Annotated in this window: 56 protein-coding genes and 1 pseudogene (2 of these 57 cut by a window edge); 19 read left to right on the forward strand and 38 right to left on the reverse strand. The window is 60.0% G+C overall.

What is annotated here, in order from left to right:
- The 6 genes in view from DY251_RS14630 to DY251_RS14655 are tightly spaced (at most 35 nt apart) and all read right to left on the reverse strand, a layout consistent with a single transcriptional unit that may run on beyond the window.
- Positions 1-1,247: the 5' portion of an ABC transporter substrate-binding protein gene (locus tag DY251_RS14630; RefSeq protein WP_170971416.1), read on the reverse strand. 4 nt of this gene lie to the left of the window's left edge; only the first 1,247 of its 1,251 coding nucleotides appear in the window; it begins with the start codon at positions 1,245-1,247; the stop codon falls past the left edge of the window.
- Positions 1,248-1,282: 35 nt separating this feature from the next.
- A complete protein-coding gene (locus DY251_RS14635) occupies positions 1,283-2,815 on the reverse strand; it encodes an aldehyde dehydrogenase family protein (RefSeq protein WP_116624662.1) in 1,533 nt (510 codons plus the stop codon).
- Between the two features lie 11 nt (positions 2,816-2,826).
- The gene (locus tag DY251_RS14640) at positions 2,827-3,597 is read right to left on the reverse strand and encodes an enoyl-CoA hydratase/isomerase family protein (protein ID WP_116624663.1); all 771 of its coding nucleotides are present in this window, start codon (positions 3,595-3,597) and stop codon (positions 2,827-2,829) included.
- Complete coding sequence (locus DY251_RS14645) at positions 3,590-5,176, reverse strand: acyl CoA:acetate/3-ketoacid CoA transferase (RefSeq protein ID WP_116624748.1); 1,587 nt, start codon at positions 5,174-5,176, stop codon at positions 3,590-3,592. The genes DY251_RS14640 and DY251_RS14645 overlap by 8 nt, the downstream gene beginning before the upstream one ends.
- A gap of 2 nt (positions 5,177-5,178) precedes the next feature.
- Positions 5,179-6,183 carry a Gfo/Idh/MocA family protein gene (locus tag DY251_RS14650; protein ID WP_116624664.1) on the reverse strand — a complete coding sequence of 335 codons (1,005 nt, stop codon included), beginning with the start codon at positions 6,181-6,183 and terminating at the stop codon, positions 5,179-5,181.
- Positions 6,180-7,217 (reverse strand): LacI family DNA-binding transcriptional regulator, encoded by a 1,038-nt coding sequence (locus DY251_RS14655; protein ID WP_116624749.1) that lies wholly within the window; start codon positions 7,215-7,217, stop codon positions 6,180-6,182. The genes DY251_RS14650 and DY251_RS14655 overlap by 4 nt, the downstream gene beginning before the upstream one ends.
- A 175-nt stretch (positions 7,218-7,392) precedes the next feature.
- Between DY251_RS14655 and DY251_RS14660 the strand changes: the two genes are divergently transcribed.
- Positions 7,393-8,550 carry a dihydrodipicolinate synthase family protein gene (locus DY251_RS14660; protein WP_116624665.1) on the forward strand — a complete coding sequence of 386 codons (1,158 nt, stop codon included), beginning with the start codon at positions 7,393-7,395 and terminating at the stop codon, positions 8,548-8,550.
- A 93-nt stretch (positions 8,551-8,643) separates the two neighbouring features.
- Here the strand turns inward: DY251_RS14660 and DY251_RS14665 are convergent, their stop codons facing one another.
- The 5 genes and pseudogenes from DY251_RS14665 to DY251_RS21970 all read right to left on the reverse strand — a co-directional run.
- On the reverse strand, positions 8,644-9,165 hold the full coding sequence (locus DY251_RS14665) for a PQQ-dependent catabolism-associated CXXCW motif protein (protein ID WP_116624666.1): 522 nt from the start codon (positions 9,163-9,165) through the stop codon (positions 8,644-8,646).
- A gap of 208 nt (positions 9,166-9,373) precedes the next feature.
- Positions 9,374-10,216 (reverse strand): substrate-binding domain-containing protein, encoded by an 843-nt coding sequence (locus DY251_RS14670; RefSeq protein WP_199498842.1) that lies wholly within the window; start codon positions 10,214-10,216, stop codon positions 9,374-9,376.
- A gap of 10 nt (positions 10,217-10,226) precedes the next feature.
- Positions 10,227-10,754: a c-type cytochrome, methanol metabolism-related gene (locus tag DY251_RS14675; RefSeq protein WP_116624668.1), complete on the reverse strand. Its 528-nt coding sequence runs from the start codon at positions 10,752-10,754 to the stop codon at positions 10,227-10,229.
- A gap of 158 nt (positions 10,755-10,912) precedes the next feature.
- Positions 10,913-12,322, reverse strand: coding sequence for a PQQ-dependent dehydrogenase, methanol/ethanol family (locus DY251_RS14680; protein ID WP_425373303.1), 1,410 nt, complete (start codon positions 12,320-12,322; stop codon positions 10,913-10,915).
- A pseudogene (locus DY251_RS21970) lies at positions 12,271-12,816 on the reverse strand (outer membrane protein assembly factor BamB family protein); the annotation flags it as partial. The pseudogene DY251_RS21970 and the gene DY251_RS14680, both read right to left, overlap by 52 nt.
- A 652-nt stretch (positions 12,817-13,468) precedes the next feature.
- Between DY251_RS21970 and DY251_RS14685 the strand changes: the two are divergent.
- Positions 13,469-13,825: a hypothetical protein gene (locus tag DY251_RS14685; protein WP_116624669.1), complete on the forward strand. Its 357-nt coding sequence runs from the start codon at positions 13,469-13,471 to the stop codon at positions 13,823-13,825.
- Here the strand turns inward: DY251_RS14685 and DY251_RS14690 are convergent.
- From DY251_RS14690 to DY251_RS14710, 5 genes are all read right to left on the reverse strand, one after another.
- Positions 13,822-14,688: a quinoprotein dehydrogenase-associated SoxYZ-like carrier gene (locus DY251_RS14690; protein WP_116624670.1), complete on the reverse strand. Its 867-nt coding sequence runs from the start codon at positions 14,686-14,688 to the stop codon at positions 13,822-13,824. The two genes, DY251_RS14685 and DY251_RS14690, sit on opposite strands and share 4 nt — an antisense overlap.
- A gap of 105 nt (positions 14,689-14,793) precedes the next feature.
- Positions 14,794-15,729, reverse strand: a complete 936-nt coding sequence (locus DY251_RS14695) for a quinoprotein relay system zinc metallohydrolase 2 (protein ID WP_116624671.1) — start codon at positions 15,727-15,729, stop codon at positions 14,794-14,796.
- 5 nt (positions 15,730-15,734) lie between these two features.
- Positions 15,735-16,469 (reverse strand): ABC transporter ATP-binding protein, encoded by a 735-nt coding sequence (locus DY251_RS14700; protein WP_116624672.1) that lies wholly within the window; start codon positions 16,467-16,469, stop codon positions 15,735-15,737.
- Positions 16,438-17,175, reverse strand: coding sequence for an ABC transporter permease (locus tag DY251_RS14705; protein ID WP_425373304.1), 738 nt, complete (start codon positions 17,173-17,175; stop codon positions 16,438-16,440). The genes DY251_RS14700 and DY251_RS14705 overlap by 32 nt, the downstream gene beginning before the upstream one ends.
- Positions 17,176-17,267: 92 nt before the next feature.
- Positions 17,268-18,266 carry an ABC transporter substrate-binding protein gene (locus DY251_RS14710; protein WP_116624674.1) on the reverse strand — a complete coding sequence of 333 codons (999 nt, stop codon included), beginning with the start codon at positions 18,264-18,266 and terminating at the stop codon, positions 17,268-17,270.
- A 448-nt stretch (positions 18,267-18,714) separates the two neighbouring features.
- Here DY251_RS14710 and DY251_RS14720 point away from each other — a divergent pair, with 448 nt between their 5' ends.
- Complete coding sequence (locus DY251_RS14720; protein WP_116624675.1) at positions 18,715-19,092, forward strand: c-type cytochrome; 378 nt, start codon at positions 18,715-18,717, stop codon at positions 19,090-19,092.
- Between the two features lie 3 nt (positions 19,093-19,095).
- On the opposite strand, the gene gph is transcribed toward DY251_RS14720, so the two are convergent.
- Genes gph through DY251_RS14760 form a run of 8 tightly spaced genes read right to left on the reverse strand, consistent with a single transcriptional unit; the run spans position 19,096 to position 25,366 of the window.
- Positions 19,096-19,785: a phosphoglycolate phosphatase gene (gph, locus tag DY251_RS14725; protein ID WP_116624676.1), complete on the reverse strand. Its 690-nt coding sequence runs from the start codon at positions 19,783-19,785 to the stop codon at positions 19,096-19,098.
- On the reverse strand, positions 19,782-20,339 hold the full coding sequence (locus DY251_RS14730; RefSeq protein ID WP_116624677.1) for a thioredoxin family protein: 558 nt from the start codon (positions 20,337-20,339) through the stop codon (positions 19,782-19,784). Before DY251_RS14730 ends, gph begins: the two co-directional genes overlap by 4 nt.
- Positions 20,340-20,342: 3 nt before the next feature.
- Complete coding sequence (gene rpe / locus DY251_RS14735) at positions 20,343-21,029, reverse strand: ribulose-phosphate 3-epimerase (protein WP_116624678.1); 687 nt, start codon at positions 21,027-21,029, stop codon at positions 20,343-20,345.
- A gap of 49 nt (positions 21,030-21,078) precedes the next feature.
- Positions 21,079-21,642, reverse strand: a complete 564-nt coding sequence (locus DY251_RS14740) for a DUF447 domain-containing protein (RefSeq protein WP_116624679.1) — start codon at positions 21,640-21,642, stop codon at positions 21,079-21,081.
- A complete protein-coding gene (locus DY251_RS14745; RefSeq protein WP_116624680.1) occupies positions 21,642-23,036 on the reverse strand; it encodes a DUF6513 domain-containing protein in 1,395 nt (464 codons plus the stop codon). Before DY251_RS14745 ends, DY251_RS14740 begins: the two co-directional genes overlap by 1 nt.
- Positions 23,029-23,580, reverse strand: coding sequence for a flavoprotein (locus DY251_RS14750; protein WP_116624681.1), 552 nt, complete (start codon positions 23,578-23,580; stop codon positions 23,029-23,031). Before DY251_RS14750 ends, DY251_RS14745 begins: the two co-directional genes overlap by 8 nt.
- A 2-nt stretch (positions 23,581-23,582) precedes the next feature.
- Entirely contained in the window at positions 23,583-24,200 is a 618-nt protein-coding gene (locus DY251_RS14755; protein WP_116624682.1) for an amino acid kinase family protein, read from the reverse strand.
- Positions 24,197-25,366, reverse strand: a complete 1,170-nt coding sequence (locus DY251_RS14760; protein ID WP_116624751.1) for a (5-formylfuran-3-yl)methyl phosphate synthase — start codon at positions 25,364-25,366, stop codon at positions 24,197-24,199. The genes DY251_RS14755 and DY251_RS14760 overlap by 4 nt, the downstream gene beginning before the upstream one ends.
- A 158-nt stretch (positions 25,367-25,524) precedes the next feature.
- Here DY251_RS14760 and DY251_RS14765 point away from each other — a divergent pair, with 158 nt between their 5' ends.
- From DY251_RS14765 to DY251_RS14790, 6 genes are all read left to right on the forward strand, one after another.
- A complete protein-coding gene (locus DY251_RS14765; RefSeq protein WP_245415974.1) occupies positions 25,525-26,775 on the forward strand; it encodes an ABC transporter substrate-binding protein in 1,251 nt (416 codons plus the stop codon).
- A 21-nt stretch (positions 26,776-26,796) separates the two neighbouring features.
- Positions 26,797-27,774: a YVTN family beta-propeller repeat protein gene (locus DY251_RS14770; RefSeq protein ID WP_116624683.1), complete on the forward strand. Its 978-nt coding sequence runs from the start codon at positions 26,797-26,799 to the stop codon at positions 27,772-27,774.
- A gap of 34 nt (positions 27,775-27,808) precedes the next feature.
- Complete coding sequence (locus DY251_RS14775) at positions 27,809-28,312, forward strand: cupredoxin domain-containing protein (RefSeq protein ID WP_116624684.1); 504 nt, start codon at positions 27,809-27,811, stop codon at positions 28,310-28,312.
- Between the two features lie 77 nt (positions 28,313-28,389).
- A complete protein-coding gene (locus DY251_RS14780; protein WP_116624685.1) occupies positions 28,390-29,169 on the forward strand; it encodes an ABC transporter ATP-binding protein in 780 nt (259 codons plus the stop codon).
- Positions 29,166-30,020, forward strand: a complete 855-nt coding sequence (locus tag DY251_RS14785) for an ABC transporter permease (protein ID WP_116624686.1) — start codon at positions 29,166-29,168, stop codon at positions 30,018-30,020. Before DY251_RS14780 ends, DY251_RS14785 begins: the two co-directional genes overlap by 4 nt.
- A complete protein-coding gene (locus DY251_RS14790) occupies positions 30,017-30,634 on the forward strand; it encodes a hypothetical protein (protein WP_137113845.1) in 618 nt (205 codons plus the stop codon). Before DY251_RS14785 ends, DY251_RS14790 begins: the two co-directional genes overlap by 4 nt.
- A gap of 18 nt (positions 30,635-30,652) precedes the next feature.
- Here the strand turns inward: DY251_RS14790 and DY251_RS14795 are convergent, their stop codons facing one another.
- On the reverse strand, positions 30,653-31,681 hold the full coding sequence (locus DY251_RS14795) for a hydantoinase/oxoprolinase family protein (protein WP_116624688.1): 1,029 nt from the start codon (positions 31,679-31,681) through the stop codon (positions 30,653-30,655).
- On the opposite strand from DY251_RS14795, the gene DY251_RS14800 reads away from it, so the two are divergent.
- Positions 31,667-32,410 carry a HisA/HisF-related TIM barrel protein gene (locus tag DY251_RS14800; protein ID WP_116624753.1) on the forward strand — a complete coding sequence of 248 codons (744 nt, stop codon included), beginning with the start codon at positions 31,667-31,669 and terminating at the stop codon, positions 32,408-32,410. The two genes, DY251_RS14795 and DY251_RS14800, sit on opposite strands and share 15 nt — an antisense overlap.
- Positions 32,411-32,528: 118 nt before the next feature.
- Here DY251_RS14800 and fae read toward each other — a convergent pair whose 3' ends face one another.
- From fae to DY251_RS14835, 7 genes are all read right to left on the reverse strand, one after another.
- The gene (gene fae, locus DY251_RS14805) at positions 32,529-33,038 is read right to left on the reverse strand and encodes a formaldehyde-activating enzyme (RefSeq protein ID WP_116624689.1); all 510 of its coding nucleotides are present in this window, start codon (positions 33,036-33,038) and stop codon (positions 32,529-32,531) included.
- A gap of 172 nt (positions 33,039-33,210) precedes the next feature.
- The gene (locus tag DY251_RS14810) at positions 33,211-34,041 is read right to left on the reverse strand and encodes a triphosphoribosyl-dephospho-CoA synthase (protein ID WP_116624690.1); all 831 of its coding nucleotides are present in this window, start codon (positions 34,039-34,041) and stop codon (positions 33,211-33,213) included.
- On the reverse strand, positions 34,038-34,946 hold the full coding sequence (locus DY251_RS14815; protein ID WP_116624691.1) for an ATP-grasp domain-containing protein: 909 nt from the start codon (positions 34,944-34,946) through the stop codon (positions 34,038-34,040). Before DY251_RS14815 ends, DY251_RS14810 begins: the two co-directional genes overlap by 4 nt.
- Position 34,947: 1 nt before the next feature.
- Complete coding sequence (mch, locus tag DY251_RS14820) at positions 34,948-35,850, reverse strand: methenyltetrahydromethanopterin cyclohydrolase (RefSeq protein WP_245415975.1); 903 nt, start codon at positions 35,848-35,850, stop codon at positions 34,948-34,950.
- Positions 35,851-35,879: 29 nt separating this feature from the next.
- Positions 35,880-37,004, reverse strand: a complete 1,125-nt coding sequence (locus DY251_RS14825; RefSeq protein ID WP_116624693.1) for an ATP-grasp domain-containing protein — start codon at positions 37,002-37,004, stop codon at positions 35,880-35,882.
- Complete coding sequence (locus DY251_RS14830; RefSeq protein WP_116624694.1) at positions 36,970-37,866, reverse strand: NAD(P)-dependent methylenetetrahydromethanopterin dehydrogenase; 897 nt, start codon at positions 37,864-37,866, stop codon at positions 36,970-36,972. The genes DY251_RS14825 and DY251_RS14830 overlap by 35 nt, the downstream gene beginning before the upstream one ends.
- Positions 37,867-37,881: 15 nt before the next feature.
- Entirely contained in the window at positions 37,882-38,850 is a 969-nt protein-coding gene (locus tag DY251_RS14835; RefSeq protein ID WP_116624695.1) for a beta-ribofuranosylaminobenzene 5'-phosphate synthase family protein, read from the reverse strand.
- Positions 38,851-38,952: 102 nt separating this feature from the next.
- Here DY251_RS14835 and DY251_RS14840 point away from each other — a divergent pair, with 102 nt between their 5' ends.
- From DY251_RS14840 to DY251_RS14860, 5 genes are all read left to right on the forward strand, one after another.
- The gene (locus DY251_RS14840; protein ID WP_116624696.1) at positions 38,953-39,333 is read left to right on the forward strand and encodes a 4a-hydroxytetrahydrobiopterin dehydratase; all 381 of its coding nucleotides are present in this window, start codon (positions 38,953-38,955) and stop codon (positions 39,331-39,333) included.
- Between the two features lie 73 nt (positions 39,334-39,406).
- Positions 39,407-40,447, forward strand: a complete 1,041-nt coding sequence (locus DY251_RS14845) for a molybdopterin-binding domain-containing protein (protein WP_116624697.1) — start codon at positions 39,407-39,409, stop codon at positions 40,445-40,447.
- A complete protein-coding gene (locus DY251_RS14850; protein WP_116624698.1) occupies positions 40,441-42,072 on the forward strand; it encodes a formylmethanofuran dehydrogenase subunit A in 1,632 nt (543 codons plus the stop codon). The genes DY251_RS14845 and DY251_RS14850 overlap by 7 nt, the downstream gene beginning before the upstream one ends.
- Complete coding sequence (fhcD, locus tag DY251_RS14855) at positions 42,060-42,968, forward strand: formylmethanofuran--tetrahydromethanopterin N-formyltransferase (RefSeq protein ID WP_116624699.1); 909 nt, start codon at positions 42,060-42,062, stop codon at positions 42,966-42,968. Before DY251_RS14850 ends, fhcD begins: the two co-directional genes overlap by 13 nt.
- A complete protein-coding gene (locus DY251_RS14860; RefSeq protein WP_116624700.1) occupies positions 42,965-43,774 on the forward strand; it encodes a formylmethanofuran dehydrogenase subunit C in 810 nt (269 codons plus the stop codon). The genes fhcD and DY251_RS14860 overlap by 4 nt, the downstream gene beginning before the upstream one ends.
- A gap of 148 nt (positions 43,775-43,922) precedes the next feature.
- Here DY251_RS14860 and DY251_RS14865 read toward each other — a convergent pair whose 3' ends face one another.
- A complete protein-coding gene (locus DY251_RS14865; RefSeq protein ID WP_116624701.1) occupies positions 43,923-44,690 on the reverse strand; it encodes a helix-turn-helix transcriptional regulator in 768 nt (255 codons plus the stop codon).
- Positions 44,691-44,779: 89 nt separating this feature from the next.
- On the opposite strand from DY251_RS14865, the gene DY251_RS14870 reads away from it, so the two are divergent.
- From DY251_RS14870 to DY251_RS14885, 4 genes are all read left to right on the forward strand, one after another.
- Entirely contained in the window at positions 44,780-46,909 is a 2,130-nt protein-coding gene (locus DY251_RS14870; protein ID WP_116624702.1) for a hydantoinase/oxoprolinase family protein, read from the forward strand.
- 25 nt (positions 46,910-46,934) lie between these two features.
- Positions 46,935-49,121: a hydantoinase B/oxoprolinase family protein gene (locus DY251_RS14875; RefSeq protein ID WP_116624703.1), complete on the forward strand. Its 2,187-nt coding sequence runs from the start codon at positions 46,935-46,937 to the stop codon at positions 49,119-49,121.
- Positions 49,122-49,237: 116 nt separating this feature from the next.
- A complete protein-coding gene (locus tag DY251_RS14880; protein WP_116624704.1) occupies positions 49,238-49,726 on the forward strand; it encodes an acetone carboxylase subunit gamma in 489 nt (162 codons plus the stop codon).
- Positions 49,723-50,550: an SDR family NAD(P)-dependent oxidoreductase gene (locus DY251_RS14885; protein ID WP_116624705.1), complete on the forward strand. Its 828-nt coding sequence runs from the start codon at positions 49,723-49,725 to the stop codon at positions 50,548-50,550. Before DY251_RS14880 ends, DY251_RS14885 begins: the two co-directional genes overlap by 4 nt.
- A 3-nt stretch (positions 50,551-50,553) precedes the next feature.
- On the opposite strand, the gene iolB is transcribed toward DY251_RS14885, so the two are convergent.
- The 5 genes from iolB to DY251_RS14910 form a co-directional block, all read right to left on the reverse strand.
- On the reverse strand, positions 50,554-51,351 hold the full coding sequence (gene iolB, locus DY251_RS14890; protein ID WP_116624706.1) for a 5-deoxy-glucuronate isomerase: 798 nt from the start codon (positions 51,349-51,351) through the stop codon (positions 50,554-50,556).
- A 2-nt stretch (positions 51,352-51,353) separates the two neighbouring features.
- A complete protein-coding gene (locus DY251_RS14895; RefSeq protein WP_116624707.1) occupies positions 51,354-51,566 on the reverse strand; it encodes a hypothetical protein in 213 nt (70 codons plus the stop codon).
- Between the two features lie 31 nt (positions 51,567-51,597).
- Positions 51,598-52,515 carry a myo-inosose-2 dehydratase gene (gene iolE / locus DY251_RS14900; protein ID WP_116624754.1) on the reverse strand — a complete coding sequence of 306 codons (918 nt, stop codon included), beginning with the start codon at positions 52,513-52,515 and terminating at the stop codon, positions 51,598-51,600.
- 25 nt (positions 52,516-52,540) lie between these two features.
- Complete coding sequence (iolD, locus tag DY251_RS14905) at positions 52,541-54,388, reverse strand: 3D-(3,5/4)-trihydroxycyclohexane-1,2-dione acylhydrolase (decyclizing) (RefSeq protein WP_116624708.1); 1,848 nt, start codon at positions 54,386-54,388, stop codon at positions 52,541-52,543.
- Positions 54,389-54,465: 77 nt separating this feature from the next.
- Positions 54,466-55,604 carry the 3' portion of a bifunctional 5-dehydro-2-deoxygluconokinase/5-dehydro-2-deoxyphosphogluconate aldolase gene (locus DY251_RS14910; protein WP_116624709.1) on the reverse strand. It continues 793 nt past the right edge of the window, so 1,139 of the gene's 1,932 nt are visible here — the last part of the coding sequence; the start codon falls outside the window, past its right edge; its stop codon occupies positions 54,466-54,468.

A 55,604-nucleotide genomic window follows, 5' to 3' on the forward strand; every position in this document is an offset into this window, starting at 1 on the left:
CCCTTCGCAGCAGCGACGGCTTCAGCCAGAGCCGCAGCGGCGGCCTTGGAGTCCATCTCGCCGTTGAAGTGACGCGTGATGACGTCATACATCGCGTTCTTCACCGCAGCCGGGTTGGCGTGGCCGTGTGCCATCGAACCGAACAGCTTGCCGTTCTTGTCGGCTTCGGCGAGGTCAGCGATGGCCTTCTTGCCGCAATCGTCAAAAGCGGTGTTCGGAACGTCCGTACGAGCCGGGGCCGAACCCTTGACCACGTTGAATGCCGACTGGAAGTCCGGGCTCTCAATGTCCGAAGCCATCAGGTCCTGAGCCTTCTTCTCCGCATCGCCAACCTTGAACATCATGAACTGGTCGGAGTTGAACGTGACGGCGCCCTGTGTGCCGGGGAAGCGGATGCAGACGAAATCAACGCCCGGCTTCTGGCCGGCCTTGAGGAATTCGCCCTTTGCCCAGTCACCCATGAACTGCATGCCTGCCTTGCCTTCGATGACCATTGCCGAAGCGAGGTTCCAGTCACGACCGGAGAAGTCGGCGTCCACATATTCGCGCAGCTTGGCCATATGATCGAACACTTCGACCATCTTGTCGCTGTTGAGCGCTGCCGGATCGAGATCGATCATCGACTGCTTGTAGAAGTCGGTGCCTTCAGCGAGGACGACCGCGTCGAAGATCGTCGCGTCCTGCCAAGCCTGACCACCGTGGCCGATTGGCGAAATGCCGTTGGCCTTCATCTTGTCGAGAACGGCGATCAGCTCGTCCCACGTTTCAGGAGCCTTGCCGCCAGCAGCGTCGAGCGCCTTCTTGTTGATCCAGATCCAGTTGGTGGAGTGGACGTTCACCGGAGCGGCAATCCACTTGCCGTCATATTTGGAGAACTGCTGGAGGGCAGCCGGGATGACCTTGTCCCAACCTTCCTTGGTGGCGATGTCCGTCAGATCGCCGACAACGCCCTGCTTGGCCCAGTCAGTGATGTCGAAGCCGAGCGCCTGAACGGCGGTTGGCGGATCGCCTGCGGTGACGCGGGCGCGCAGCGCGGTCATGGCAGCTTCGCCGCCGCCGCCTGCAACCGGCATGTCCTTCCAGGTGACGCCCTGGCTTTCGAGCTTCTTCTTGAGAACGTCGAGAGCGGCAGCTTCGCCGCCAGACGTCCACCAGTGCAGCACTTCGACTTCGTCGGCGAATGACGGCGCGGCATAGCCGGCAGTCAGAGCACCTGAAAGCATTGTTCCGATCAGCAGTTTACGCAACATGAGTACCTCCCTGAGTTGCGATTGCGCCCGGCTTAGCCGGGACGGTTCCCCACACTGGCCGCCCACCACGATGTGCGCGGACCTTTGTGAAATTGAATAGTCTTTTCCTCGGTGTAATCCTCCACCGCACGCTTGCCGAGCTCGCGCCCGATGCCGGATTGCTTGTAGCCACCGAACGGCAATTCAGGATAACCGTCCATGAAGGTGTTCACCCAGACGGTTCCTGTCCTGACCCCGCGCGCTACGGTCATGCATGTGTCAATGCTGGCGCTCCACACCCCGGCAGACAAACCATAGGGCGTATTGTTGGCGATGTGCAACGCCTCTTCAATCGTTTTAAAGGTGAGCACGGAAAGTACAGGGCCGAATACCTCTTCTGAAGCAATTGCCATGTCCGGTTTCACGCCGGAAACGATGGTTGGGGCAAGATAATCGCCTGCGTTGGATGTGGCGGGCTTGCCGCCTTCGGCCAAGATTGCGCCTTGCTGCTCTGCGATTTCCAGATAGCCGAGAATCTTGCCGAGATGGTCGTGCGAGATTATTGCGCCGACCTTGGTGCGCTCGTCCAGCGGATCGCCGACCGGCACGGTTGCCGCGAGTGATTTGACGGCGGCGAGGAAATCGCTGGCGATGGCTTCGTGGACGATCAGGCGGCTGCCCGCATTGCAGCATTCGCCTGCGTTGAAGAAGCCGCCGAATACGGCTGCATCGGCGGCGGCTTCGAGATCGGCATCTGGGAAAACGATCTGGCCGTTCTTGCCGCCGAGTTCCATCGAGACTTTTTTCAGGGACTGGGCCGCGGTAGCCATGGTGAGCTTGCCGACGCGCGTGGAGCCGGTGAAGGACACCATCTCGACGAGCGGATGGTTGACCATCGGCGCGCCGACATCACTGCCATAACCGACCACGATGTTTGCGACGCCTGCAGGTAGACCGGCTTCCATCAGGATTTCGCCAAGGACGAGGGTGGAGGCCGAGGTCATCTCGCTGGGCTTGACGACAGCGGTGCAGCCTGCGGCGAGCGCGAAAGGCAGCTTCTGGCTGACGATGAGAAACGGGAAGTTCCACGGCGTAATGATGGAAACGACGCCGACTGGCTCACGCAAGACAACGCCGAGCATGGCGTCTCCGAGATTGCTGTAGGACTCGCCGTGCAGGGTGCGGGCAAGCGAGGCGGCGTAGCGCCAGATGTCGGCGGCGCCTGCGATTTCACCCCGCGCCTGCGCGATAGGCTTGCCGGATTCCAGCGCGTCGAGGCGGGCGATTTCCTCAAGGCGGCTTTCGATGAGATCAGCGGCGCGGAGCAGGATGGCGGCGCGTTCGCCAGCCTTCAAGCGCGGCCACGGACCAGTCTCGAATGCTTTATGCGCTGCCAGGATCGCGCTTTCGACATCGACGCCGGAGGCGAGTGCATAGCGCGATACGGCAAAGCCGTGGCCCGGCGAGACGCGCTCGACGGTGCGCCCGTCAGCAGCGTCAACGAATTTTCCGTCGATCAGAAGCTTGTAGGCGCGGGGGCCTGATTTGGCTTCTGCCGGAAGCTGGATGGAGAGGGGAGCGTTCATCAATGATATTCCTATTCGCGCTCAAAAGCGGCAGCGCGCTTTTCCTTGAAGGCAGAGATGCCCGCCTGAAGATCACCCGTCATGGCGATGAAGCCGCTGGCGAGCGCTTCTGCAGCGTGGGAGACTTCCTCGCCCTCGGCTATGCCGATCATCATCTTGGCGGCTTCGGTTGCCAGCGGGCCGCGCGCTGCAATGCGCAACGCCCAAGCCCTGGCTTCTTCCAATGCGGATCCGGTTCGGAAAACCTTGTCCACGAGGCCGTGCAAGAGGGCTTCGTCGGCAAGGAAAATTTCGCCGCCAAGCGCCATGCGCCGAACGATCTGCGCGCCGAAACGACGGACAGTGCGCTGCGTACCGGACCAGCCGGGAACGACGCCGATGGAGGTTTCGGGCAGGCCAATTTTTACGTGCGATTCGGCGACGCGGAAATCCGCGCAGGCCGCAAGCTCAAGCCCTCCGCCAAGGGCATGGCCTGAAAGCACAGCGATGACAGGTTGCCGGAGGCGCGCGAGACGGTCGAATACGCGATGGCCGTGGCGCACCCATTTGATCTGGAAATCAGCGGCGGACAGCCTGGACCATGCCTCAACGTCGCCACCTGCACAAAAGCCTTTGCCCTCGCCGCGCAGAAGTACGACGCGCGCGTCGGACTGTTCGGCGGCGTCGAGCGCGGCGTTGAGGGCGTCGAGCATCGCAATGTCGAGCGCGTTGAATTTTTCAGGACGGCGCAAGGTGATGGTGCCGATTGGCCCATTCTGCTCGAAGGTTACAAGATCAGCCATTGGCGGCTCCCGTAAGGTCGAGGCCGATATGTGCTTCGCCAAACAGTGCCTGCGGCGTGGTGCGCAAATCCTTGGCGATCAGCAGCGGGATTTCCGACTGAGCCAGCACGTCGCGTTCGAGGTTCACGCCGGGCGCGATTTCCGTGACCATGAGGCCATCTGGCGTCAGCTTCATGACGCAACGCTCGGTGACATAGGTGATGTCCTGCCCCTGCGCGACGGCACGCTTGCCAGAGAAAGAGATGTGCTCGACCTCCTCCACGATCTTCTTGACCTTGCCCTCCTGATCGATGCGCAGGCCGCCATCTGAGATGGACAGCTTTGCGCCTGCATTGAAGAAGCCGGAGAACACGACCTTCTTGGCGCGGGAGGTGATGTCAACAAAGCCGCCTGCGCCTGCCGTGACATGTGGGCGAGCGGAGAGGCGCGAGACGTTGACACAGCCGTGGCGGTCGATTTGCAGGAAGGAGAGCAGCGAGGCATCGAAGCCGCCTGCCTGAAAATAGATGAATTGATGCGGCGAAGGCATGATGGCCTCGGCATTGGATGCGCAGCCGAACTTGAAGTCCAGCAGCGGAACGCCGCCTACAGCGCCCTGCTCGATGACCCATGTGACCTTGCCGTGCTGGCCTTCTTCCAGAAGGATGCGCGGCACGTTTGCCGAAATGCCGAAGCCAATGTTGACCGCCCAGCCGTCGCGCAATTCCATCGCGACGCGACGGGCAATGACCTTCTGGATGTTGAGTTCCGGAGTGCGGAAGGTCGAGAGCGGGCGGAAAATCTCGCCGGAAATCGCGGGGTCGTATGGCGTCTGCGTGGTCTGCAACTGGTCGGGATCGACAACGATGTGATCGACCAGAACGCCGGGCACGCGCACATCATGCGGCTTGAGCGTGCCGTTTTCGACGACGCGCTTGACCTGAGCGATGACGACACCGCCATTGTTGCGCGCAGCAAGCGCCTGTTCCAGTGCGCCGAGATAAGCGCCTTCGTGCTCGTAAGTAAGGTTGCCGCGCTCATCCGCAGTGGTGGCGCGGATGATCGAGACATGCGGCGCAATGGCCGGGAAGTAGAGCCATTCCTCGCCGTCGAACTGCTCTATGCGCACGACCGGATCGCTCGCAGCGTCGTTCATGGCGCAACCTTGATGGCGCGGGTCGACAAAGGTATCGAGGCCGACCTTGGTCAACACGCCGGGACGCTTGGCGGCGGCTTCGCGGTGCATATCGAACAAAATGCCGGAGGGGATGTTGTAGGCGGCAACCTCATTGCTTCCGATCATCTGCCAGATGAGCGGCGGCTCGGCGGAAGAAGGGCCGGACGGATATGAGCCGCACAGCGTCTTTTTCAGGAGGCCCGGCTTGGCGAGATGATCGATGCCCTTGATGCCCGACATGTCGCCCGCCGCGATGGGGTGCAGTGTGGTGATGTCGCGCGGATGGCCTTCGGCCTCAAAGCGCTTACCGATGGCGGCCAGCATCGCATCCGGGCAGCCAAGGCCGCTGGATGACGAAACGGAGACAATCGCGCCATCCGCTATGAGCTTTGCAGCTTTTTCGAAAGTGGTCTGCTTGCTCACAATCAAAGCCCCGGATTGATGGCGACGGCTTTGCCGGATTTCGCCGATTGAAGCGCGGCTTCTGCCGATGCGAGCGACCAGACGCCATCCTCGCCGGTGGCGGCGGGTTGGCCTTGGCCACGGATGGCGGCGTGGAAGGCGCGCAGCGAGCGCACATAAAGACCCTCGCGGTCGAAGTTCAGTTCTTCGTCACCCTTTTCGGTGCGCAGTGTGACCGTGCCGATTGGGTTCTGGGTCATGACGTCTTTGGCGAAGAGCGAACCTTCCGTACCGTGAACCTCAAAGCCGGTGCCCGCGAATTTCGTCGTGAAGCCCTCATGCGATTGCGCGATGACGCCGGATTTGAACCGCCACAGACACATTGCGCCATCTTCCAGACCGCCGGAGGCCATGCCCGACGACTGCGTGATCGCGGTGATTTCGGTGGGGTCGTCGCCAAGTACGAAGCGCAGCGTGTCGGCATCATGCACGGTGATGTCCAGCACAACGCCGCCGCCTGCTTCGGGCTTCGTTATGCGCCAGCCTTGGAGATGCGCAGGGAGATAAACAGAGTGGAACACGCGCGCGGCGACCGGCTTGCCAATGCGGCCAGCGGCAATGGCCTCACGCATGGCGCGGTGCGCGCCGGCATTGCGCAAATGGTGATTGGTGCCGAGCACGACGCCAGCTTCCTTGCAGGCGGTGAGAATCTTGCGGGCGTCAGCGCTGGTGAGCGCCAGCGGCTTTTCGCACATGACGTGCTTGCCAGCCCTGGCAGCCGCGACGGCCTGCTCCAGATGCAACTCATTGGTGGTGGAGATGTAGACGGCGTCCACGCCGCTGCTCAGCAAAGCGTCGAGCGAATCCACGCCCTTGGTGATGTGGTTTTCCTTCGCATAGGACGCGGCACGGTCAGCGCTGGAGCTCATGACGGATACGACTTCACCATCCGCCTGCGCGCGGATCGCGTCGATCATATATTGCTTCGCGATAGTGCTCGCGCCGATGAGACCCCAGCGAATCGTCATTTAACATCTCCCATCGCGCGGTTGGGACCGCAGCTATCGCGAACGATCAGCGTGACCGAGCCGATCTGGTCTTCCGCACGCGTTGTGCGGGTTTGCATCATCTTGAGAACCGTGTGCGCCGCGCGCTCGCCAAGGCTGGCGGTATCGACCGATATGCTGGTGAGCGCGGGAATGTAATGCTGCGCCTCAACCACATCGTCGAAACCGACGACCGCGAAATCGCGCGCTGGCTCAAGGCCGCGCTTGCGCAGCGCAATCATGACGCCAAAGGCGACAGCATCATTGAAGCACAGCGCGGCGGTGGGGTGGTCTGGGCGCTCCACAGCGGCATTGAGGCAGGCCATGCCGCCCATGCGGTTCGTCTCGCCCTCGATAATCGTGATGTCGCCTTCGGGTATGCCGAGGCGCAGACAGGTGTCGCGGAAACCTTGCAAGCGCTCCTGATAGACGGAGAGGTCTGCGTGACCGCCGAGAAAAGCAAGGCGGCGATGGCCCTTGCCGATGAGGTGTTCGGCAGCAAGCGCGCCACCGCGCACATTGTCGGGCGCGACGACAGGCAGACGGCTTTCCGGCAGGCGGCGCATGATGGTGATGACCGGCACGCCGGCCTGCTCGATGCGGCGCAGCGCTTCCGGCTGCGTGTTGCGCGTTGGCGCGATGATGAGGCCGGCCGCACCCTGTTCGAGCATTGACTTCAACACCTGATCCTGACGGATCGGGTTTTCCGCGGTGTTGGCGATGAAGGGAACAACGCCCGCCGACTGGAATGCGCGCTCCATGCCGACAGCAAGCTCTGCGTAGAACGGATTGGTGAGGTCGTGGATGACCATGCCGATGACGTTCGACTGCGCCTTGCGCAGATTCGCCGCGCCGCGATTGTAAACGTAGCCAGTGTCGGCAATTGCCTTGCGCACTTTCGCGGCTGTGTCAGGGCGGATGAGACCGCTGCCCTGAAGCACCAGCGAGACGGTGGATTTCGAAACACCGGCCTCGCGGGCGATGTCCAAAATCGTTGCCTTGTCGCGCAAAGTCACGACGGTCAATTCCTCCCAAATCGTTGGAACGTTCTAAATTCGCGTTAGAGTTGAGTCAAGCGGGGTCCGAAAAATAAAGATATTGACGGGTTTTTGACGGGAAATAGGCGCTTAGTTGCTACTTGAACAATTGGAACGTTCCTATTATAGACGCCGGAGGCTACGGAGGAAAGCCATGCAAATCAACCTGCCATTGCAGAACGGAAGCGTTGAAGCCTACCGGCTGGCGGGTACGCCTGTTGCGGGCTTGCCGGGCGCTGAGTTCAATCGGGTGGCCTATGCGGCGGCGCATGTTGTGGCCGATCCGTTTGGCACGAACGATCCCTGGTCGGTTGCTGCGGTCGACTGGGATCGCACCATGGCGTTCCGTCATCACTTGTGGCGGCTGGGATTTAGAATCGCGGAGGCGATGGACACGTCACAGCGCGGAATGGGCTTCGACTGGGGCAGCGCGAAGGAATTGATCCGCCGCTCGATTGCCGAAGCGCGCACGGTGCCGGGCGCAGATTTGGCGTCGGGGGCTGGTACGGATCAACTTGCGCCGGGCGATGCTCGCTCGCTGGACGACGTGATCCGAGCCTATGAGGAGCAGTTTGAGTTTATCGAGGGGCAAGGCGGCAAGACGATCATGATGGCAAGCCGTGCGCTTGCCGCCGTGGCGCGCGGGCCGGACGATTACGCCTCGGTGTATGATCGGATTTTGTCCCAGGCGTCGAACAAGGTGGTTCTGCACTGGCTCGGCGACATGTTCGATCCTGCGCTGAAAGGTTATTGGGGCAGCGGCTATTTCGGACCGGCGCTGGATACAGTGGTGGCCATCATCGAGCGGCATAAGGACAAGGTCGAAGGCATCAAGATTTCGCTTCTCGAGACGGAGAAGGAAGTGGCGTTGCGCGACCGTCTGCCGGACGGCGTGATGATGTTTACTGGCGACGATTTCAACTATGCGGAATTGATTGCCGGGGATGGTCAGCGGCACTCGCACGCGCTGCTTGGAATATTTGACGCGATTGCACCCGTCGCCAATGCCGCACTGGCGAAACTCGCACAGGGTGATGAAGCCGGGTTCCACGCGCTGCTCGGCCCGACCGTGCCGCTGTCGCGGAAGATATTCGAGGCGCCGACGCAGTATTACAAGGCGGGCGTGGTGTTTCTTGCATGGCTCAACGGCCATCAGGACCATTTCCAGATGGTGGGCGGTATGCAGTCCGCGCGGCCGATTGCGCATTATGCCGAGATTTTCAGGTTGGCCGATGTGGCAGGATTGCTGGCTGATCCTGACAAAGCCGTGCAGCGGATGAAAGCGCTGTGCGCCGCGGCGGGTGTGGCTTGAGAAGGTTCCGATTTCGCAGAAATGTTGATGCAACTCGCCTCTCTCCGTAAACGGGGAGAAGGGAGAAGTGGCGACGTCTCGCAATTTCTGGAGCTAAGGCGCGTAGGGCTGTTCTTCAACCAATGGCAGGCCGGCTTTTTCCCAGCCATCCGAGCCCAGGGGATACCAGAGCACAGAGGTGTATCCCCATGCGACGGCGCGCTTCGCGGCGTTCCACGACATCCAGCAATTGGTCATGCAGTAAAACAGAATCGGATGCGATTTGTCCGTGCCAATCTGTGCGTCGATACCCTTTCGGAAATACGCTTCTGTCTCGGCGTTGATTTCACCATAGCCGACATTTGCAAGCCAGATGCTGCCGGGGATACCGGAGCGCGGTTTGTCGCGCCAGATGGTACCCTGCGGTAGATTGGCGGGCTTGGGCGTGCGGGGCATGACGTCAAAGAAAACAGCGGCCTTTTCGCGCCATAGTTTTTCAGCTTCGGCGGTGGTGACGACCCGCGCGCCTTTAAGCGTTGCAGGAACCGGCGCGCGGTATTCGTCCATGCGGTAGTCGGAAGGCTCCGCGGCGGTTTCGGCGTGGAGTGGGGTTGGGACCAGAAGCGCGAGCAGCATGAAAATTCTACAAAGTAAGCGCGCTGCTGACCCCTCATCCGCCTGTCGGCACCTTCTCCCGCAAGGTGAGAAGGTGGATCGTTGAGACGTCGAATTAAATCGCAGACGCTGCAGAATTTGCGATGCGTTGACACTGCTGCCTTCTCTCCTTGCGGGAGAAGGTGCTGGCAGGCGGATGAGGGGCATCTTCCCCATGACAGCGCCCGCGCTATTCCGTGATGGGCCGGTTCTGCTCATCGATAAGCGGCACGCCGTAATCGAGAAGGATCTTGTTTATCGCTGGCTGGTTTTCACGGATCACCGTGTTCAGCGTGCGCTTCCATTCCTGATCGGAAGGGCGAACGCCCATGGTGATGCGATAGATCATGCGTGAGCCGGTTGTCTCTTTGGTAAGCGGAACAATAGCGAGGTCGGCCTTCATCTGCTTGGCGAAATAGCCGCCCATCGGGCCCCATACAACCGCGGCGTCGATCTCGCCGGATTCGATGTCCTTGATCATGAGTTCGGCAGGCGAATGGGTGAAGCGCGTGTCGCGCATCAAGTCATAGATCTTTGCCTTCTTCATGAGGTTCGCCTTGGCCATGTTCGAGGCGGGCGGCGTGCTTTGCACTACCCCGACGCGCTTGTCCGCGAGCTTGGGGTCTTCGATGGTTTCGACGCCTTCCAGCGGACCTCCCTTCTTATACATCAGGACGTAAGGCGCACGCAGATAGGCATTGGTGTTCTGCACCAGCTCGTCACCCTGCGCGTAACCCATGATGATATCGCAGCGATTGGCGCGCAGCGTATTGCGCACGAAGCCCATGACCATCGGGAACCATGTGTAGCTGATCGACTTGCGGCCGGTCTTTTCGGCCACGAGTTGGGCAAGCTTGTTTTCGTAACCTTCGCCCTTTTCGTCGGTGAAGGGCAGATTTGCCGGGTCCGCGCATACGCGCAGCACATCGGGATCCACCAGTTCGCCCGCCGCGCCAAGGCCGGCGGTTTGTGCGTAGACAGACCCAGGCAGGATCGCCAAGGCCAGTGTCAGGCTGATTATCTGCTTGCGCATGGTGCGCATATCATCCGCCCATGCAGGATTTTTCCTGCTCTTTTGCGGCCTGCGACTTGTCTTCCTTCTTCGGCGGACGACCGCGTGGGGCAGCACCCACGGCGCGCGCGCGAAGATAAATATAGAGATCGTCCATGTAGCAATAGACGTTCTTGTTGTCGCCAAAGGCGGGCATCACGTTTTCCTTGCCGCCGCCGACATTCTTGCGACCTTCGGCAACGATGGACAGGAACGTGCCGTAGTCCATGGTCTTGAGTGAATCGACAAGTGCGGGAGCGTAGCTGGAGCCTACGCCATCGGGGCCGTGACAAACGTGGCAATCGGAATGGTAGCGGCGATAGCCGCTGAACGTGTACCAGTCGACCGTGCCGTCAGGCTGGATATTGAAAGTAGGGTTGCCGTCCGCGTCGTAATATTTGCCGTCTTCATCACGAACGGCCTTCGCTTTCTCGATGCTGTCCTGCGCAAAAGTGATCTGCGTGGGAGCAAAGACTGCGCCGGACAATGTGAGCAGGAGAAGCGCTTTACCGAATTTCATATGTTCCTCGTTTCTTACGCCACGGACAAAGCTCGTCTGTCGTGATGCGGCGATGACAGGTGCATTGTGGGTGTGTGGCGAAAATCGAGAGCCCGATCAGAGGGTACGGGCTCTCGCATCTCCAGCCGCACCCGTGGGCGCGGCTGGAGCACGTGGACTCAGTCTGGGAGGCCGAAGACGGTAAGCTGGCCACCGAGCGCGGTGTACTGCGCAAGACCGGCATAACCGCCGACCGCACCTAGACCTGCGGTCGAAACTGACGCTTCTGCATTGGCGTCTGGCGCCTTGTCACCGGCAACAGCAGTCTGCCATGCGGCAGCGTTTTCCGGAGCAAGCAGACCACCTGCCAGACCGATGCCGGCCCAGCCACCAACGCCTGACAGCACGCCGATATACTGCTTGCCGCCATGCTCATAGGTGTTGACGTTGCCGATAATGCCCGACGGCGTCTTGAACTTGTAGAGTTCCTTGCCGTTGTTATCGACTGCCTTGAGATAGCCTTCCAGGGTTCCGTAGAACACTATGTCGCCAGCCGTCGAGAGAGCGCCGGACCATACCGAGAATTGCTCCGGTACTGACCAGACGATTTCACCCTTAGAAGCATCCCAGGCAATGAAATTGCCCATGCCGCCATGGCTGTTCGGTGCAGGATACATCGACACGGTTGCGCCCACATAAGGCTGGCCGGCCGTGTAGCTTACCCGATATGGCTCATAGTCCATGCAGACGTGGTTCGTCGGAATGTAGAAGAGGCCAGTTTTCGGCGAGTAGGACGAAGGCTGTTGGTCCTTCGTGCCGAGCGCGGCGGGGCAGATGCCCGTCGTGTTCACGTCTTCACCGTTGAACTGCGTCGAGTATTTGTCGACCACTTGCGGACGACCATACTGATCGCTGTTCTTGTCCATAACGACTTCCGTCGCCCAGTTGACTGCAGGGTCATACTTCTTGGCAACAAGCAGTTCGCCGGTATCGCGATCAAGCGTGTAGGCAAAACCGTTACGGTCCGGGTGGACCAGAACGTTATGCTTCGCGCCGTTGACCTCCATGCCGTCGACGAGCATCATTTCGTTGACGCCATCGTAGTCCCATTCATCATGTGGGGTCATCTGGTAGACCCACTTGGCAACGCCCGTATCCACATCGCGCGCGAAAATGGTCATTGACCAACGGTTATCTCCGGGACGCTGTACCGGGTTCCAGGTTGACGGGTTACCGGAGCCGTAGAAAACAAGATTTGACTTCGGATCATAGGAATACCAGCCCCAGGTTGAGCCGCCGCCAGTTTTCCATTGCTCGCCTTCCCAGGTCGAGATGCCGGAATCCTTGCCGACAGGCTTGCCGAGCTGTGTGGTCTTTTCAGGATCGAGCAGCGTGTCTGCATCCGGTCCCATCGAGTATCCGCGCCAGACCTGCTTGCCATCCTTGAGACTGTAGGCAGCAACCCAGCCGCGAACGCCAAACTCGCCGCCGGAAATGCGACGATGACCTTGTCCTTCACGATGATTGGCGCGTGGGTCGAGGATTCGCCCTTGCCGCCGTCTGTCTGATCGCCATTCTTGACCGACCAAACGACCTTGCCAGTCTTGGCGTCGAGCGCCGTAAGCATCGTGTCGGCCTGGTTCAGAATGATCTTGCCGTCGCCATATGCAACACCACGGTTCACCGTGTCGCAGCACATGATTGGAATGACGTTCGGGTCCTGCTTCGGCTCATACTTCCACAGAATCTTGCCGTCATTGTTCAGATCGAGCGCGTAGACGATGTTCGGAAATGGCGTGTGCACATACATCACGTCGCCAATGACCAACGGGCCGCCTTCATGACCGCGCAGAACGCCGGTCGAGAAGGTCCATTTGACCTGCAGGTTCTTCACATTGTCTTTATTGATCTGATCAAGCTTGGAGTAGCGAGTATTCGCGTAATCGCCCGTAGGCATGGCCCAGTTCTTGGGGTCTGCCGAAAGTTTTTCCAGTTCCTCATTTGCCCACGCTCCAACGGCCGATGCGCATACGAGCAATGCGGTGGCTGATAGGAGATGGGTGGCATTTTTAAGTACACGCATTCGATATCCTCCCGAGATTCACAACGAAGAATCGATCATCGAACCCCAAGGGGTTCGCGCAAGCGATCCATGTGGTGGGAAGTATTTCCGGCAGCGTGTCACGACCTAAGCCAGGTGAGCAGAGGGCACCATTGCTGCCCACCTCACTTGGCCTACGAAAGGCTGTCGCCGCTCCCTATGACGGTGACGCCCTTGAAGCCGGAAACAGTTCAAAGGCTATGTTATTAATATGCAGGGCGCAAGCAAAAAACTTTTCGGGCGTGTTGCGTCGCATATATCTAATTTTGCATCGCAATATGAAGGTGAACCCAACAATAGATAGCCTAGGTTCCAGCGAGTATGTACTATTAATTTGTTGTGTTCGCTGATGATAACGATGCTCCGGCGTTTATAGATATTGGCGGTAGAACAAAATAATCTTTATTCATTGCGATTTGATTTTACGTATAATTCGATGGCCTCCGGCGGATGCTCGGGCTGCGCAGCCTGCTTGCCGCTGCTTTAGCGAGAGCAAAGATAAACTGAAATCATGGCGTGCCGATGCGGGGAAGGGCTCCAGAGGTGCGACAATGCCGTCTCCTTCTTTGGTCGAATTTGATTGTGTTGACGGTGAGCGCTGAATGTCGAAACTGAAGCCCATAGGAGAAGACTCATGTTTTCGAAAATGAGTGCCTCGATTGCGGTGCTTGGTGCGGCGCTGGGTTTTTGTCTCAGCCCGGTTTCCGCACACGCGGCAGCGGATTACCCGACCACCGCAGTTGCCGATTATGTCTACGCCTGCATGAAGTCGAATGGCGAGACGCGCGAGGCGCTTGAGCGGTGTTCGTGCTCAATCGACGTGGTGGCGTCCATCGTTCCCTATGACGATTATGTTGCTGCTGAGACGTTTCGGCGCATGGCGCTGACGACAGGTGAGGCCGCCGGGCTGTTCAGGGAAAGCCCGCCAGCCAAGGCTGCAGGCGCGGAATTGAAGCGCGCGCAAGCAGAAGCGGAGATTCGCTGCTTCTAGTTTGAAACAGGCGTGGTCAGCGGCCACTCGCTTTCGAACTGCTTGCCTTCCGTATCGCTGGCGATGACCTTGAGCGGTTCCTTGCCCTGCGCGGTAAAATCAAAACGGAAATTCGGATCTTCGGAAATCGAGATTCCACCCTCCATCGCGAGGATCAGGCGGTCGCCCTGCGATACGCTGAGCTTGTCCACGAAATGCGCCGGGATGAAATATTGAGTCAGCGGGTCGCGCTGCAGCCCGGAATTGTTCGGATGGCGGATCATGAGTTGCAATTCTTCAGCCTTGCTCATGTTTTCCGTACTCTCGAACTGACGAAGCTTCATTTGCCCCATCGCTGCGAGCGCTTCCTTCGAGTTTTTTGCGGCAGGCGCAGAGCAGCCACCCGATGCCTTGATAAAGGTCTGGGACATGTGGAGCTTGCCATCGGCTGTTTCGGCGATGGCGCGGATGTATGAATAGTCGTTCACACGCACGCGGGTCGAAATATGCGTGATGCCGGCGTCCTTGCCGATATCGAATTTCGCGGCAACCGGCGCGGGGTTCACGTCGATAATCATTGTGACGGTCTTGACGCCTTCGGGTGCCTTGGCTGGATCGAGAAAGATATCCACCGGCACGATTGCAGCATCCTGCGCGCGCTTCGGCGCTTCGACACGCACCACGCCATCATCCAGAACGATAGCGCGATCTCCGAAAACATCGTCCTTAAGAGACAGCCAAACTTGCTCCGATGAGGCTGGTGTTTGCTGCGCGGATGCGTATGCCGTTAGTACGACGAGCACGCCAAGCGCGAACACCAAAAGAGTCAAATAATGGGCGACGGGCGAAACGGCTTGGCGTTTGACCTTAACTTTCGCTGGCATTGATGCCTCCACCGGAATGAACTGGTGGTGCCCTTGGCTGGTTGGGATGATAGCCGCCGCGAACGATGATGGCAATCTTCGTAAATCATAACCCCTCATCCGCCGCTATTCCCACTCTAGTTCGGCATAGGCAGTTGTGGCGTTGCGTTCGTTATATTCGTCGAACAATTTCCATTTTGCGCGCTCGCTTTGACCGGCGGTGGTGACGGCTTCCGCGAGCGGAACGCCAGCCTTGATTGCAGCGCGGAGATCGCTCGCTAACGTTTCGAAATAGCGGCGCTCAGGCGCGATTGCATCCGGCCATGCCGACGGCGAGGGACCATGACCCGGCACAACGCCACTCGCCGCGATGGCAGCGAGTTCATCGAGCTGGCGCATCCAGCCAAGAAGAGAGCCGTCCATTGTTGGAAGATGTCCGAGAAACACGAGGTCGCCCGCGAAAAATGTGCCGCTGGTGCGGTCCATGACGGTCAGATCATTATCCGTGTGGGCGGGCTGCCATGCGCGCAGGTCAAGCTTGCGGTCGCCAAGGTCCAGCTCCGTGCGGTCTGCAACCAGCACTGTCGGCGGGATGATTTCGACTCCGCGCATGAGTTCCTCGCCAAGCTGGCGGCGGAAGCTCTGCAGATAGAACGCGCCGCGCGCTTCCAGCGCTGCTGGCAGGTTGGTGTGACCGACGATTTGCGCGCCGGTTTCCTTGAACGCGGCATTTCCGAAAATGTGGTCGGGATGCATATGCGTGTTGATCAGATAGCGGAGCGGTTTGTCCGTGATTTCGCGCACGGCGCGCAGGAGTTCCACGCCTTCCAGATAGCTGCCGCCGCTGTCGATCAATGCCGCTGATTCCGTGCCGACGATGAGGCCGACATTGCAGATGGCGCCCTGATTGGCTGGCTCCATCATCTCTTCCGCGCCAGTGAAAGCATAGACGCCATCGGCAAGCGCGCTCAGCTTAGGCTCGACGGCGGCGCGCGCGGGGGTGTGAATGAGAGCGGAGGATGCGGCCCAACCAAGAATTTGGCGGCGTGTGAGTGTACTCATCGCTGTCAGCCTGTGTGCGGAAATTTTTCCCTGAAGGAAAGGTGGAGATCGTTCATGACCTGGGGGTTGCGATATTCACGTGGGAGTCGCACGTCGAATATGCCAAGCACATGCGCAGGACGCGGCGACAGGACGACAATGCGGTCCGATAGCATCAGCGCTTCATTGAGATTGTGCGTAACCATCAATGCAGTGGTCGGGCGCTCGGACCAGACGGTCAGCAAGAGGTAACGCAGACGCTGCGCGGTTTGCTCATCCAGCGAAACGAAGGGTTCGTCCAGCAGCAGGATCGAGGGCTCTATCGCGAAGGCGCGGGCAAGAGCGGCGCGGCGGGCAAGGCCAAGTGAGAGTTCGGACGGGTAGAGCTTGCGCATGGCGGAGAGGCCGAGCGTTTCGAAAAGCGCGTCGAGCGATTTGCTGCGCATTTCGGGCGGCATGGCCAGCCTGACATTTTCCTCGACGGTGCGCCACGGCAGGAGCGTTGGTTCCTGAAAGACGGCAGCGATGCGCCCGCCATCCGGGAGTTGCACGGAGCCGGTGTAATGCTTGTCGAGGCCGAGCAGAATGCGCAGTGTCGTGGTCTTGCCGCAGCCGGAAGGGCCAAGCAGGCAGGCAAATTCGCCATGCCGCACCTCGAAGGAGAGGTCGCGCACGGCGGTGAGCGGTTCGCCGCCAGCCGGATGAAATGTCTTGTCGGCGATTTCGACCCTAAGCGGGACGCCGGCGCCAACGGGTCGCATGTCGTTCAAAGGGCTGCACCAGCATGAGTTCGATCAAGAGCATTATGGCTACGAAAGCCAGCGTGTAAGCAAGGATCGCGGCCACGTCGAATGTTTGGAAATAGAGGTAAATCTGAAAGCCGACGCCGTTTGAGCGCCCAAGCAGTTCCACAACCAGCACGATTTTCCAGATGAGCGCTATGCCCGAGCGCGAAGCAGCGGCGATGTAAGGTTGCAGTTGCGGGAGCAGGATATGACGCAGGCGCTCCCATGCGCTGAAACGATAGACGGTTGCCAGTTCGCCATAGCGCGGGTCGAGCGCTCGCGCGCCTTCGCGCATGGTTACGATGACGTTTGGTATCTTGTTGACCGCGACTGCGCCGATTGCCGCGAACTCATTCAGGCCGAACCAGATATAGGCGAGCACGATGATGACCAGCGCGGGGAGGTTCAGGAACAGCACCACCCACGGGCTGAAAAAATTGTCGGCGCGCTGTCGCATGCCCAAGGTTACACCGATCACCGAGCCGACAATCATGGCCAGGATGAACGCCGCCACAACGCGCATCAACGTCATACCGAGATGATAGAAGAGTTCGCCGCTGGCGGCGTCTCGAATGAGAACATCCAGCACGGCCGCGGGAGAGGGCAAAGCACGGCTTGGCCATATGGTCGATGCAATGGCCCAAATGGCAAGGAGCGCTGCGAGCGAGGCTGCGACAGTCACCAAGGGTAACAGGGACGGCCTTGCGCGTTTGCTGGCGGGGGCTGGTTTCGATGCGGCTGCGGGTCGATTGTCGATACCTATGCCCGGCGCGGTCATTCAAACAGACCCGACCAATAGGTTCCGGGGGCCATTGTCGCTGCCTTGCCGACCAGCTTTTCGCCGCCGACAGAAGCAAGCACCTCGTACAGCTTTGCGGCGTCTGAGGCGTCGTCGACGATAGGGCGGGTCGGAATGCCTTCGCGGTAGCGATCCCGCAGAGTTTCCAGCTCCTTGCCTTCCGCGCGCATGACCGGCGCAAGGCGCTGCCATTCTTCATTCGAGGTGCCGAGCAGCTTTTTCGTGTCGGACGATGCCGCGATGAAGCCGCGCAGAGCTGCATCGTTTTCCTTCGCCCATTTGTCGTGAACCACATAGCCAAGTGAGGCCACGGGGCCAGTCGCGCCGAGAGCGAGCGCGGCGTCGTTTGCGCTGGCAAGGCGGCGGAAGCCATTGGCTTCGAGGCGCGCGCAGAAATGCCAGAAGTTGAGAACAGCGTCGAGTTCGCCCTGCATGGCTTTTTCGGACATGAGAGGCGGCGCGCCGTAGGCAATTTCCGCTTCGGTCGCGAGGTCGACGCCATGATCGCGCTTGGCGAGCGCCTGCAAGAGCAGCCAGCTTTTATCCAGCGGGCCGCCCGCGACGCCGATTTTCTTGCCTTTCAGATCGGGGATCGCCTTGATGGGCGAATCCTGCTTGACCATGATTGCGCCAACAGCGGTGGAATAGGGAATGAGCGCGAGGTCTTCGCCTTCGGAACGCAAGCGCGACACCCAAAGCCAATCAGAAACGATCAGGTCAATCTCGCGGGCCAGAATGGCGACATTGGTAGCGTCTTCGCCGGCGAAATAAACGACCTCGACATCGACATTGTGGGCCTTGTCGAAGGCGTTGTGCTTCAGACTGTCCAGCTCCCAGTTGACCGTGCCGAACTTCAAGACGCCGACACGAACCTTCGGATTGCCTTGCGCGCGCAGTGCAGGCGAAAAGGCCAGAGTTGTTGCACCCACAAGTGCGCCGAGCGCCGTGCGACGGGAAACGGGAACGGTAATCATATGCTTCTGCCTCGGTCCGGGAATGCGCACTTCCAGCGAACGACCTTAACGCTTGGATGCAATTCGGACCATTTCGCAATTTCCATGGGAGCAAGCCACATGCAATGCATGAGAGAGCCGCGACTTTCGAAATAGAGATGTTCGTCACGGCAGCTTGTCGGATTTGCCGACAGGCAGACTGTGAGGATCAGATCGACCATGTTCACGCGAGCACCCTCCTCCCCGCCTGCGCAGGTCTGGATCAGAATATGTGTAACCGCCGGTGCCGGAGCAGTTCTTTGCAAAATTTTAAGCCCGACGAGCGGGCTGCGTCAACAAGACATGGCTCCATGGACCTTGGTATGATTGACTTGGCAGGGCTTGGGACTAGGTTGCACATGTCTGGCTGCGCCTTTCCCGGTGCGGCACGGCTGCGGATGGGCACCGCGAGCGATCTGAAGGAAACCAAATGCGATTTGCTGCAATTGTGGCTGCTCTAGCGGCATTGACCGTTTCGGCAAGCCAAAGCTGGGCGCAGGATGCTGCCGCGGGAGAGAAGGTATTCGCCAAGTGCAAGGCGTGCCATGTGGCCGATACGGATCAGAACAAGGTCGGGCCTTCGCTGTTCAAGTTGAACGGTCGTACTGCCGGTACGCACCCAGACTTCAAATATTCACCAGCGATGACGGACGCGGGCAAAAATGGCCTTGTTTGGGACGATGCCAAGCTGACCGAATATCTGAAAGACCCGCGCGCTATGGTGAAAGGCACCAAGATGGCGTTTGCCGGGCTGAAGGATGACGCCGATATCGCCAACGTCATCGCCTATATCGATCAGTTCAAATAATCTCTAGGCAGCCTGCTTGCCCTGAAGCGCGGCAGGCAGGTCTGCGAGACTATCCAGAACAAGATCGGCGCCAAGTTCTTCGACCGGAACTTTGCTGTATCCGCCACGAATGATGATGACGGGAAGCCCTGCGTTGCGCGCGGCTTCCACATCGGTGGTGCTGTCGCCGACCATCACCGCATTGTTTCGATCTGCGTGGAGCCGCTCCAGCGCCAGATAAAGCGCCTCCGGCGAAGGCTTCTTGTTGGTGACGGCGTCACCGCCGATAACAGCGCCGAAATCCTCGAAAATGTGAAAATGCTCAAGCACCTCGCGCGTTGGAGCCTGCGGCTTGTTTGTTACGAGCGCGAGCTTGACGCCCGCGGCGCGCAATTGCTGCAAGGCGGTGCGCGCGCCGGGCATGAGCGTGGTCAAGCCGGTGAGGTGGCTATTGTATATGGGCGTCATGTCACGCTGGGCCTGCTCCAGTTCGGCCCCGGCGAGTGGGCTTCCAGAGGCGGCAAAGGCGCGCTCAACCAGCTTGGCGACACCGTTGCCGATCATCGCCTTGGCCTGTTCCAGCGTGACCGGCGGCAGATTGCGTGTTTGCAGGAGTTCGTTGACGGCGGCGTGGATGTCCGGCGCTGAATCGATCAGCGTGCCGTCAAAATCAAACAGAACCGCATCAGGCAATCCGCCAGCCTTGGAGGTCATGCAGCGTCCTTCCATTTGATTGAGCAGCCGATGGAGGCAATCTGGTCTTGCGGGCCGTTGCCGGTTTGCGCAACTTGCAGCATGGCAAGGTAGAGGTCGCGGCGCAGATCCGGCTCGCCAGCTTCCTTGCGCGAGGCGTCAAGCCGCCCGCGATATTGAAGTTTCAGATCCTTGTTGAAGCCGAAGAAATCCGGCGTGCAGGCGGCATTGTAGGCGCGCGCCACGCTTTGATCCTCGTCGTAGAGATAGGGGAAGGTGAAGCCATGCTGCTTGGCAAAAAGCTTCATGTTCGCAAAGGAATCTTGCGGATAGGCGTTGGCGTCGTTCGAACTGATGGCGACGAAACCGACCCCGGCGCTGGACAGATCCTGCGCGTCGCGGACAATGCGCGTGATGACCGCTTTCACATAGGGGCAGTGATTGCAGATGAAGGCGATGACGAGGCCGTTCGGCCCAGCCTGATCCAATATGGACAGCGTTTCTCCGTCCACACTTGGAAGGCGGGAGTCAACTGCGGGCCATCCGAAATCACAAACAGGAGGAACTGCTGCCATCGGTCACTTTCCCTTTTTCATGGCGCCATCCGATGCTGCGCGAATGGCGGCGATGTTCTTGCGATAGGCTTCCTCATTGCCGCCTTTGAATACGGCAGAACCTGCGACGAGCACATTGGCACCCGCAGCAGCAACCAGCGGCGCGGTTTCGGGCGTGACGCCTCCGTCGATTTCGATGTGGATGGGGCGGTCGCCGATCATCGCCTTGACGCGGCGCACCTTTTCTACGACGGCGGGGATGAAAGCCTGACCACCGAAGCCGGGATTGACGGTCATGAGCAGGATCAGATCCAGGCGATCCAGCACATATTCGATGACAACTTCCGGTGTGCCGGGGTTGAGCGAGACGCCTGCCTTTTTGCCGAGGTTGCGAATGGCTTGCAGCGAACGGTCGAGGTGCGGACCGGCTTCCGCATGGACGGTGATGTAATCGCAGCCAGCATCGGCGAAGGCTTCCAGATAGGGGTCGGCAGGCGCGATCATCAAATGGCAATCGAAGATCTTGTCGGTGCGGTTGCGCAGCGCCTTAATGATGGGTGCGCCGAAAGTGATGTTGGGAACGAAGTGACCGTCCATAACGTCCAGATGAATCCAGTCTGCACCGGCGCGGACAATGGTTTCGACTTCATCGCCGAGTTTGGAGAAATCCGCCGAAAGGATCGATGGGGCGATAAGAGTCTTCGTGGTCATTTAAGTTCTCGCTTTCCTGAGAACGCTTTGAAGCCAGAGAGCCACATGGTCAAGCCCCATCCAAATGCCCATTGACACGCTCCATAAGCCAGTTCCATGCCTCATGCTCGTCCGGGCCGGCGGTCTTTTCAATCGCGATTGAAAGATAGGCAAGCTCGGCTTCGATCTTCTCGCGCGGGAGCATTTTCAACCTGCTGGTGAGAATCGCGAGTTCTAGCACCGCGGCTTTTGCGCGATTGAAACCAGTGAAAGGCGCATGGTTCTGCTCAGCCGCAACGGCGCATTTAAAACGCGGACGCACGGGGTCGTCGGCGAAATGTTCGACGCGCAAGACGGAGTGCGCGAGCGCGGCCTCGATGCGGGGAACCGGGCAATCTGTGAGCGGCACGGTTTGCCAATCTTTGCGCCCGGTGAGGCAACCCGCGAAGATGCGGACATCGTCCGTATAGTTGGCGACGGCGAATGGTATTTCGGCCAGATTGTCCAGCGTTTGCGACGGGCGGAAAGGCGCGATGATCCAACTGTCACCATCCGCGATGATGCCGAGCGGGGCGATGTGAACCCGACCGGCGGCGCTGACGGTGGTGAGGATCGTTTCGCGAATATAGGGCATTACGGCTCTTTCTTTCCGCGCAGCGTGTGGCCTGCTTCGCGCAGGCGCAGACGATCCTGTTCAGGCAGGTCGGCACCGACGCCCCAGTCCAGCGGTTCGTCCTGAGCGTAGCGCTTGCCGAGCTTCCATGCGGTTTCGGCTTTGGAAAGCTCTGCGCCGAGATAGAAAGCGTGGCCGCCATCGGCTTCGACGCCGAGCTTCGGGAACAGGTCGAAGGCGTCGCGGGCGACGTGATGGCCCTTGGCGTTGAAGATATGAATGCCGTCTTCGGCGGTCATGATGCGGTAATTGCCATCACGAACGTCTGCTGCGAGGCGGTGTATGTCTTCAATTGTGGAGGGGTGTGGCTTGCGGTCGTGAACTTGCAGCAGGCCGTTGCTGTAACCGCGCGGCAGCGCGGCGTCGCGACGGGCCGCGAACAGGATGCGGCGGGCAATATCGTGTTCCTCGACGGTGCGGTGCGTGTGAGGGCTGACATTCACGACCAGCACATTGTGAATGGCCAGTTCCGAACAAATGCCGCCGAGCATCGCCGTGATGCCCGATGTGTCCGCGTCGGTTAGTTCGGTAAGGTTGCCAGTGCCCATCAGCAGCTCGATGTCGGGCCATCGCTTGCGGGCTTCGAGAAATCGGCCAAGGGATTGCGCAAAGCCGAAATGGATCGGGTCCAGAACCGGATCTGCGATGAAGGGAATGGCGGCCGCCTGCGCTGCGGAAATGGCGCGGCCAAGCGAATCCAGATCACCGGGTTGCGAGGGTATCAGGATAGGCGCTGTGCCGGTTTCGAGCGCAAGGTGCAGCGTGTGTTCCGTCAGGCTCAGCAGATAGTGCGCGCCCGCTTCTGCGCCGGTTCGCAATTCGTCGAGGTTGGCGGAATCGACGCTGACGGTGTGACCCTCTGCAATGAGTGCGCGCACCGCATCGGCCAGATGCGGAAAAGGCGTTTCCGGCAGGCAGCCGAGGTCGATCACGTCTGCACCTGCGTCTGCCAGCTTGCGTGCGCGGGCAAGAATGGCCGGGACGTCCATCATGGATGCTTCCACAATCTCCGCAAAAATGCGCATGTCGTGCTGCGAGAGGTCGGGCGGCAGACCCTTGCGGCCCAGAAACGCGGGGAGGTCGGCAATCTCGTCTGGTCCACGCAGGAACGGTACGCCGAAATGCTGGGAGAGCCGGTCAATGTCTCCACGAAAACGGCCGGGGAGAATGACGCGATCAGTGCCGGGCTCTATGGTGAGCCGGCGCATGATGATCTGCTCGGTCATGAGGGCTGCGACCTTCACGCCGATGTCGATGATCGACCATTGAAAATCGGGGTCGCGGAGATCGGCAAGCTGCCGTTCGAGCCTTGCGCGGGCCAGGTGCCCGGTGACGAAGGCCAGCCGCTCAGCCATCGGCGCCCAACTCCGCCTGACGCCTGCGGATGGCGGTTACCAGGTCGGCAAGTGACTCGACCACCTGCGTGCGTTCGAAAGATTTCAGCCGTTCTGTGTTTTCGAGATCGATGGGTCGCGGATAGACTTTTACGAGACCATGCGGGGCCATTGTCGTGAGTTCGGGGGCCGTGTCACAGGCAAAGACGATGGCAGGTACGCGGCATTTGCCAGCCTGCGCAAAGATGTTGGTGGGCAGCGTGTCCGAAATACCCCAGACGCATTTGGCAACGGTGTTGGAGGTGGCGGGAGCAATGACCGTGGTGTGATAGACGCCGTGATAAAAGCCGCCGACGGGTATGGAACTGGCGGTTTTGTCGTGCAAAACGCGGGTGGTTTCGGGGAAATCGAGCTTGAGCTTGTACATGCGAAGCACTTCATTCGCAGCCTTGGACACGAACACATCGCAATGACGCAGCTCATGGATGAGCGCGAAGCTTTCGACAAAGAAATGGCCCGATCCGGTCAAAGCCCAAGCCCAGCGCGGGGTGTGAAGCTTAGCCATGTTCAGCCCGCCTTTCTGACAGGTGCGCGCGCAATCCTTTCGCCGGGGAGTGTATCGCGGGCGAAAGCAAGATGGCGCGGGCCCGCCAGGTAAAGCGCGGGAATTTGCGCCGCGAAGTGCGGGAATGCGGTGTCGACAATGCCGCGCGCGGAGAGCGTTTCCGGCGTGTCGTGGGGGGCGAAATCGTCAGTCTGCTTGATGAGAACCAGCGCGGTTGCGTCGAGGGTTTGGCAGAGCCAGGCGGCGAGCGAATCCGAGGTCACGTCCCACGACGCGGGAATTGTTGGCTCGCTCAGCGCCATCTGTGTCGGGAGCCAGACTGGTATGCGGTTTTTGCCGAGCGCGGTGCGAATGTCCTGGATGCCGCGGGCCGGATCGAGCCGCGTGGTACGGTCAATCAACACTTGGCCGAACTGCTCCATTGCAAGCAGCGCCATGACGTGCGCGGCGCGGTCCGAAAAGCCGAGCGGGGGCTGGGCTTCGCGCACGGCATCAGCGAACGGTCCGCCGCCGGGAACGATAACGAGCGGCAGGGTCGATGCTTCGATTGCGGCGAGCCAAAGCGGCAGGGAAGCCGCTGTCGCTGCGCTTCCACCAAGCTTGACGACGGCGCAGTTCAAGCGCTCGATCCTTTTTTGCCGGTGTCGGAGATGGACGGCCATTTGGCCGCCGCTTGCTCCTTGCTGCGCACACGCTCGATTTCGACGCCAACGCCGCCAGCGCCTAGTTCGAGTTTTTCGACGCGGACCCAGACCTTGACCACGCGTGGATCGACCAGCACATGCGCTGCGACCTGTTCTGCAAGGGCTTCGGCAAGCTGGACGTGGCCGGAGGCGACGATGGCGCGAATGCCGTCCATGATGATGTCGTAAGACAGCACATGGCGCATGTCTTCCGGGTTGCTGACCGTGCGCAGAACATCGGCGGTGACGTCGAAGCGGACTTTCTGCGTGTGCCCATGCTCGAAGCTGTACGCGCCGATTTCGACCGGCAGCACGAAGTCGCGGACAAAGATGCGGTTGGTTTTGAGCGATTGATCGGCGCTGTCCGGCGAATAACCGCGCGCGGCCAGCAGGCGGTAATCCACCTGGCCGTCGCGTGCGGATGGCTGCTCTTCCGGGATGAGGGAGCGAATGAGCCGTGTGGCCTCCAGATCGATCTGGCCGGTGCGAGAATCCGCGCCGCATAGAGCGCCGCGAAAGCCGAGAAAATCGGGCAGAAAGGGCAGGAGGCGTGGAACGTCCGGCGCTTCAAGCGAGCCAGCCAGCCCGCACATCAGGCCGCTTGCCTTTGCAAGATTGATGAAGCCGGGAATGTATTGCGGTGGCAGGTGGTCGAGGAGCCGCCCGCCGGATTTGTTCGCCGTGTCCATCATGACGCCGTTGAAGCCGTGACGCTGGAAGACATCGATCAAGGCGAGGTCGGGCGACAGGTCTGCGAACAGGACCGCGATGATCTTGGCGCGCTTTGCGAGGGGCGCGAGGGCCGCTGCGCAGGCTTCGGCCTGATCGGACGGAAAGAAGCCGACCTTCACATAGCTGACGCCTGTCTCGGCGATTTCCTCGGCAGCGCTGCGAATGCGGTCCGGCTGCATGGGGAGATCGCCGCATACCGCGCTGACCGGCCTGCGTCCTGCGACGGCCTTTATCGTTTCGCGAATCGTGGCCGGAGCGAGTGCGCCGAGCGCGCCCGTCGAGGGGTCCTTCAGGTCGATGATGTCTGCACCAGCAGCGAGTGCGATGGCAGCTTCTTCCGGGCCGGTAACGCTGGCGAGCATTTTTGTCATGGCGTTACGCGCTCCGGTGCCGAACGGGCAAATAGTATACTTGTCACTAAAAGTTGACTTCGTGGCATTGCCGAAGCGGTCGAGGTAGGTAAGATCATCATCGGCACCCAAATCTTTTGTTCTCAGCCTCGGCATGATCGGGCAGAGGAGTCGAGGTTATGCGTCCTATCAAGAGCACGGTGCCAATTACTCTTGCGGTTTTCATGGGTCTTTTTGCGGCGTGCGTCAACGTCGAGTTAGCGGTTGCGCAGGATCAGCCCAAGCCGCAAGCTGCAAAGCCAGAGAAAAAGATCACTGAAATCAACGTAGGTTATCTGCGCGCTTATGCGCCGCAGCTAGCGCTTTCCGTGCTGGACGTTCCGCCGCGCGATGAAGGCGTTGCGGGCGCGAAAGTCGCGATTACGGACAACAACACGACCGGCGCGTTCACCGGGCAGAAGTTCAATCTGGAAGTGGTCCAGGTTAAGCCCGACGAGGATGTCACGGCGGCGTTCGATGCCATGATGGAAAAGAGCGACCGCTATATTCTGACCGACCTTTCGGCAAAACAGCTTCTCTCGATTGCTGACAAGGCGCGCGACAAGGGCGTGCTGTTGTTCAATGTGGGCAATACGGACGACAGCCTGCGCGAAGAAGACTGCCGGATAAATGTGTTCCACACCGCGCCGACCCGCTCGATGCTGGCGGATGGGCTCGCGCAATATCTGATCTGGAAGCAGTGGCCGAAATGGGTGCTGATTTACGGCTCGCATGAGCGCGACAAGCTGTTCGCAGATGCGCTGCGCCGGGCGGCAGAGCGTTTCGGCGGGCAGATCGTTGGTGAAAAGGAATTCAAGGATACGGGCACGGCCAAGCAGACAGATTCAGGCGTTGTGCAAATTCAGAAGCAGATGCCGGTGTTTACGCAGGATCTGCCGGACCATGACGTGGTGCTGGTGGCCGACGAAAGCGAAGTGTTCGGCAGCTATGTGCCGTTCCGCACATGGATTCCAAGGCCGGTCGCGGGAACTGCCGGCATGATACCGTCGATCTGGCATCCTGCGAGCGAACAGTGGGGCGGTGCGCAAATCCAGAATCGGTTTGAGAAAGCGTCTGGCCGCCGGATGCTTTCCAAAGACATGGCCGCATGGACAGCGGTGCGCGTGGTTGGCGAGGCGGCAACGCGCACACCCGATGCCGATCCCGCGAAGATGGAAGAGTTCATCAGGTCCGACAAATTTTCGGTGGCGGCGTTTCGCGGACAAAAGGCCACGTTTCGGAGCTGGAACCTGCAGATGCGCGAGCCGATTTTCCTCGGTGACGGGCGCGGCGTGATTACGACTTCCCCGCAGGAGGGCTTCCTGCATCAGGTTTCGGAACTCGACACGCTGGGCGTCGACAAGCCGGAGACGAAGTGCGTGCTGAAGTAAAAAATGATCGGGAGGAGTTTAATGAAAGCTGGGCCACTGGTTGCGGGAACCGCGTTTGCTGTCCTGATGTCGGGCAGTCCCGCCTTTGCCTACATGGCGTATGTCTCCAATGAGAAGGACAACACAGTCACCGTTGTGGACACCGATACCAAGGAGGTCGTGAAGACGATCAAAGTGGGGCAGCGGCCTCGCGGCATCACCATCTCGCATGACGGGAAGTTTGTTTATGTCTGCGCCAGCGATGACGACAACATCGAGATCATCGATACGGTGACGAGTGAGATCGTCGGCTCGCTGCCATCCGGACCGGACCCGGAGCTTTTCGTGCTGTCGCCCGATGGCAAGACACTCTACGTGGCCAATGAAGACGACAATCTGGTCACGGTTATAGACATTGAGAGCAAGAAGGTGCTGGCGGAGGTGCCTGTTGGTGTCGAGCCGGAAGGCATGGGCGTGAGCCATGACGGCAAGACGATGGTGAACACGTCGGAAACGACGAATATGGCTCACTTCATCGACACGGGGACCAACGAAATCACGGACAATGTGCTGGTGGATTCACGGCCGCGCTTTGCGGAATTCAAACCGGACGATTCGGAAGTCTGGGTGAGTGCTGAAATCGGCGGCACAGTTTCGGTGATCGACAATGCGACGCGCCAGGTGAAGCACAAGATCACGTTCGAGATTCCGGGGCTGAGGGCGGAATCGATCCAGCCTGTCGGCATACGAATCACCGATGATGGCAAGAAAGCCTATGTCGCGCTGGGGCCTGCCAATCGGGTCGCGGTAGTGAACGCGGAAACCTATGAAGTGGAGAAATATGTGCTGGTCGGCCAGCGTGTTTGGCAGCTCGCTTTCACGCCTGACCAGAAAACGATCATCAGCACAAACGGCATTTCCAACGACATTACCTTTATCGACGTGGCGACTGATGAGCCGGTGCAATCCGTGACCGTTGGCGCGCTGCCTTGGGGTGTCGTGGTTTCGCCGACGAAATAGGGAACCAAGCTTATGCCAAGGGAGAGAGAGCATAATGTCCAACTATCGTAAGATTGCGTTTGCCGTTCTGCTGGGGTCGGCAATGTCATTGTCTCACGCTTTTGCGCAGGACAACGACGGCGACGATGATGATGCAGCCGCGCCTGCTGCGACTGAAACGGCAGCGCCCGCGGATGCTGAAAAGCCGACGCGTGCCAGCAAGGATGTGCCCGAACTGGTTCTGGGGACGAAGGACGATCAGTTCGCCGTGAACCAAAAGGATTTCACGCTTATTTCCGGGCAGGGATACCGCTGGAAGATCACTGCGCAGGGCGGTCTGGAGTACAAGTTCGCGACGGACCTTTTCCGCAATGTCTGGAACAATCAGATCGTTATCAGCGATCTGGAAGTACACATGAATGGCGCGCCAGCATGGCTGGAATTCGATGCGGACGGCACGATTCAGGTGCAGTTCACGACCGTGCGGCCGGGCATCTACACATGGTCGGTTCCCGACCTTGCGGACAAGGGCATGAAGGGCACGATCACGATCAAGTAGTTGCCGAAAGTAGCACTGCGTGCGGCGGTCTTTAAGCATAGGATCGCCGCGTTGCGGAGGAGAATGGTGTGCAGCATATGATGCCCGCCGGTGGTGCGCAGGATGTCGCGGCGCTCGACGTTGCCGCCGTCAGCCATTCCTATGGCAAGAAGCGCGCGCTGGATAATGTGTCATTCACGATCAAGCCGGGCAGCTTCACCGTGCTGCTTGGCCTGAACGGTGCGGGCAAGACGACGCTGTTTTCGCTCATCAGCCATCTTTACGACACGCGGCAAGGCGCAATCCGCATTTTCGGACACGATATTGTACGCACCCCCGGCGAGGCACTGCGACGGCTGGGGATCGTGTTTCAGGCGCGCACGCTCGACCTCGATCTGACCGTGCAGCAGAACCTTTCCTATCACGCCGCTTTGCATGGCATATCGGGCGCTGAGGCGACGAAGCGCATCGCCGCGCGGCTGAACGAAGTGGAGATGGGCGGACGGCTGCACGACAAGGCGCACAGCCTTTCCGGCGGGCAGATGCGGCGCGTGGAAATTGCCCGCGCGCTGTTGCACGAGCCGCCGCTTTTGCTGCTGGACGAGGCGACCGTGGGTCTGGATGTGCAGTCGCGCGCTGGCATTCTCGCCAATATTCGCAAGCTGGTCGCGACGCGCGGCATCAGCGTTTTCTGGGCAACGCATTTGATCGATGAGGTGCAGCCAAGCGATGACGTGGTTGTGCTCTCACAGGGGCGATTGGTGGCGAATGGGCGGATTTCCGATGTTGTGACGCAGACCGGCGCAAGGGACATAGGCGAGGCATTTCGCACGTTGAGCCGGGCAGGTGAAATCGTGCCGACGGGTCATGGGCAATGAGCGCGGTCGAGACAACGCCGGTCAAGGCGCAGCCCTTTACCGTTGGGCAGTATCTGGTCTGCCTCAAGGGCATTCTGGTGCGCGAGGGTATGCGGTTTTTGAACCAGCGGGAGCGGTTCATTTCCTCGCTGGTGCGACCTTTGCTTTGGCTCTTCATTTTCGCAGCGGGGTTCCGGCAGGTGCTCGGTGTTTCGATCATTCCGCCATACAAAACCTATGTGCTGTATGAGGTTTACATCACACCCGGCCTGTGCGGCATGATCCTGCTTTTCAGCGGAATGCAGTCGTCGCTCTCGATGGTGTATGACCGCGAGATGGGAAATATGCGGACGCTGTTGGTCAGCCCATTTCCGCGCTGGTTTCTGTTGATGTCGAAACTGTTGGCCGGCGTGACCGTATCGGTTGCGCAGGTCTATGCGTTTCTGGTCATAGCCTATTTCTGGGGGGTTAAGCCGCCGCCCATTGGCTATGCGCTGGTTCTGCCCGCACTGTTTTTATCAGGCATGATGTTATGTTCGCTCGGTCTGCTTCTGTCGTCGGTCATCAACAAGCTGGAGAATTTCGCTGGGATCATGAACTTCGTGATTTTCCCGATGTATTTTGCTTCTCCAGCGCTCTACCCGCTGTGGCGGATTCAGGAATCCAGCCCGCTTTTATACAAAATCTGCGTGGCGAACCCTTTCACCTATGCGGTCGAGCTGATCCGGTTCGCATTTTATGGGCAGATCGAGTGGACATCGCTTGCGGTGGTGGTCGCGTGTACGGCGATTTTCCTACTCGGCGCGATCATCGCTTATGACCCTTCGCGCGGCCTTATGGTTCGCAAGCAGGACACGGGAGGAAACGGATGAGGTATGCTCTGCCCGCCTTTGGCTTGGCGATTTTGATGGGCGGAAATGCCTATGCCGCCCAGGGAGCCGACCCAAGCTGGCCATGTATTCAACGCAAGGTGCCGGAACTCTCGATGGGTCAGATATGGAACGGGCCGGACCTGACTCCCGCCGCGGCAGACTGGCAGAACGATAAGGGCGTTTCAGAACTTGTAACGGAACTTGCCGCGCGTCGTGTTCCAATCGCAGACGCGCAAACAGAAATACGCGGACTGCCGCAGAAGCTTGGCCCGGACAAATTGAGCGAACGGCTGAAAATGCTCGTGCAAGGGCTGTTCGACCATATGAACCGCGAGCGTTCGCAGGTGATTTCCGGCATAGGGCGTTACGCGCAAAAGCAGCGTGATCTTGCAGCGGAACTGCGCAAGGAAGCGTCTCAACTGGGTGAATTGCAGGCCAAGCCCGGAGCCGATCAACAACAGGTTTCGGCCATGGTGGATAGGCTCAATTGGGAAACGCGCGTTTTTGAAGAACGCGTGCAGTCGCTGACTTATGTGTGCGAAGTTCCGACGATCATCGAGCAACGGCTCTACGCGCTCGCCAAGACAATCGGCGAGGTGATGCCGAAGGAGTGATGTTGGGGCCAGGTGCAGCTATCCTAACAACAAAGCAACCGCTGTGGCGGCGGCGCCGTTGCTGGCTTCGTTTCGCACGGCGCGGGATGCCGGGATTATATCGGCCAGATCGACAAAAGGCCGCCCAAGCCGATCTGCCAGCCGCCTGATCTGCCAGCGGCCAATGCCAGCGCCGACGATTGGCGCGTTGTCATCCAACCTTGAACCGACACGAAACGCGGCTTCGTGGATGGTGCGAAGTTGCTGCTCGCTGAACCATTCCGCAATGGAGCGCCAGTCGCGCGCATCGAGATCGTCGGCGTCGCGCCCAACCATCCGGGCCAACCGCGTGGTCGATGCAGCGACGGTCTTTTCCTTGCCGTCGGCGGTGTCGTGCCGATCGTCGTCTTCGTCCAGCACACCCATGATGCGGTGAACATCGGCGATGGAGGCGAAATACTCGTTCATCAGCGGCGTGACTTGTCCGCGCACGATGGCGGTGGGCGAGACGCCAAACAGGAAGGTGCGAGTGAATCCGGTATAGACCAGCTCGCCCGTCGCGAGGCGTTCGGAGTCGGTGTAGCCGATATTCGCGATTGAGCCATTGCGGGTGGCGATGATGTCTGTGGTGGTAGAACCCATATCGACAAACAGGGCGTTGCCAGTCTGCTTGCCGACGAGAGCGGCAGTGGCGTGCCAGTTTGCTGACGCGATGTCGGTTGAGTGGGCGGGTGCATCAGCCAATGACACGAAGCCGGAGCGACCAGCATAAATGCGGGTGTCGGGAACGGGCACGTCTTGACCGACCATCTCCAGCAAGGCCGCGACGCCTGCCTGGCGTGAGGGAAAGGCGTCCGTCAATTCGCCAGTCATCGTGACGCCAGCGATGGAACAATCGCGGCAATGTGGAGCGGCTTTCGCGAATGCATCGGTGAGCAGATGCAGTCCGCGCCAGAGCGGAGTCGCAAATGTCTCGGCGTGTGTTACGCGGCCATTGTCCAAGCGACTGAATTTCAGGTGCGCGCCGCCAACATCGAAGCCTGCAATTGATGTATGCTGTACTTTCATGCGTCTTGCCGTAATGAAGTGGTTTCAGCCTTGCGTATCATTCCAGTTCTCGACTTGAAAGGCGGCGTTGTTGTTCGAGCGCGCGCGGGCCGTCGAGACGAATATCTGCCGATAGAAACTCCCATGAGCGCGAGCGCGCATCCGGCAGCGGTGGCGGCAGGACTGCGCACGCTTTTCCCGTTTGACACGTTCTATTGCGCCGACCTCGATGCCATTGGCGGAGCCACGCAGAACCGGAGCGCATTGGATGCGCTGGCAGCAATGCCCCTGCCGCCGACAGTCTGGCTCGATGCCGGATGCAACGAAGCGGGACCGCTTGAGGCGATGTTGTCCAAGCCGAATATGCGCACGGTCCTGGGGACGGAATCGCAGGGAGATGCGGGCCTGCTGGCGAAGTTTGCGAGGCATCCATCGCTTATCCTGTCGCTCGATTTTTTTGGCGACGGATATCGCGGGCCACGCGAAATCCTCGACGACGCGACGCACTGGCCGCAGACGATTATTGTCATGACGCTGGCGCGCGTTGGCGTTGGTGCGGGGCCGGATATTGAACGGCTTGAGGATGTCAAACGCCGTGCGGGAAGCAGGACGATTGTTGCTGCCGGAGGCGTGCGGGATGCGGGTGATATCGAAGCGCTGGCGGCGATTGGTGTCGATGCGGTGCTGGTCGCGACTGCACTGCATGACGGGCGATTGACGCCCGCGCAACTTGCCGATCTTCAAGCCTGAAAAATCAGGAAGGAGGGCGATTGCCCTCCTGTCCCTATAGCCCCAGGAGCTTCATCAGCCGCTGCAACAGACCCTGCGGCTCAGCCGAGGGCTTCGCCTGCGCGGGGCTGTCTCCTGTCTAAGAAGCACCGAAAGGATGCTTGACGGAATCGCGCAGCTTGGTCGCTTCGGCAGCAGTTGGCGTGCCTGCGATTGCACGGGCAAGAGCTTCCTTGGTTGCGCGATAGTTGTAGTCCTGAATCTTTGCGTCGTCCGATGCTTCCCAGTGAATGAAAACGCCGACGCAGATGAACAGGTCGTCCGCTTCATTTGCGGGGATCGTGCCGTCTGCCACGCTATCCTGGACGGCCTTGGCAACAGCGAACTGCGCCGGGCCGAACATCTGCACAGCCTGCTTTGCACCCTTGATCGTGACCTTGTTGAACATAACCGTGTTCGGTTTGCAGGGCAGATTGGGTGCGATCACTGCGAGAAGGCTCGTGAAGCCGTCTTTATTGTTCGTAAGTGCGTTGCAGAATGCAGCTTCGACCGGACTGCCGCGTGGGCCAATCAGAAGGTCGATGTGAGCAACTTCGTTGCCGTCGCCGACAAGCGATTCACCCACCATTACTTTGTTGATTTTTGCCATTGCCAATTTCCTCCACAGATATCCTTGGAGTCCAAAGACGCCGCAACCGAGCGGGCGCTCGATGGACGACTATCCTTGTTGGCAGCGCCCGGAAACGGACCGGACCGGTTGGCTAGATAGCCGCGAAAACACTTGTGTCTCCGCTTTCAAAATTCAAGCATTAACCCCGGCATTATGCAAGGCGCTCTGTCAACCTTTGGACGAAAAGACTAGCGACGGTCAAATCTGCTGAAGTGCCGGGATTGATGTCGCGGCTCTTGAGGCTCGTGTCGAAGGCAAGCAGCAGATCGTGCTGAAGGTTTTTCTGGCTGGTGGCCCTCAGGCTCGATTGAATCTCCTGCGCTTCGTGCTGAACGGCTTTGGCGACTTGCAGCCCCTGCTTTCGCGCGACGTGACTGTCGGGAAAGCTGGCAAGGAAAGCTAGGTAGGCATTGATTGCGGGCGACATTCCCTCATCGGACGAGGCTTTCAGCGCGGGGATGCCGAGTTCGAAAATATCCTGATAGCCCGTTGTGTACTGATAGGCGATGCGGTCGCGGCTTGCCGCTTCGCGCATGGCTTCGGTCAGCGTGATCTTCGGTGGCTCGCGGACGTCGTTTTCGCCGCCATCGCCTAGTCCGCCGGGATTCGCAGTTGCGATGGCTTCGAATATGTCCGCGGTGTCGTCCATCGTGATTGAGTCGAGTATTTTGCCGATATTTGCGCGCAAATGAGCGGGGCCTGATTCGGCGGCGGCTGCAATCGGCGCGCCGAGCAGAACTATGCCGAGATTGGTGTTCATGCCGACCGCCGCGTGGGTTGCGAGAACCGCTCCAAGAATGCGTTTGCCGAGGGATAGGGTGGGATCTGTCAGCGGGCCGGACGAGACGGCAGCGCTGGTCAGAAAATGTGCGACTTCCATGCCGTGACCATCGGCAAAGCGGTGTACATTGCCGGGCTTCAGCGCATTGATTTCCTGCTCGCAGGCGTACTCATAGGCTTCGCGAATGCGGGCTCTGCTCATCGATAGGATGCGACGAGCCGCAAGCGGCGTTCGCCAAGACTTGCAAGGAGAGCGTCTGCAATGGCGGCGGAAATATCGACCTTGACGACAGATTGCAGGCCGGACCATGCAGGCATGCTGTTGACTTCCAGAACGAAGAGCCGCCCGCTGGTGTCGCGCACGAGATCGACGCCGGCAAAGTCTGCGCCGACCGCTTGCGCTGCTGCGATGGCGAGGCGTTCCAATTCTGTGCGGTCTTCGTCCGTGGCGGTTTCCGGCGATGCGCCGCGATTGACGTTGGAAATCCAATCCGTGCTGCGCCGTCGCATGAGAGCGATGGCGCGGTCTGCGCAGACGAAGACGCGAAAATCGTGGAAGGGCGGACCGTGGCGCTCGATGTAATGTTGCAGATAATAGGTGTCGGCGACTGCTTCGCGCGGCGGTAGGTCCGCGACTGATTCGATGCGCTTGATGCCGCGTCCCTGAGCGCCGAACAAGGGTTTGATGACGAGCGGCACGCGCTCGCGCTCCACGATTTCGCGCGCGGCGTCGAAGCCTTCGACTGCGAAGGTGCGCGGCGTTGGTATGTTGGCATTGGCGAGCAGGAAGCTCGTCATGGATTTATCGACGCAGCGCTCTATGGCTTTCGCGGTATTCCAGACGGGTACGCCGAGCGCTTCCATCGCGTGCAGAATGCCGAGGCGGCGGGTGACGGCTTCAAAGCTGCCCGCCGCGATAGATCGGACGATTATTGCATCCGGGAGGTGGTTGAAGCCGGGGATGGCGATGCCGTGGGGCGCGCCGGTGTCGAACGCCAGCGAGGCGAGCGGAATGCTTGTGACCTTGGCGCCGCCTGCGCGCAACGCACGCGCAAGCGCTTTCGATTGCGGGCCGGTGCGATCATTGCAGATGAGGATGTGCTGCATTTTATCCCAGACTCGCCTCGAGCATGGCCATGTGGCGCGTGCCGGTGCGGAACGTTTCGCCAGTGTCGATGGCGGTCACAATGGCCTCGGCTGGGCTGAACAGCAGCGGGTCGATGGCGTAGAAATCACCCTTGAACGCCTTGAAGATTTCCGCGAAGGGCCTGCCGTGATCGCGCGAGGTCGCACTAGGAAGTTTCTCTGCGAGACGTCGCGCTTCGTTGGCCGGGCCCTTGACGAATAGCTGCACCAGACTGCCATAGATGATGGCGTCGTTGGTGCGCCCCATCGCCGTGAGAAAATCGGGATGCGGTGCAGGCAGCGGCGCAGAGGCCGCGCCATCAATGATATTATCAAGCGGGAATTTCAGATCATTGGCCTTGTGCAGCGCCACTTCCAGTACCCGTGCGACGATCTGCGCGGTTCCGGCCAGACTTTGCGTCGGCGCGTATATGAAGGCGAGATGATCCGGCGCGAGGCCGGTGGCGTCTGCGACCTTACGCACGACAGCTTCAACAGGGGGCTTGGAGGTTTCGAGGATGAGTACGCCGTTTTCGGCCTGCTCGCGATAGCCAAGGGTTTCAAACAGGGGCTCGACACGGGCGAGCGCGCGGGCGGGGCCGGAACCCATAGCGAAATAATCGCCACTGGAAAGACTCCAGCCCGCATATTGCGCGGCGAGGCAGGCGAGAACCGGCTGCGACGAGCGAACCTCAAGCGTCAAAGGCCATAGCGGGGTGGAGCGGTCCATGCCGGTGGTGATGGTGCCGAGGCCACCCATAGCTGCGCGTGCCATTTGCAGGCCGGCTTCGATGCTGCCGATACATTTTGCTCCGGCGTCGATCAGGGTTTCACCCAGCGGACCCTTTGAAGAGGTGATGCGCAGGCTCGCGGCGTCACGCTGCATTTGTTCAACGATTTGCGTTGCGCTCGCATTTAGCGACATAGCCGTTCCCTCATAGTGCGCGCATTGCGGTTCAGGTTAAGGCGGGCGGCGGCGGCTGTTTCGCCAGCGCCGAAAATGCTGCAAATGGGATCGCCTGCCGCAAGCTTGCTGCCTGCCGTTTGGTGGTCGGCTGTCCAGACGGGCCATTCGAAAGCGGGCAGGCTGATAAGCTCGCGGTCTGCATAGGCAATCATGGACGCGGCGGAGCCGGATTGGCGAGGGAGCGCAAACGGCTGCCCACGACAGGCGTGCAAATGCGCTTCAAAAAGTGGAGCGACGGGGTCGTCGAAGATGTCGAGCGTTGCGCCGGGACGCGGATTGATTTCCAGCAGGATGTAGCCGTCGCGCGTGCGGATGAAATCGGCGCTGCACAGGCCGATGAGGCCGGTTCGTGCAGTGAGATCATCAAGCCATTTGCCGAACAGTGCGGCGGCGCGGCGGGAAAAGCGCGTGAGGCGAACGGCGCCGCCGTAGCGATAAGGGGCGCCCGGCGCAGGCGATTGCCACTGACGGCTGAAGCCGACGACATGCGCGCGCTGACCGTCGCCGATAAAGAGTGCGGAAATCGGAGTGCCGATAAGACGCTGCTGATAGTAGCTGCCGCGTTTCCCGAAATTCGCAGCAGACTGCACATGTGCGCCACCTGCGGCCCCCGCGATCTTCGCCAGCCAGTTTTCAGGATCGGGCGGGGTGGTGCGGCGCATTGCGGGATGCGGGATGCCAAGCGCAGCGCAATCGGCAGCAAGCGTTTCAGGGTGCTTGATGCGCTGGATGGTGGCTCCGCCGTTACCGGCAAGCGGAAATTGCGTTGCCAAGCGGTCGACGAGATCGGGTTGACGTTCGAAACCGGAACCGAGAACAAGGCCTTCCAGCGGTTCGCCATTGGCGAGTTGCTGGAGCGTATCGACAAGGCCGGCGGGTTCGATGCCGTGATGCAATGCGCCCGGCAAGCGGACCGTGCGCGCGCAGGCGGCGACCGTGTCCAGATCTTCAAAGAAGTCTGCCGCTAACACGCAATAGCCAGCCCGCCGGGCGGCCTGAGCCAGGGCGCGAGATGAAACCGCTGCAATGAGAACGGTCTTATTTGGCGATTTCGCGAGCAAACGAGAACGCATCCTGAAAATCGAAAGCGACAACTTTATCCGCCTCGATCATCTTTCTGAAAAGCCCGGATTCGACTTTGTACTTAACATTCCCAATGGCGAGAGGGCCGATGCCCACAGCTTTTGTGTCCGGAATGGCTTCGCTGTCGGCGTGGACGGTCAAACCCTCGACGCCTGCAGGTGGCACGGCGTTGACATCCGCAGCGACCAGCAGATGTTTCGCGTCTTTCAAATGATCTTTGGCGAGAACCTGAACGCCCGCCTTTGCGGCGGACAGAACAACCTCGGCGTCAGCCGCGACGGAGCTCTTGTGGATATCGGTCGAACCATCGGCCACATCGACATCCACGCCGAAGCGGGCTTTCATTTCTTCAGCAATGGCTTTGACGCGCTTAGTGCCGTCATGCCCGACGATCGTTACCTTTGCGCCTTCCTTCGCAGCGATGACGGCAGTGCAGAAGCCGACCACGCCTGTTGCGCCGAATATGGCGATCCTGGTGCCCTGCAGCGTGCGGTCGAACTTCTTTGCCAATGCCTTTTCGACCTTGGCGACCATCGCGGCAGCGGTGGTGAAGGAGCCGGCGGGATCGGCAAAGACGGAGAGCTGGAATGGCGGCAACATCGCCTTTTTCGCGGCCTTGAACATGTCGAGCGATAGCGTGACGTCCTTGCCTGCGATGAAAAAGCCGGTATCGACACCAGCGTCCGGCGGACGCGAGAAGATCGCGTCCTGCACCAGCCCGGTGACTTCATCAAGCGTGACGCCAGTGTATGGAATGACGGCGTCGAAACCGGCGTCGAGCGCCATGTTCACGTCGAACGGACTCATGTGCTTGAGGGGAGTGATCATATGCAGAATGTGCTTGCGTGGCATCGGTTCTCTCTTGAATTAGCTGCCGACAAGGCCGAGTTCGGTGGTGCTGATGATCGCACCACCATTGCGCCCACGGACGATCCTGATTTCCAGGCCATCGGCAAGGGGTGGACTGTTTTGCAGCATGGCTTGCGCGGCCTGATCGCTTGGCGCGAAGGCAAAGCCGGTCGGTCCCCACGAGCTTTGGCCAATGCCCGCCGCGCCCTGAGCTTGCAGGTGATGGATTGTCTGCTCCACGCGCTTCGACGTGAAAATACCGCCGCCCTGCGCTGGTGCAAAGTGATTGCCGACAAGCTGCTGAATGCGGGTGATGGCAGAGCCGAATGAATTGAAGTCGCGATTGACGAGCGCTGGCATGACACTCAGCAAAACGAGACGGGCAATCTCGCCAATGCCTGATTGCGGAAAGGCAGGCAGCGCGCGAAACGCGTCGATTTCATTTTCGCCATGAAGGCCCTGCGTATCATGGTCCAGCACGAGGATGGCGCGCCATTCTTCGGGGAAAGGCAGGCGCGCGACGACCGGCGGCGGCGCTCCGCTGCCGTCATTTCCCGCATCGACGATGATGCCGCCTTCGGCAAAGCTGGCGATGCCCACGCCGGAGCGCGCGCCGCGCGACAGGATCATCGCGTCTCCGTCCGGGTCTAGCGGCAGGCCATGCAAGGTGCGAAGCGCAGCGGCGACAGCCAGCGCGATCTGCGTGCCGGAGCCCAGACCAGCGTGGCGGGGGATGGCTTCTTCGACGATGAGCCGGTGATTGCTGCGAATGCCGAGGTGCCGTTCCATCAAGGCAAGATGGGCGGCTGCGCGGTTCGCTTCCGGTCCTTCGACAACGGTTTCGCTGCCACGCGAGAGCGTCAGCACGGTTTCCGGTTCGGAAAGCGGCAGGCCGAGACTGCCGAAGCGACGGCCTGTACCGCCGCTCGGGTCGAGAAAGCCCAGATGCAGACGGGCAGGCACTGTTATGGTGACGGAACGCGTCATCTGCTCCCCTGCGGGTGCACTGAAAGGTTCAGTAATGTTAAGGTGCCCACACGCATGATAGCGGCTTTCCCCGCGGGGGCAAGCGTAGATGGGAGGTTCCTGATGAGTGAGAAATCGACCGAGCGCGTTTATACAGAAGAGGAAATCAACGGCCGCTTAGCGGCAGAGTTGCCGAAATGGCGTTACGAAAACGGCTGGATAAGGCGAAAGTACAAGACTCATAGCTGGAAATCGACGCTGATGGTGATCAACACGGTCGGGCATCTGGCCGAGGCAGCCTGGCACCATCCTGACATCGCAGCATCTTATGCATGGGTCGAGGTGCGGCTGATGAATCATGCTGCGAAAGGCATCACCGACAAGGATTTCGAGCTTGCGCGCAAGATTGAAGATGTTGTTCAGTGGCAGCCAGGCGCAGAGAGCGGTGCGCTGGAAGGCACGCCGAAAACGGACCAGCGCTTCGCCTATGTAAAATACGACTGAGTGAATTTCGCGGATTGCGTTTCTTTAATTCGCGGTTTTAGAATTACGACGGCACCAGAAAGCAGTTGAGTGAATGGCGGTTGCGTGGATCGGCAACCGGGAAGTGACTGGCGAGCAGGCCGCCCGAAGGGCTGCCGAATTGCTGGTTGCGAGCAGCTGCCCGGTTTTCAGTCTCAATGGTGATGTTCATGCTTGGCGCGCTGCGATCATGCTCGCCGAGCGCGTTGGCGCGGCCTATGACCAGTTAGATGGTGGTGTGCTGGCGCGAGAGCTCGCGCTGTTTACGGGCAAAGGGGCGATTACCGTCGCGCCCGGCGAGATGCGGCGGCGTGCCGATTGCATCGTGATTGTGGGCGAGCTTCCAGCGGTAAGTCGCGGGTGGATGAAGGAGCTCGTAGCGAGCCCGCCCGATCTTTCAGGTGGCGGCAAGCGCGATGTGTTTCGCGTCGGTACCGGTCTGGGATCGGGCAAGGAGATTGCAGCTGGCGATGGCGCTGCGCAGACGCTTGCAGCGCTGCGTGCGCAGTTGTCGGGGCGTGTCTCGGCTGTGCCGGTGAAGAATATAGAGGCGTTTCGCAAGGCGCTGGAGAAAGCTGCCTACACAGCGTTTGTGTATTCAGGCGCGGGGTTGGATGAACTCGGCATCGAAATGCTGCAAGGTGTCGTTGCCGACATCAACAAGACGAAGCGTGCGGCGATGGTGCTGCTGCCCGCCAGCGACGACGCCTGGGGAGGCGCACTTGTCTCGACATGGATGACGGGCTTTGCGCCGCGCACAGGATTTGGTCGCGGAATGCCGGAATATGATCCGTGGCGGTTCGATGTTGCGCGCATGATTGCGGATGGTGAGGCGGATCTGCACCTTGTAATGTCAGCGGGCAAGCAGGCGTTGGCGTTGCCGCGCAAGATGAACGCAATCGCGATAGCCCACACGGACAAGCCGGTGACTCATGCGGCGGTGACGATCCGGATAGGTGCGGCGGGAGTTGACCACGAGGCGGTACGTTATTCCAGCCGAACCGGGACGCTTGTTTTGGTCGAGGCGGCAAAGCCATCAAGCCATTTGTCTGCGATGTCGGCTATTCGCCTGATTGCGGAGGCGCTGCCATGCTGACGCAGATCAAGGGCGGTCAGGTCATCGATCCGGCGACAAATCGCTCCGGCGTGGGTGATGTGTGGTTTGAGGATGGGCGCATTGTGGAGGCGCCGCGCGACCGCAAGCCGGACCGGGTTATCGATGCGGCAGGCTGCATTGTGATGGCGGGCGCGATCGATATTCACTCACATATCGGCGGCGGCAATGTGAACACGGCACGGCTGTTGCTACCCGAAAGTCATCGCGCACATATGCCAAGGCCGATCGCGACGCCGCTGTCCAATGCCGGTTGGTCTACGTTCCAGACCGGTACGCGTTACGCGCAGATGGGTTTCACCACAGTGGTTGAACCGGCCATGTCGCCGGGGTCGGCGCTGCATACGCATCTCGAACTGGCTGACATACCGATCATCGACAAGGCGACCCTGGCCATTCTCGGCAATGATGATTTTCTGCTGTCGATGATACGCGACAATGCCTCACCTGCCATGATCGAGGACTATGTGTCCTGGACGGTGGCGTCGTCGCGGGCGCTGGGCGTCAAGGTCATCAATGCGGGGGCTGCGGCGGCGTTCAAGGATAATGTTCGGACGTTTTCTTTTGACGATGTGGTGCCGTTCTATGGCGTAAGCTCTCGCAAGATCGTCAAGACGCTGCAAGGCGCGGTCAATGCGCTGGGCATCCCGCATCCGCTGCATGTTCACTGCAACAATCTGGGTGTGGCGGGCGCAGCGGACACTGCTGCGGTGACGATGGCGGCGGCTGAAGGCTTGCCGCTGCATCTGGCACATTTGCAGTTCTATGGGTACGGCACGGAAGGCAAGCGGAAGTTTTCTTCCGCAGGAGCGCAACTGGCGGAAATCGTCAACGCAAGGCCGGAGATCACCGTCGATGTCGGGCAGGTGATGTTCGGCCAGACCGTGACCGTGTCGTCGGACGTGATGCGGCAGTTTTCGGCCAGAGGAACCGCAAGCCCGAAAAAGAGCGTGATCCATGACGGCGACGCCAATGGCGGCGGGATTGTGCCGTATAATTACAAGCCGGATTATTATGGCGCGCTGCAATGGGCGGTGGGGCTGGAACTGTTTCTGCTGATCGATGATCCGTGGCGGGTGTTTTTTACCACCGACCACCCCAACGGTGCGCCGTTTACGGCCTATCCGGCAATTTTCCGGCTGCTTATGGATAAGGAGGCGCGGGCGGAGGCTATCGCTACCTTACCGAAATCCGCGCTGGCGATGACCACGCTGCCGTCCATTACGCGCGAATATTCGTGGGACGAAATCGCCATCATGACACGAGCTGCTCCGGCGAAATTGCTAGGGCTGAAAGATCGCGGAACGCTCGCGCCGGGGGCAGTGGCGGATGTCGCTGTCTATCGCAAGCAGGACGACATTGCGAACATGCTGGGCGCTGCGGCCTATGTGTTCAAGGACGGTGATCTGGTGGTGCGCGACGGCGACGTGACACACTATCGGTGGGGCAAGGCGCTGCGGCTTGATACGCCCGTGGAAGCTTCGATGCGCAAGCGCATGGAGGCGTTTTATCAGGAGCGGTATGGGCTGTCGCTCGACTGGTTCACCTTCCCCGACAGCGCCATTTTGCGCGATGAACCATTTGCGGAGGTCGCATGTCGAAGCTGACCGTTCGCGGCGTCGAAATCGAAGATACGTTTGCCGAGGCCTTCGGCATGAAGGCGACCGCTGTGATTATCACCGCGCCGACGCTGAAATGGGCGCGGCAGGCGGCAATCACCATGACAGGGTTTGCGACTTCGGTGATCGCCTGCGGATGCGAGGCGGCAATCGATGTCGAACTGCCGGAGGCGCAAACGCCAGACGGGCGTCCGGGCGTGCGCGTGATGTTGTTTTCGATGAGCACTGATGAATTGCAGAAGCAGTTGCAGACGCGTGTCGGACAATGCGTGCTGACCTCGCCGGGTAGCGCATGCTTTGCGGCGATGGAGGGTGCCGACGAGATGAAGCTGGGGTCAGCGCTTCGCTATTTTGCCGACGGATTCCAGATTTCCAAGAAGATCGGCGGGCGACATTTCTGGCGCATGCCCGTGATGGATGGCGAGTTTTTGTGTGAGGCGACGACCCGCATGACACGCGCGGCGGTGGGCGGCGGCAATCTGCTGCTGCTGGCGGAAACGAGTGCAAAGGCGCTGGTGGCCGCAGAGGCGGCGGTAGCCGCAATCGAGGCGGTGCCGGGCGCGATCATGCCGTTTCCGGGTGGAATCGTGCGGTCGGGCTCGAAGGTCGGCGGCAAATATAAGGGTATGATGGCTTCGACGAATGACGCCTATGCGCCGACGCTGCGGCATTTGCCGCAATCGAAACTGCGGCCGGACATCAATGCGGTTCTGGAAATAGTGATCGATGGAGAGACGTCCGACGCGGTCGCGGCGTCCATGCGGGCGGGGATAGCCGCGGTGACGAAGCTTGGCCCGGCACGCGGCGCGAAAGGGATTACGGCGGGTAATTATGGCGGCAAGCTCGGTAAGTTTCATTATCATTTAAGGGATCTGTTGCCATGAGCGCGATTGTTTTCACGCTCCGGCACGAGCCGCCGGAACGGCTCGATCTTTCACGGTTGGTGCCTGATGTGCTGGTGGAACTGACCAAGTCCGAAATCGAAAAGATCGAGATTGGCACGACGAAATATGGCTCGCGCGTTGGCGATATTTTTCGGGTGAAGGGCAACAATGCCGCGAATGTTGTGTTCGAGGCCGGCAGTGCGCGCTTTGATGGTGTTGGCACGGGGATGACGAGCGGCGAAGTTCGCGTTGCGGGAGAGGTCGGTGCGCAGACTGGGCGACTGATGCGCGGCGGGTCGCTGTTGATCGAAGGCGATGCGGGGCCATTTGCCGCTTCATGTATGAGCGGCGGACGACTGGAAGTGCGCGGAAATGCCGGTGACAGGCTCGGCGGTCCGCTTGCTGGCGAGATGGCAGGCATGAAGGGCGGCGTCGTGATCATTCGCGGCAGGGCTGGCGAGCGCGCCGCAAACCGTATGCGGCGCGGGCTGATCGCTGTGGGCAAAGGCAGCGGCGACTATGCCGGTTCGCGGATGATTGCAGGCACGCTGGTTGTGCTCGGCAAGGCTGGTGCGATGCCGGGTTATCTCATGCGGCGGGGAACGATTGTGCTCGGCAAGACGCCGACGGAATTGTCGCCCGGATTTGTGGAGACGGGCGCGCCGGAAATTGCTTTTTCCGGTCTGCTGGATCGGTGGTTGGTGGATGAGGGTATTTTGGACAAGCCGCTGCTTGGCCGCGCCCCTCGTCGCTGGGGCGGTGATAACGCCGTGTTGGGTTTGGGCGAGGTGTTTGTGAAAGGGTGAAGTTCGCGCGGCCCCTCACTCTTACCCTCACCCCGCACGCAAGGAGAAGGGGACTTCAACGCTGAGTTCGATCCTTTGAAGTGCTTCATGATGAGCGCTAAGTCATCAATTCTCCCTCTCCTGCGTGCGGGGAGAGGTGAGGGGCAAACTATCTCAACACCGGTCCGGCCTGAAAGAATTGCAGGAACAGTTCGCGCTCGGTCGTGATGTCGAGTTTTTCGTAAATGCGGCGGCGGTGGTTCTTCACGGTGCCGACCGTGATGCCAAGACGCTGCGCAATTGTCGCGCTGGGGTGGCCTGCCAGAATTAGTTGAACAAGCTGGCGCTCTCGGTCGCTCAGTTCGGGCCATAGCCCATCGGGAATGCGAGGCTCGCTCAATGGTTTCATGCCGGGTTCAGATTGCCGGTCTTCGGGTTGGCGGCTTTCCAGATCGCGCAACTGCAACGCGGCGAAGGCCGGAAAGCGCTCGTTCAGGAGCGCAATTTCGGAATCGCGAAACGGTCTTTCCGTGCGGTCGAGAAAGATGCCGAGGCACCAGTCCCCTCCATCGGCCAGCAGGATTCCAACTTCGTCGCAGATTTCCGACTTCGCCAGAAAACCAGCAATGTATTGCCCACGTTTTACTTCGTCGTCGGCCAAGGCTTTAAGCGGAACGATGCCCGGCTTCCGCTCGCGCCGCCACCAGGCGTAAAACGGATCGAAGGCGTAGTAATCCGCGAGATAGCGCTCAACCATTGCGTTGGAAAAGCGCCGATGCTTGACGAATTGCGGCGTCTTGGTCGCGGAGTAGCGTGTCACCGTCACCAGATCGTGCTCGATGTCCGCGCCAATGAGGTCGATCAGCCGGTCGATGTGGCTGTCTGTTCCTGCTGCGCCGATGGCGCCGGACAATGCGGTCCAAACCCTGTGCGTCATGCAATCCGCCGATTGTGTCTTTTGGCATATGGCGCAAAGGGCGCCAGGAAATCTAGTCTGACTGCATCAATTCCGAACAGGGGGCAGATGTGACCCATCCCATCGTTATCGGCATCGACGCCGGCGGCACCATGACGGACACGATTCTCGTGGACGCCGATGGACATTTCAAGATCGGCAAGTCGGCCACCACGCCGCGCAATGAGTCCGAAGGGTTCATCGCTTCGGCGGAGGACGCGGCGGATGCGTGGGGGCTGTCGCTGGAGGAATTGTTCAGCGGTGTGAACGTGGTGCTCTATTCCGGCACAGGAATGCTCAACACGCTGCTATCGCGAACGGGACGCAAGCTCGGCCTCATCACGACGAAGGGCATGGAGGACATGGTGCTGATGGGGCGCGGGCTGCAGGCCTGGGCCGATTATTCCTATGCCGACCGTCTGCACGCGGTGACGCACCAGCATCCCGATCCGCTGGTTCCGCGCCGTCGCACGCATGGTGTGACGGAGCGCGTAGACCAGTTCGGCGACATTGTGCTGCCGCTCTACGAGCAAGAAGTGCGCGTCGCGGCGAAGAAGCTGATTGCGGACAAGGTCGATTCCATCTGCATCATGACGCTGTTTTCCCATGTCAATCCGGCGCACGAAAAGCGCATCGCGGAAATCTGCCGTGAGGAAATCCAGGCGGCGGGCGCGGAAATCGGCGTCTACGCCAGCCACGAGGTGCGCCCGGTCATTCGCGAGCAATCGCGGCTGAACTCGGTGTTGATCGAAGCCTATGCGACGTCGCGCGGGCGCATGCAGCTCAAGAGCATCGAGGATGCGTCGAAGAAATATGGTTTCAAGTATGGCGTGCAGACACTGCTGTCGTTTGGCGGGCTGACGTCCATCAACCATCCGCGCCTGCATGAAACGATGATCTCCGGTCCAATCGGCGGGATTTTGGGCGCGGCCTATGTTGGCAAGCTTATCGGCAATGACAGCCTGATCTGCTCGGATATGGGTGGCACGTCGTTCGATATGGGCGTGATTACCCGCGGCCAGACGCGGATCGAAAACGAGCCACTGATGGATCGTTTCAAGCTGAATGTGCCGACGCTGCATCTGGACACGATTGGTGCAGGCGCGGGCATGATCCTGAAGGTCGATCCGCTGACGAAAAAGGTTTCGCTCGGACCTGAAAGCGCGGGCTCTGACCCCGGTCCGATCTGCTTTGCGCGTGGTGGTACGGAGCCGACCATCGCGGATTGCGATGCGATCCTTGGTCGTCTCAACCCGGACTATTTCCTCGGCGGCAAGGTGAAGCTGCAAGTGGAGAAGGCGCGCGCTGCATTCAAGGAAAAGTGCGCGGATGTGCTGGGCGTTGGCGTGGAGGAAGCGGCGGAAGGCATGATCGAAATGCTGGAGGCCGACGCGAACAATGCGCTGCGGCGCGTGATTTCGGGGCAGGGCATCCACCCGTCAGAATTCACGCTGCTCTCTTATGGTGGTTCCGGACCGCTGCATCTGGCGGGGTGTTCCAGAGGCATTGGCTTCAAGGACATCATTACATTTCAGTTTGCCGCGGCGTTTTCGGCCTTTGGCTGCACCACGGCGGATTTCATGCGGCGGCATTCGGTATCTACGCAGATCGACATTTCGTCCAAGGCTAGCGATGCAACGCTCGTTTCCGTTGGCGAAAAGGTCAGCGAGGTCTGGCGGGACCTCGCGACCGCAGCGGTGAGTGAGTTGATGGCCGATGGACATGCGCGCGACAAGATCACGACCACGCCGTTCCTGATGATGCGGTATACGGGTCAGCTTGAAGACGTAGAGGTGTTGGCTCCGCTGCCCGCTGTGACTTCCGCAGAGGAGATGCAGAAGGTCATCGACGAGTTCGAGCAGGTTTATGCCAAGGTCAATCATCGTGTCTCGCGCTATGGCGAGGCGGGGTATTCCATCACCGAGCTTGGTCTGATCGCGACCGCCGACAAGGTGAAGCCGGTGCTGGTGAAACGGCCGCTGGGTAAATCGGATCCCGCCAGCGCACATAAGGGCGTGCGGCAGGCGTATATCGGCGGGCGCTGGCACGCGGCCAACTTGTACGAGATGGACGATCTGAAACCGGGTCATGAAGTGACGGGGCCGGCGATCATCGAGCATCCGGCCACAACGCTGGTGGTTCACCCTGGCGATCAAGTGTTCGTCGATGAGTGGACACTGCTGCACTATCGGCATTCCTAATTCAATGCATGAAGGAACAAACCCCATGCTGAACAAACCGACCGCGCCAATCCGCGAACGATTGATCGAATCCGAACGGCTGATGGAAGAAACCGGATGCTATGACGGCATTACGTCACTTTCGCTGCGCAATGAAGACCCGCTGAAGTTCGAGACGCTGCACACGAAGCTGCGCGCCTATTGCGTGTCGGCACGCGAGATGGCGCGGCGCATTTCTGCTTCGCCGGGAGTGCGCGAGGTGGGCGAGATGGTCGTGGCCATTTACACGCCGGAGGGCGACGCTATTGCGCTTTCCAACGGTATCATGGTGCATGTGCATACCATGAGCCGGTTCATCAAATGGATGATCCGCAACGGCTATGAGGAAAATCCGGGCATTCGCGACGGCGACATTTTTGCCAATAATGACGCGTTTATCGGAACGGTGCAGGTGCCGGACGTGATGGACGTCATGCCGATCTATCACGGTGATACGCTGGTCGGCTGGGCGGGTGCGGTGTGCCACGAGCTGGAAGCGGGCGGCATTACGCCCGGCGGCGACGTGGCGCTGGCGCAGGAGCGGTTTACGGAAGGACTGTTCGTCTGCGCGGAAAAGGTGGGCGAGAACGACGAACTGCGGCGCGACTATGTGATCCGCTGCGAGCGCAATCTGCGCATGCCGATTTACTGGGTGCTGGACGAGAAGGCCAAAGTGGCTTCGTGCATCGACATGCGCGAGAGCGTGAAAGCGCTAATCGATGAAATCGGGCTGGATTATTGGTTGAAGGTCTCGAAGGAGTTCATCGAGGAAGGGCGACGCGCGCAGCTTGCACGCACGCGGCAACTGACGGTGCCGGGCAAATATCGCGGCCATACGTTCTATGGTCACGTGACGGCGGGCAAGCCGGGCTATCAGCCGCTCGGCGATCCGGACTGGCTGTACAACATTCCGATCGAAATGGAGGTCGGGCTGGACGGCAAGATTACCATGGACTTCGAGGGCACGCAGCCGTGGGGATACCATTCCATGAACTGTACACCTGCCGGTATGGATGGCGGCATGTTCGTGACGCTGACCCAGCACATGAATTTCGAAGGGCTGGTCAATGACGGCGCGTGGATGGCGACGGAGTTGAAACTGCCGCACGGCACTTGGACCAATCCTGACAATGAGATGGTGGCGACGGCGACATCATGGGCGTTGCTGCTGCCTGCGTATGGCGTGTTCCAGCGGCTGCTGTCCCGCGCGTTTCTTGGACGCGGTTTCGTGGAGGAAGCGTTTGTCGGGCAGGTGAATAGCCCGATGATCGAGATGGGCGGCATGAGCCAGTACGGCACGCCGTTCGGCATGGCGCATTTCGAATGCGCTGCGGCGGGGTCTGGTGCGCTGGCAATCAAGGACGGGCTGGACACAGCCTATGTCGGCTGGAACCCCGAATCCGATATGGGAAATATCGAGATCTGGGAACAAAACATGCCGATGCTCTACATTGGCCGTTCGATCGTTCCGAACTCCGGCGGGGCAGGCAAATATCGCGGCGGCTGCGCGTTTGAATCGACCTGGCTCATCAACAAGACCGATCACCTGCGGCTGGTGACGTCTGAGCACTCCTCGCGTGTGTTTGACAATGGCGGCATGTGCGGTGGCTATCCCGCGCCGACCTGCCAGAAGCATCGCGCAGTGCGCAACTCCAACGTTTTTGAACTGGCGGAGCACGGCAAGCCAATAGCGCATGCGCCCGGCAGAAACCCGCATCACTCCGACTTCGAGGTGCGCTTTGAAGGTGAGTTCGAACTGGTCGAGGGGCCGTATATCACCGCGCCTCACAAGAGCGGCGACATTTTCAGCCATTCCTACAATGGCGGCGGCGGCTACGGCGATGTGCTGGAGCGCGATCCGGTCAAGACGGCGTGGGATGTCGAGAACGGATTCCTGACCAAGGAAGCGGCGGCCAGCGTGTTCGGCATTGCGTTGGCTGACGATGCCGAGGGCTTTCCAGTCGCGGACGTTGAGGCGACGGAGCGGCTGCGCAAGCGCAAGCGCGCCGAGCGGTTGGAAAAGGCCGTACCGGTTTCGCAATGGATGGCCGAGCAGCGCGAGCGCGTTCAGCAGGCGGATTTCGCACCGGAAGTGCGCAAGATGTACGCCAGCGCCATGAAACTTTCGCCGCGCTTCACGCGCGAGTTCGTGGAGTTCTGGGATTTGCCCGAAGGGTTCCGGTACGATGGATAAACGCCATTGCTGCCCCTCACGCTTACCCTCTCCCCGTTTTTACGGGAGGAGATGTCCGGCGGGACAGAGAGGGGCAGCGCCGACGTTGCACGCGAAAATATTCACGGAGTAATGTGATGACCAGCTACAGCAAGGAAGTCATTGCCGATCTTGTTTCTGGCAAGCTGCCGTGGCCGCAGACGCGGCGCATTATGAGCGCTTACAAGGACGATGATCGGTTCTTCAAATATATTCAGGTTTTGCAAGACCGCGTTGGCTGGAGCGACCCGATCCTGCTGCCGGTGAGCGATCATCTGTTTATCTGCGACAGCGCGGAAGGCCGCGTGACAAAATGCGAATGCGGGCATTCCTTTGGCGATTATCGTCGCAACTGGAAGCTCGCGGCGAGCATCATCGTGCGAGACACAGAAGAAGCCTTGCGCGAGATCTATCCGAACAGCGATATTCCCGATCCGCAATGGATGGAAATCCGCGAATTCATCTGTCCGGAATGCGGAACGTTGCATGAGGTGGAAGCGGCTGCGCCGGGCTATCCAGTCGTGCATGATTTCGAACCGGACCTTGAGGGCTTTTATCGCGAATGGCTGGGACGACCGCTGGAATGAATGAACTGGCAGGACGCAGTGCTGTCATTACCGGCGGGCTGACCGGACAAGGATTGGCAATTGCGCACGAGCTTGCGCGGCTTGGTGCCAATGTTGCGGTTGGTTCGTTTGTGCGTGAGGCGGCGGGACGCAGCGGCGATGCCGCTGCCTATCCCGACCCGGAAGAGATTGTTGCGGTGCGCGATGCGCTGGCGACGCATGGCGGCAAGGTGTTCGCTGGCCATCTCGACGTTCGGGATACGGATGCGATCAGGCAATTCCTGGAGGCGGCGGCGGGCGTGTGCGGCGCGCCGGACATTCTGGTGAATGCCGCAGGAACGACCGCAGAGCAGCCAGTTAGCGGCCACTCGGATGAGCTTTGGCTGAAGATCATCGATACCAATCTGAACGGCGCGTTTCGCATGATCCGCGAAGTGCTGCCGGGCATGATGGAGCGCGGATGGGGCCGCATCGTGAATATTGGTTCGACGGCCGCGGAGGTCGGCTGGAAGGACAATCCTGCCTATTGTGCGTCTAAGTCGGGCCTGTTGGGGCTGACCCGCTGCGTAGCGCTGGAAGGTGCGCCGCGTGGCGTGACTTGCGTAATGGTGAGCCCGACATGGGTGGAGACGGAACTGATGCGCCGCAATGTCGAGCAAGTGGCGGCGCGCGAGGGCAAGGGTCGCACGGCGGCTGAACTAATGGCGGAAATTGCTGCGCAGAACCCGCAACAGCGCATTATTCAGCCGGACGAGATTGCCGCTCTGGTGGGGTTCCTGTGCGGCGAGCGCGCCAAGGGCATCAACATGGAAAATATCAAGGTGACGGGCGGCGCGCTCTGGTAGGCGTTATGCCTTCATGAGCCATTCGTGCTCGGCGGCGTTGTGGAATTTCCACGTGCGCTTCGGACCAGCCATGACGTTCAGATAATAGAGGTCGTAGCCGTGGCAGGCTGCGCAGGGGTGGTAGCCCTTCGGCACCAGCACGACGTCGCCGTCCTCGATTGCCATCGTCTCGTCCAGCGAACGATCATCTGTATAGACGCGCTGGAACGCGAAGCCCTGCGGCGGGTTGAGCCGGTGATAATAGGTTTCTTCCAGATAGGATTCGGCGGGCAGATTGTCCTGATCGTGTTTGTGGGGCGGGTAGGAGGAGGTGTGGCCTCCCGGCGTGATGACCTCCACGACGAGCAGAGAATCGGCAGGCTGCGTTTCGGGAAGGATGTTAGTAACATAGCGCGTGTTCGTGCCCTTGCCGCGAACTTCCTGCCCAAGATCGGCGGGCGCGATGACGCGAACGGGAAGCCCGCCGCCAAGGCCCGGCGCGGTGCAGACAGCAAGTTCAAGACCGGTTTCTGCTGTGACAGACCAGCTGCCATCCTGCGGCACGTAGACAGACCACGGCTTGCCGTCGAATGGCGACATGCGCTCGCCGAGTACACCAAGGCTTTCGCCGTTTGCGGTCGCGTTGCCCTTGCCAGTGACGAAGACGAGGCAGGTTTCGCTCGTGCCCGTGTCGCCCTTGGCGGTTTCGCCGGGTTTCAGGCGATAAAGATCAAAACCGACATAAGACCAACCTGCATTTTTTGGCGTTATGTGCGTGACGCGGCCTGCTCCCTTGCCAGATTTGACCTTCAGTTTCGACATGCTCAGGCTCCGCTATCCGGTGTTTTATCTTCCGTGCTCGGACGGTAGTTATAGAGATATTCCCACGCGCCATAGACCGTAACCGCGCCGACCATCGTCGCCCAGAAGGTGTTCTGATGGTAGGTCTCAATGGCCGCCCAGACGGCGCAGGCCACGACCAGCAAAACCCGCCTCCATAAAGGATCGAGAAAAGGGTGGGCGGTGTTGGATTTCATCGCAGGCTCCGTGGGGGTATTATTCCTCGATCTAAGCCACAGGGAAGCCCTGTGTTTCAACCGTATAGCCTGCCGCGGTCATCACGCGCATCAATTCCTTGTGCCCGATCTGCGCCATTTTAAGAGGTGGGTTCTTCTTCGGGTCTTGTTCGGCCTCGACTACGAACCAGCCTTCATAGCCGTGATGAGCAAGGCGCTTGACGATGGCTCCGAAATCCAGCGAGCCATCGCCGGGAACCGTGAACGCGCCGAGCGCGACGGCATCTAGGAAGGACTGTTTCGTACGGTCGAGTGCATCGATCACCGGCATCCGTACGTCTTTGACATGCACATGCTTGATGCGCGCGTGATGATTGTCGATGGCGCGCAACACGTCACCGCCCGCAAAAACCAGATGGCCTGCATCAAGCAGCAGCGGAATTCCAGCGCCGGAATATTTCATGAAGGCATCGAGTTCCGGCTCGGTTTCGATAACCGCCGCCATGTGATGATGATAAACCAGCGGCATGCCCTGATCGGCACACCATTCGCCAAATTCGGTCAGCTTGCGGGCGTAGTCCTTCATTTCCGAGTCGGACAGTTTCGGCTTTGTCGCGAGCGGCTTGGAGCGGTCGCCCTGAATGGAGCGGCCAACCTCACCATAGACGATGCAGGGCGCATCGACCGCCTTGAACAGCTCGATCATTGGCTGGATGCGGTCTTTGTTGGCTGACATGTCTTCATTGACCAGCGTGCCGGAAAACCAGCCGCCGCAGAGCGTTACGTCAGCGGTCTTGAGGATCGGCAGCATGATATCTGGATCGCTCGGAAAACGGCGACCCATTTCCATTCCGGTGAAGCCTGCAGAGCGCGATTGGCGCAGGCATTCTTCCAGCGAAACGTCGTCGCTTAATTCTGCAAGGTCGTCGTTCCACCACGCAATGGGGGACATGCCAAGTTTGGCTTTCAACTCAAATTCTCCATTCAAAGAATGCTCAATTGCCGACGCGTTGCAGCTTGACGGCCTGTTCGTAGTTCTTGCGGGCGGCGTTGACCTGTTCGCGTGAACTGACTTCTGGCACCGCGACATCCCACCAATGGCCGCCAGCCTCGGTGGAGATAAGCGGGTCGGTGTCGATGACGATGACAGTTGTGCGGTCGTTCGATTTTGCGCGCCCGAGAGCGGCTTCCAACTCCGCAATGGATGCGGCCTTTTCTGCAATTGCGCCAAGGCTGCGCGCGTGAGCAGCGAAATCGACCTCGGTCAATTGTTCATGCCGCGCGTCTTTCAGCAGATTGTTGAAGTTTGCCCCGCCGGTAGCCATTTGCAGCCGGTTGATGCAGCCAAAGCCGCGATTGTCCAGCAGGACGATGGTCAGTTTTTTGCCAAGCATGACGGAGGTGGCAATTTCCGAGTTCATCATCAGATAAGAGCCGTCGCCCATCATGATGACTACTTCTGTGTCGGGCCATGCCATCTTCACACCGAGCCCGCCAGCAATCTCGTAACCCATGCAGGAGAAGCCGTATTCGGCGTGATAAGAGCCGGGCGCGCCGGACTGCCACAGCTTGTGCATTTCACCCGGCAGACCGCCCGCCGCGTGGAGGGCAATGACGCCTGTGCCCAGTGCGCGCTGAACCGCGCCGATCACCTGTGCGTCGGATGGCATGGCGTTGGTTGCGGCTGTTACCTTTGCCGCTGCCTTCTGCCATTCGGCCTTGCCGTCCTCGGCGTTCTTTGTCCAGCTCGCGGGAGCGGTGTACCCATCAAGCGCTTTGAGCAATTCCTTCAAGCCTTCGCGTGCATCGGCAACCAGTGGCAAAGCACGATGCTTCGCGGCGTCAAAAGGCTGGGTGTTGAGGCCGATGATCGTTTTGCCCGCGTTCTTGAACAGCGCCCATGATCCTGTCGTGAAGTCCTGCAGACGCGTGCCGACCGCCAGAACAACGTCGGCTTCCTCAGCGAGGCGGTTGGCTGCGGATGTTCCCGTGACGCCGACTGCCGCCATGTTGAGGCGATGCGCGTCGGGCAGCGAACTCTTGCCGCCCTGCGTTTCGCAAACGGGAATGCCGGTTGCGGAGGCGAATTTGTCGAGCGCTGCGGAGGCTTCGCTGAACAGCACGCCGCCGCCTGCGATGATGAGCGGCTTCTTCGCCTTGGACAGCGCCTCGGCGGCGAGCTTCAATTCGTGAAGGTCTGCGCGCGGGCGGCGCATTGTCCAGACGCGTTCCTCGAAGAAGCTTTCGGGATAGTCGTAGGCTTCGGCCTGAACGTCCTGACAAAGCGACAACGTGACCGGGCCGCATTCGGCGGGGTCGGTGAATATCTGCATCGTGCGGGCGAGCGCGGGAATGATTTGTTCAGGCCGCGTGATGCGGTCGAAATAGCGCGAGACGGGGCGGAAGCTGTCGTTTACCGACACGGTGCCGTCGCCGAAATCCTCGATCTGTTGGAGCACAGGGTCGGGAATGCGGTTGGCGAATACATCGCCGGGGAGAAGCAGGACCGGCAGGCGATTGACGTGGGCAAGGGCCGCGGCCGTCACCATGTTCAGCGCGCCGGGGCCGATGGAGGTCGTTGCCGCCATGACGCGGCAACGGAAGCTCGCCTTTGCGAAGGCGATTGCCGAATGTGCCATCGCCTGCTCATTGTGCGCGCGGAACGTAGGAAGCTGGTCGCGGACGCCGTAAAGTGCTTCGCCTACGCCTGCGACATTGCCATGACCGAAGATGGCCCACACGCCAGCAAATAGCGGGACTTTTTCTCCGTCGATTTCCGTCATCTGGCGAGTTAGAAAATGCACCAGCGCCTGTGCCATAGTGAGCCGGATTGTCTTGGTCATCTAATTTTCCTCCTGCCCGATATTTGCGAATAGGTCGCGAATAATAATACCCCTCATCCATGAGGGGTAATAGCTCATCATGCCGCCATCATCTCGCGCGTGGCGAGCCATAGGTCGCAAAGTGTCGAAAAGCGCTCCGCCATATCATCGATAGCCTGAGTATCCGTGATTGTGCCTGCCAGCCACGCCTCTGCGGCGTCGGCAAAGATGCTGCGGCCAACCGCGAAACCCTTCACGACCGGCGAGGCGGTGGTTGCCTCAAACGCTTCGCGCAGTTCGTCGATAGGTGCTTCCAGCCCTAGCAGCACCACACCACGGCAATAGGGATCGTTGGCGGTGATGGTTGCCTCGATGCGCTTCCACGCATCGGGTGATGCCTGCGGTTCCAGTTTCCACCAGTCCGGCTTGATGCCGAGCTCGTAAAGCTCCTGCATGGCGCGGGAAACGGTGTCTTTTTCAAGCGGTCCGTTTTTGCCCGCGATGATTTCGACCAACAGTTCGCGCCCGACTTTGCGGGAGGCGTCATAGAGCGCGACCAATTTCTCCTGCTGCTCCTGTTTCAAGGCAGCAGGATCGTCGGGGTGGTAGAAGCAAAGGCACTTGATGCAATGCGATACGGGCCATTCGACCAGTTGCGAGCCGATGTCCTGCCCGAATTCAAAACGCAGAGGCCGCGAGCCGGGAAGTTCGACCGGACGGCCGAGCCATGAGAATCCGTGCTTGGCATATTCATACAGGGCGTGGCGGCCATGCTTCTCGTCCAGCAGCATGCCGTAACCCGGCCTGCCATTTGCGACCTTGGCGGCGGCCTTGACCGCCAAAACCTTGAACGCCTCGATGCGGGAGAAGTCTGCACCGGCGCGCTTTGCGGCATCTTCAAGCTGGATGCGATGATCGCAGGCAAGGGCCATCAGCGAGGGGATCTCACCACGGCGCGTGGTCGCCCAATGAACGTGATTGATCACCTCGTCCTTGCGCAGTGCGCGGTGCGGGCTGCCGTTTTTGAGGAAGGTCTGAAGCTCTGCCCAGGTGGGATATTCGGGCGAGCAAAGCAGGCGTGACACGGCAAACGCGCCGCCTGCATTCGCCCAGGTGGCGGCGGTAGCGAGGGCTTCGCCGCCAAGCCAGCCGCGCAGAAAGCCGGACATGAAGGCGTCGCCAGCGCCAAGCACGTTGAACACTTCGATCGGGAAGCCCTTGCCGATGATGCCTGCTT

It is taken from the genome of Mesorhizobium denitrificans (assembly GCF_003403035.1).
In the GTDB taxonomy this organism is placed as follows: domain Bacteria; phylum Pseudomonadota; class Alphaproteobacteria; order Rhizobiales; family Rhizobiaceae; genus Mesorhizobium_G; species Mesorhizobium_G denitrificans.

Bases quoted from the DNA above. Each gene is read 5' to 3' on its own strand.
- fae (WP_116624689.1), bottom strand. From the start codon at position 33,038: ATGGCAAAAATCAACAAAGTAATGGTGGGTGAATCGCTTGTCGGCGAC.
- DY251_RS14840 (WP_116624696.1), top strand. From the start codon at position 38,953: ATGAGTGAGAAATCGACCGAGCGCGTTTATACAGAAGAGGAAATCAAC.
- rpe (WP_116624678.1), bottom strand. From the start codon at position 21,029: ATGACCACGAAGACTCTTATCGCCCCATCGATCCTTTCGGCGGATTTC.
- DY251_RS14785 (WP_116624686.1), top strand. From the start codon at position 29,166: ATGAGCGCGGTCGAGACAACGCCGGTCAAGGCGCAGCCCTTTACCGTT.
- DY251_RS14745 (WP_116624680.1), bottom strand. From the start codon at position 23,036: ATGGCTGAGCGGCTGGCCTTCGTCACCGGGCACCTGGCCCGCGCAAGG.
- DY251_RS14675 (WP_116624668.1), bottom strand. From the start codon at position 10,754: ATGAAATTCGGTAAAGCGCTTCTCCTGCTCACATTGTCCGGCGCAGTC.
- iolB (WP_116624706.1), bottom strand. From the start codon at position 51,351: ATGTCGAAACTGAAGGTCAAATCTGGCAAGGGAGCAGGCCGCGTCACG.
- DY251_RS14720 (WP_116624675.1), top strand. From the start codon at position 18,715: ATGCGATTTGCTGCAATTGTGGCTGCTCTAGCGGCATTGACCGTTTCG.
- mch (WP_245415975.1), bottom strand. From the start codon at position 35,850: ATGCAGCGTGACGCCGCGAGCCTGCGCATCACCTCTTCAAAGGGTCCG.
- DY251_RS14665 (WP_116624666.1), bottom strand. From the start codon at position 9,165: ATGCTGCTCGCGCTTCTGGTCCCAACCCCACTCCACGCCGAAACCGCC.
- DY251_RS14710 (WP_116624674.1), bottom strand. From the start codon at position 18,266: ATGATTACCGTTCCCGTTTCCCGTCGCACGGCGCTCGGCGCACTTGTG.
- DY251_RS14845 (WP_116624697.1), top strand. From the start codon at position 39,407: ATGGCGGTTGCGTGGATCGGCAACCGGGAAGTGACTGGCGAGCAGGCC.
- DY251_RS14635 (WP_116624662.1), bottom strand. From the start codon at position 2,815: ATGAACGCTCCCCTCTCCATCCAGCTTCCGGCAGAAGCCAAATCAGGC.
- DY251_RS14650 (WP_116624664.1), bottom strand. From the start codon at position 6,183: ATGACGATTCGCTGGGGTCTCATCGGCGCGAGCACTATCGCGAAGCAA.
- DY251_RS14695 (WP_116624671.1), bottom strand. From the start codon at position 15,729: ATGAGTACACTCACACGCCGCCAAATTCTTGGTTGGGCCGCATCCTCC.
- DY251_RS14815 (WP_116624691.1), bottom strand. From the start codon at position 34,946: ATGCAGCACATCCTCATCTGCAATGATCGCACCGGCCCGCAATCGAAA.
- DY251_RS14835 (WP_116624695.1), bottom strand. From the start codon at position 38,850: ATGACGCGTTCCGTCACCATAACAGTGCCTGCCCGTCTGCATCTGGGC.
- DY251_RS14770 (WP_116624683.1), top strand. From the start codon at position 26,797: ATGAAAGCTGGGCCACTGGTTGCGGGAACCGCGTTTGCTGTCCTGATG.
- DY251_RS14690 (WP_116624670.1), bottom strand. From the start codon at position 14,688: ATGCCAGCGAAAGTTAAGGTCAAACGCCAAGCCGTTTCGCCCGTCGCC.
- DY251_RS14895 (WP_116624707.1), bottom strand. From the start codon at position 51,566: ATGAAATCCAACACCGCCCACCCTTTTCTCGATCCTTTATGGAGGCGG.
- DY251_RS14760 (WP_116624751.1), bottom strand. From the start codon at position 25,366: ATGACAAAAATGCTCGCCAGCGTTACCGGCCCGGAAGAAGCTGCCATC.
- DY251_RS14850 (WP_116624698.1), top strand. From the start codon at position 40,441: ATGCTGACGCAGATCAAGGGCGGTCAGGTCATCGATCCGGCGACAAAT.
- DY251_RS14810 (WP_116624690.1), bottom strand. From the start codon at position 34,041: ATGAGCAGAGCCCGCATTCGCGAAGCCTATGAGTACGCCTGCGAGCAG.
- DY251_RS14740 (WP_116624679.1), bottom strand. From the start codon at position 21,642: ATGCCCTATATTCGCGAAACGATCCTCACCACCGTCAGCGCCGCCGGT.
- DY251_RS14685 (WP_116624669.1), top strand. From the start codon at position 13,469: ATGTTTTCGAAAATGAGTGCCTCGATTGCGGTGCTTGGTGCGGCGCTG.
- DY251_RS14795 (WP_116624688.1), bottom strand. From the start codon at position 31,681: ATGAAAGTACAGCATACATCAATTGCAGGCTTCGATGTTGGCGGCGCG.
- DY251_RS14750 (WP_116624681.1), bottom strand. From the start codon at position 23,580: ATGGCTAAGCTTCACACCCCGCGCTGGGCTTGGGCTTTGACCGGATCG.
- gph (WP_116624676.1), bottom strand. From the start codon at position 19,785: ATGACCTCCAAGGCTGGCGGATTGCCTGATGCGGTTCTGTTTGATTTT.
- DY251_RS14885 (WP_116624705.1), top strand. From the start codon at position 49,723: ATGAATGAACTGGCAGGACGCAGTGCTGTCATTACCGGCGGGCTGACC.
- DY251_RS14730 (WP_116624677.1), bottom strand. From the start codon at position 20,339: ATGGCAGCAGTTCCTCCTGTTTGTGATTTCGGATGGCCCGCAGTTGAC.
- DY251_RS14660 (WP_116624665.1), top strand. From the start codon at position 7,393: ATGCAAATCAACCTGCCATTGCAGAACGGAAGCGTTGAAGCCTACCGG.
- DY251_RS14875 (WP_116624703.1), top strand. From the start codon at position 46,935: ATGCTGAACAAACCGACCGCGCCAATCCGCGAACGATTGATCGAATCC.
- DY251_RS14700 (WP_116624672.1), bottom strand. From the start codon at position 16,469: ATGCGACCCGTTGGCGCCGGCGTCCCGCTTAGGGTCGAAATCGCCGAC.
- DY251_RS14800 (WP_116624753.1), top strand. From the start codon at position 31,667: ATGCTGTACTTTCATGCGTCTTGCCGTAATGAAGTGGTTTCAGCCTTG.
- DY251_RS14825 (WP_116624693.1), bottom strand. From the start codon at position 37,004: ATGCGTTCTCGTTTGCTCGCGAAATCGCCAAATAAGACCGTTCTCATT.
- DY251_RS14830 (WP_116624694.1), bottom strand. From the start codon at position 37,866: ATGCCACGCAAGCACATTCTGCATATGATCACTCCCCTCAAGCACATG.
- DY251_RS14880 (WP_116624704.1), top strand. From the start codon at position 49,238: ATGACCAGCTACAGCAAGGAAGTCATTGCCGATCTTGTTTCTGGCAAG.
- DY251_RS14670 (WP_199498842.1), bottom strand. From the start codon at position 10,216: ATGCGCAAGCAGATAATCAGCCTGACACTGGCCTTGGCGATCCTGCCT.
- DY251_RS14640 (WP_116624663.1), bottom strand. From the start codon at position 3,597: ATGGCTGATCTTGTAACCTTCGAGCAGAATGGGCCAATCGGCACCATC.
- DY251_RS14765 (WP_245415974.1), top strand. From the start codon at position 25,525: ATGCGTCCTATCAAGAGCACGGTGCCAATTACTCTTGCGGTTTTCATG.
- DY251_RS14790 (WP_137113845.1), top strand. From the start codon at position 30,017: ATGAGGTATGCTCTGCCCGCCTTTGGCTTGGCGATTTTGATGGGCGGA.
- DY251_RS14780 (WP_116624685.1), top strand. From the start codon at position 28,390: ATGATGCCCGCCGGTGGTGCGCAGGATGTCGCGGCGCTCGACGTTGCC.
- DY251_RS14775 (WP_116624684.1), top strand. From the start codon at position 27,809: ATGTCCAACTATCGTAAGATTGCGTTTGCCGTTCTGCTGGGGTCGGCA.
- fhcD (WP_116624699.1), top strand. From the start codon at position 42,060: ATGTCGAAGCTGACCGTTCGCGGCGTCGAAATCGAAGATACGTTTGCC.
- iolD (WP_116624708.1), bottom strand. From the start codon at position 54,388: ATGACCAAGACAATCCGGCTCACTATGGCACAGGCGCTGGTGCATTTT.
- DY251_RS14860 (WP_116624700.1), top strand. From the start codon at position 42,965: ATGAGCGCGATTGTTTTCACGCTCCGGCACGAGCCGCCGGAACGGCTC.
- DY251_RS14865 (WP_116624701.1), bottom strand. From the start codon at position 44,690: ATGACGCACAGGGTTTGGACCGCATTGTCCGGCGCCATCGGCGCAGCA.